At 63.1% G+C, this 57,464-nt stretch carries 51 protein-coding genes and 1 tRNA gene (2 of these 52 only partly in view); 34 read left to right on the top strand and 18 right to left on the bottom strand.

The features are described 5' to 3' along the window. The 3 genes in view from R3E77_04220 to R3E77_04230 are tightly spaced (at most 55 nt apart) and all read right to left on the bottom strand, a layout consistent with a single transcriptional unit that may run on beyond the window. Nucleotides 1-588, bottom strand: the 5' portion of a protein-coding gene (locus tag R3E77_04220) for a phosphotransferase family protein (protein ID MEZ5498621.1). The gene continues 405 nt to the left of window position 1, outside the view; only the first 588 of its 993 coding nucleotides appear in the window; it begins with the start codon at nt 586-588; its stop codon lies off the left edge, out of view. Nucleotides 589-643: 55 nt separating this feature from the next. Next, nucleotides 644-1,357, bottom strand: coding sequence for an SDR family oxidoreductase (locus R3E77_04225; protein ID MEZ5498622.1), 714 nt, complete (start codon nt 1,355-1,357; stop codon nt 644-646). A gap of 34 nt (nt 1,358-1,391) precedes the next feature. Next, entirely contained in the window at nt 1,392-3,644 is a 2,253-nt protein-coding gene (locus R3E77_04230) for a TonB-dependent receptor (GenBank protein MEZ5498623.1), read from the bottom strand. Between the two features lie 251 nt (nt 3,645-3,895). Between R3E77_04230 and R3E77_04235 the strand changes: the two genes are divergently transcribed. The 8 genes from R3E77_04235 (at nt 3,896) to R3E77_04270 (ending at nt 11,228) form a co-directional block, all read left to right on the top strand. Then, entirely contained in the window at nt 3,896-5,209 is a 1,314-nt protein-coding gene (locus R3E77_04235; protein ID MEZ5498624.1) for an acyl-CoA dehydrogenase family protein, read from the top strand. Between the two features lie 33 nt (nt 5,210-5,242). Then, nucleotides 5,243-5,722: a nuclear transport factor 2 family protein gene (locus R3E77_04240; GenBank protein ID MEZ5498625.1), complete on the top strand. Its 480-nt coding sequence runs from the start codon at nt 5,243-5,245 to the stop codon at nt 5,720-5,722. A 17-nt stretch (nt 5,723-5,739) separates the two neighbouring features. Next, nucleotides 5,740-6,546: an alpha/beta hydrolase gene (locus R3E77_04245; GenBank protein ID MEZ5498626.1), complete on the top strand. Its 807-nt coding sequence runs from the start codon at nt 5,740-5,742 to the stop codon at nt 6,544-6,546. 15 nt (nt 6,547-6,561) lie between these two features. Then, complete coding sequence (locus tag R3E77_04250) at nt 6,562-7,572, top strand: LLM class flavin-dependent oxidoreductase (protein ID MEZ5498627.1); 1,011 nt, start codon at nt 6,562-6,564, stop codon at nt 7,570-7,572. Nucleotides 7,573-7,602: 30 nt separating this feature from the next. Next, nucleotides 7,603-9,231 (top strand): NAD(P)/FAD-dependent oxidoreductase, encoded by a 1,629-nt coding sequence (locus R3E77_04255; protein MEZ5498628.1) that lies wholly within the window; start codon nt 7,603-7,605, stop codon nt 9,229-9,231. Nucleotides 9,232-9,260: 29 nt separating this feature from the next. Beyond that, nucleotides 9,261-9,938, top strand: coding sequence for a helix-turn-helix domain-containing protein (locus R3E77_04260; GenBank protein MEZ5498629.1), 678 nt, complete (start codon nt 9,261-9,263; stop codon nt 9,936-9,938). Between the two features lie 37 nt (nt 9,939-9,975). Beyond that, nucleotides 9,976-11,037, top strand: a complete 1,062-nt coding sequence (locus R3E77_04265) for a phosphotransferase family protein (GenBank protein MEZ5498630.1) — start codon at nt 9,976-9,978, stop codon at nt 11,035-11,037. Nucleotides 11,038-11,151: 114 nt separating this feature from the next. Next, nucleotides 11,152-11,228 (top strand) — tRNA-Arg (locus R3E77_04270). A 64-nt stretch (nt 11,229-11,292) separates the two neighbouring features. Here R3E77_04270 and R3E77_04275 read toward each other — a convergent pair. Next, nucleotides 11,293-11,838: a type VI secretion system tube protein Hcp gene (locus R3E77_04275; protein MEZ5498631.1), complete on the bottom strand. Its 546-nt coding sequence runs from the start codon at nt 11,836-11,838 to the stop codon at nt 11,293-11,295. A 257-nt stretch (nt 11,839-12,095) separates the two neighbouring features. Here R3E77_04275 and R3E77_04280 point away from each other — a divergent pair, with 257 nt between their 5' ends. Next, the gene (locus R3E77_04280; GenBank protein MEZ5498632.1) at nt 12,096-12,692 is read left to right on the top strand and encodes a sulfotransferase; all 597 of its coding nucleotides are present in this window, start codon (nt 12,096-12,098) and stop codon (nt 12,690-12,692) included. Nucleotides 12,693-12,699: 7 nt separating this feature from the next. Here R3E77_04280 and R3E77_04285 read toward each other — a convergent pair whose 3' ends face one another. Beyond that, nucleotides 12,700-13,395 carry a helix-turn-helix domain-containing protein gene (locus R3E77_04285; protein ID MEZ5498633.1) on the bottom strand — a complete coding sequence of 232 codons (696 nt, stop codon included), beginning with the start codon at nt 13,393-13,395 and terminating at the stop codon, nt 12,700-12,702. 207 nt (nt 13,396-13,602) lie between these two features. On the opposite strand from R3E77_04285, the gene R3E77_04290 reads away from it, so the two are divergent. Continuing rightward, nucleotides 13,603-14,172, top strand: coding sequence for a hypothetical protein (locus R3E77_04290; GenBank protein MEZ5498634.1), 570 nt, complete (start codon nt 13,603-13,605; stop codon nt 14,170-14,172). Nucleotides 14,173-14,328: 156 nt separating this feature from the next. After that, nucleotides 14,329-16,848: a response regulator gene (locus tag R3E77_04295; GenBank protein ID MEZ5498635.1), complete on the top strand. Its 2,520-nt coding sequence runs from the start codon at nt 14,329-14,331 to the stop codon at nt 16,846-16,848. On the opposite strand, the gene R3E77_04300 is transcribed toward R3E77_04295, so the two are convergent. Then, on the bottom strand, nt 16,832-17,491 hold the full coding sequence (locus R3E77_04300) for a hypothetical protein (protein MEZ5498636.1): 660 nt from the start codon (nt 17,489-17,491) through the stop codon (nt 16,832-16,834). The genes R3E77_04295 and R3E77_04300 overlap by 17 nt on opposite strands. A gap of 68 nt (nt 17,492-17,559) precedes the next feature. Here R3E77_04300 and R3E77_04305 point away from each other — a divergent pair, with 68 nt between their 5' ends. After that, entirely contained in the window at nt 17,560-18,072 is a 513-nt protein-coding gene (locus tag R3E77_04305) for a flavin reductase family protein (protein ID MEZ5498637.1), read from the top strand. Between the two features lie 5 nt (nt 18,073-18,077). Here R3E77_04305 and R3E77_04310 read toward each other — a convergent pair whose 3' ends face one another. The 6 genes from R3E77_04310 to R3E77_04335 all read right to left on the bottom strand — a co-directional run bounded on the left by R3E77_04310 (nt 18,078) and on the right by R3E77_04335 (nt 24,787). Then, on the bottom strand, nt 18,078-19,268 hold the full coding sequence (locus R3E77_04310; protein MEZ5498638.1) for an amino acid aminotransferase: 1,191 nt from the start codon (nt 19,266-19,268) through the stop codon (nt 18,078-18,080). A gap of 4 nt (nt 19,269-19,272) precedes the next feature. Beyond that, nucleotides 19,273-20,160, bottom strand: coding sequence for a CAP domain-containing protein (locus R3E77_04315; GenBank protein ID MEZ5498639.1), 888 nt, complete (start codon nt 20,158-20,160; stop codon nt 19,273-19,275). 9 nt (nt 20,161-20,169) lie between these two features. Next, nucleotides 20,170-21,627 carry a Si-specific NAD(P)(+) transhydrogenase gene (sthA, locus tag R3E77_04320; protein MEZ5498640.1) on the bottom strand — a complete coding sequence of 486 codons (1,458 nt, stop codon included), beginning with the start codon at nt 21,625-21,627 and terminating at the stop codon, nt 20,170-20,172. Continuing rightward, nucleotides 21,624-22,484: an HDOD domain-containing protein gene (locus R3E77_04325; protein ID MEZ5498641.1), complete on the bottom strand. Its 861-nt coding sequence runs from the start codon at nt 22,482-22,484 to the stop codon at nt 21,624-21,626. The genes sthA and R3E77_04325 overlap by 4 nt, the downstream gene beginning before the upstream one ends. Nucleotides 22,485-22,580: 96 nt before the next feature. Continuing rightward, nucleotides 22,581-23,618, bottom strand: coding sequence for an LLM class flavin-dependent oxidoreductase (locus tag R3E77_04330; GenBank protein MEZ5498642.1), 1,038 nt, complete (start codon nt 23,616-23,618; stop codon nt 22,581-22,583). Next, nucleotides 23,615-24,787 carry an acyl-CoA dehydrogenase family protein gene (locus tag R3E77_04335; GenBank protein MEZ5498643.1) on the bottom strand — a complete coding sequence of 391 codons (1,173 nt, stop codon included), beginning with the start codon at nt 24,785-24,787 and terminating at the stop codon, nt 23,615-23,617. The genes R3E77_04330 and R3E77_04335 overlap by 4 nt, the downstream gene beginning before the upstream one ends. A gap of 56 nt (nt 24,788-24,843) precedes the next feature. Between R3E77_04335 and R3E77_04340 the strand changes: the two genes are divergently transcribed. From R3E77_04340 to R3E77_04365, 6 genes are all read left to right on the top strand, one after another. Next, nucleotides 24,844-26,103 carry a valine--pyruvate transaminase gene (locus R3E77_04340; GenBank protein MEZ5498644.1) on the top strand — a complete coding sequence of 420 codons (1,260 nt, stop codon included), beginning with the start codon at nt 24,844-24,846 and terminating at the stop codon, nt 26,101-26,103. 45 nt (nt 26,104-26,148) lie between these two features. Further along, nucleotides 26,149-26,628, top strand: a complete 480-nt coding sequence (locus R3E77_04345) for a thioesterase family protein (GenBank protein MEZ5498645.1) — start codon at nt 26,149-26,151, stop codon at nt 26,626-26,628. A 95-nt stretch (nt 26,629-26,723) separates the two neighbouring features. After that, on the top strand, nt 26,724-27,506 hold the full coding sequence (locus R3E77_04350) for a DUF4440 domain-containing protein (GenBank protein MEZ5498646.1): 783 nt from the start codon (nt 26,724-26,726) through the stop codon (nt 27,504-27,506). Further along, a complete protein-coding gene (locus tag R3E77_04355) occupies nt 27,481-28,962 on the top strand; it encodes an FAD-binding oxidoreductase (protein MEZ5498647.1) in 1,482 nt (493 codons plus the stop codon). Before R3E77_04350 ends, R3E77_04355 begins: the two co-directional genes overlap by 26 nt. Next, entirely contained in the window at nt 28,959-30,557 is a 1,599-nt protein-coding gene (locus R3E77_04360) for a GMC family oxidoreductase N-terminal domain-containing protein (GenBank protein MEZ5498648.1), read from the top strand. Before R3E77_04355 ends, R3E77_04360 begins: the two co-directional genes overlap by 4 nt. Next, nucleotides 30,554-32,065: an aldehyde dehydrogenase family protein gene (locus R3E77_04365; GenBank protein MEZ5498649.1), complete on the top strand. Its 1,512-nt coding sequence runs from the start codon at nt 30,554-30,556 to the stop codon at nt 32,063-32,065. Before R3E77_04360 ends, R3E77_04365 begins: the two co-directional genes overlap by 4 nt. Here the strand turns inward: R3E77_04365 and R3E77_04370 are convergent. The 5 genes from R3E77_04370 to R3E77_04390 form a co-directional block, all read right to left on the bottom strand. Beyond that, nucleotides 32,055-33,083 carry a threonine/serine dehydratase gene (locus tag R3E77_04370; protein ID MEZ5498650.1) on the bottom strand — a complete coding sequence of 343 codons (1,029 nt, stop codon included), beginning with the start codon at nt 33,081-33,083 and terminating at the stop codon, nt 32,055-32,057. The genes R3E77_04365 and R3E77_04370 overlap by 11 nt on opposite strands. Nucleotides 33,084-33,086: 3 nt before the next feature. Beyond that, nucleotides 33,087-34,442 carry an MFS transporter gene (locus R3E77_04375; protein MEZ5498651.1) on the bottom strand — a complete coding sequence of 452 codons (1,356 nt, stop codon included), beginning with the start codon at nt 34,440-34,442 and terminating at the stop codon, nt 33,087-33,089. Between the two features lie 96 nt (nt 34,443-34,538). Further along, nucleotides 34,539-35,537 (bottom strand): ornithine cyclodeaminase family protein, encoded by a 999-nt coding sequence (locus R3E77_04380; GenBank protein ID MEZ5498652.1) that lies wholly within the window; start codon nt 35,535-35,537, stop codon nt 34,539-34,541. Then, complete coding sequence (locus R3E77_04385) at nt 35,530-36,456, bottom strand: carbon-nitrogen hydrolase family protein (GenBank protein ID MEZ5498653.1); 927 nt, start codon at nt 36,454-36,456, stop codon at nt 35,530-35,532. The genes R3E77_04380 and R3E77_04385 overlap by 8 nt, the downstream gene beginning before the upstream one ends. After that, nucleotides 36,453-36,965: a MarR family transcriptional regulator gene (locus tag R3E77_04390; GenBank protein ID MEZ5498654.1), complete on the bottom strand. Its 513-nt coding sequence runs from the start codon at nt 36,963-36,965 to the stop codon at nt 36,453-36,455. Before R3E77_04390 ends, R3E77_04385 begins: the two co-directional genes overlap by 4 nt. Nucleotides 36,966-37,062: 97 nt before the next feature. Between R3E77_04390 and R3E77_04395 the strand changes: the two genes are divergently transcribed. From R3E77_04395 to R3E77_04470, 16 genes are all read left to right on the top strand, one after another. Beyond that, nucleotides 37,063-39,213, top strand: coding sequence for an indolepyruvate ferredoxin oxidoreductase subunit alpha (locus R3E77_04395; protein MEZ5498655.1), 2,151 nt, complete (start codon nt 37,063-37,065; stop codon nt 39,211-39,213). Next, on the top strand, nt 39,210-40,709 hold the full coding sequence (locus R3E77_04400) for an indolepyruvate oxidoreductase subunit beta family protein (protein MEZ5498656.1): 1,500 nt from the start codon (nt 39,210-39,212) through the stop codon (nt 40,707-40,709). The genes R3E77_04395 and R3E77_04400 overlap by 4 nt, the downstream gene beginning before the upstream one ends. 18 nt (nt 40,710-40,727) lie before the next feature. Continuing rightward, nucleotides 40,728-42,053, top strand: coding sequence for an aromatic ring-hydroxylating dioxygenase subunit alpha (locus R3E77_04405; GenBank protein MEZ5498657.1), 1,326 nt, complete (start codon nt 40,728-40,730; stop codon nt 42,051-42,053). After that, entirely contained in the window at nt 42,050-42,535 is a 486-nt protein-coding gene (locus tag R3E77_04410; GenBank protein MEZ5498658.1) for an aromatic-ring-hydroxylating dioxygenase subunit beta, read from the top strand. Before R3E77_04405 ends, R3E77_04410 begins: the two co-directional genes overlap by 4 nt. Further along, nucleotides 42,532-44,214 carry an AMP-binding protein gene (locus R3E77_04415; protein ID MEZ5498659.1) on the top strand — a complete coding sequence of 561 codons (1,683 nt, stop codon included), beginning with the start codon at nt 42,532-42,534 and terminating at the stop codon, nt 44,212-44,214. Before R3E77_04410 ends, R3E77_04415 begins: the two co-directional genes overlap by 4 nt. Then, the gene (locus R3E77_04420) at nt 44,211-45,383 is read left to right on the top strand and encodes a thiolase family protein (protein ID MEZ5498660.1); all 1,173 of its coding nucleotides are present in this window, start codon (nt 44,211-44,213) and stop codon (nt 45,381-45,383) included. Before R3E77_04415 ends, R3E77_04420 begins: the two co-directional genes overlap by 4 nt. Then, the gene (locus tag R3E77_04425) at nt 45,380-46,633 is read left to right on the top strand and encodes an SDR family NAD(P)-dependent oxidoreductase (GenBank protein MEZ5498661.1); all 1,254 of its coding nucleotides are present in this window, start codon (nt 45,380-45,382) and stop codon (nt 46,631-46,633) included. Before R3E77_04420 ends, R3E77_04425 begins: the two co-directional genes overlap by 4 nt. Beyond that, complete coding sequence (locus R3E77_04430) at nt 46,620-47,369, top strand: SDR family oxidoreductase (protein MEZ5498662.1); 750 nt, start codon at nt 46,620-46,622, stop codon at nt 47,367-47,369. The genes R3E77_04425 and R3E77_04430 overlap by 14 nt, the downstream gene beginning before the upstream one ends. Before the next feature lie 12 nt (nt 47,370-47,381). Beyond that, nucleotides 47,382-48,275: a cyclase family protein gene (locus R3E77_04435; protein MEZ5498663.1), complete on the top strand. Its 894-nt coding sequence runs from the start codon at nt 47,382-47,384 to the stop codon at nt 48,273-48,275. A gap of 61 nt (nt 48,276-48,336) precedes the next feature. Further along, entirely contained in the window at nt 48,337-50,625 is a 2,289-nt protein-coding gene (locus R3E77_04440) for a bifunctional salicylyl-CoA 5-hydroxylase/oxidoreductase (protein ID MEZ5498664.1), read from the top strand. Then, complete coding sequence (locus tag R3E77_04445) at nt 50,626-51,396, top strand: SDR family NAD(P)-dependent oxidoreductase (protein ID MEZ5498665.1); 771 nt, start codon at nt 50,626-50,628, stop codon at nt 51,394-51,396. It abuts the gene before it with no gap. 51 nt (nt 51,397-51,447) lie between these two features. Further along, on the top strand, nt 51,448-52,272 hold the full coding sequence (locus tag R3E77_04450) for an enoyl-CoA hydratase family protein (GenBank protein MEZ5498666.1): 825 nt from the start codon (nt 51,448-51,450) through the stop codon (nt 52,270-52,272). Next, a complete protein-coding gene (locus R3E77_04455; protein MEZ5498667.1) occupies nt 52,272-53,465 on the top strand; it encodes an acyl-CoA dehydrogenase family protein in 1,194 nt (397 codons plus the stop codon). The genes R3E77_04450 and R3E77_04455 overlap by 1 nt, the downstream gene beginning before the upstream one ends. Next, nucleotides 53,462-53,863 (top strand): RidA family protein, encoded by a 402-nt coding sequence (locus R3E77_04460; GenBank protein ID MEZ5498668.1) that lies wholly within the window; start codon nt 53,462-53,464, stop codon nt 53,861-53,863. The genes R3E77_04455 and R3E77_04460 overlap by 4 nt, the downstream gene beginning before the upstream one ends. Nucleotides 53,864-53,907: 44 nt before the next feature. After that, nucleotides 53,908-55,365 (top strand): hypothetical protein, encoded by a 1,458-nt coding sequence (locus R3E77_04465; GenBank protein ID MEZ5498669.1) that lies wholly within the window; start codon nt 53,908-53,910, stop codon nt 55,363-55,365. 65 nt (nt 55,366-55,430) lie between these two features. Further along, nucleotides 55,431-56,795, top strand: coding sequence for an MFS transporter (locus R3E77_04470; GenBank protein ID MEZ5498670.1), 1,365 nt, complete (start codon nt 55,431-55,433; stop codon nt 56,793-56,795). 92 nt (nt 56,796-56,887) lie between these two features. Here the strand turns inward: R3E77_04470 and R3E77_04475 are convergent, their stop codons facing one another. Then, nucleotides 56,888-57,464, bottom strand: the final stretch of a protein-coding gene (locus R3E77_04475) for a TonB-dependent receptor (GenBank protein ID MEZ5498671.1). Its footprint extends 1,760 nt past the window's final position; only the last 577 of its 2,337 coding nucleotides appear in the window; its start codon lies off the right edge, out of view; its stop codon occupies nt 56,888-56,890.

Consider the following 57,464-nt stretch of genomic DNA (forward strand, 5'->3'; position numbering starts at 1 on the left):
CGTGTTGTCGAGGTGGTAATCGCCGTGCATGATGCTCGCCGGTGGCGGCGGCGGCAGATGCGCTTCCAGCCAGCGGCCGAGCTCGTCTATCAGTGGCAATGCGCGGACCGAATCCGCAGCGCGCGCCTTGAGCCAACGCCGGACCTGCTTGGCAACGTAGTCCTCTGGCGCATTGGGCGGCGCGGTGCCAAGTGCCTGCCATTCGATGCCATGCACCCGGGCCAGCGCGTCGATCAGCTCCTCGCCCAGGGTCGTCAGGGTGCGTGCGCTTCTTGCATACGCCGGTGGCAGTTCGGTGCTGATCGCCATGCCATCGATGTGTTCGACGACCGCGAACGCACAGCCGAGCACTTGCAGGTCATCGCAATAGGCAATGGGGCGGGGGACCGGCGCGTGTCCATGGATCGCCCTGAGCATCCTGAATTCGCGCTGTACTCCGGCGGCGGCGCTGGCAGAGATGGCATTCTCTGGCGGTCGTCGCAGCACGGCCAATCCGTCGCGATGGTGGATCAACTGGGTGACATTCGAATTGCCGCCGCCCAGTCGCTCGCCGAGCCGGGCATCTGCAAGATCGGCGTGGTCGGCCATCCAACGGGATAACAGAGCCGAAGTGTCCATTTGCGAACAGCCGTCGACTATCCTCTCAGAGGGTCGACATCATGCCACCGTCGGTCGCGATGATAGAGCCCGTCATGTAGGTCGATCCAGCGACCCACCAGATGACCTCGGCAATCTCCTGCTCAGTGCCAACCCGGCCCAGCGGAATCCGCGACACCAGTTGGTCCAGGGCCTTGTCGTCGACCTTGGCGGTCATTTCGGTCATGACCAGCCCGGGAACAACCAGATTGACGCGGATCTGTCGCGGCGCAAGTTCCACGGCCAGGACCCGCGTCAGCCCGGACAGCCCGGCCTTGGAGGCGCCATAGGCGCTGTCGCCGGCAAAGCCGCGTAACCCGACCACTGCGCCGATGTTGACGATGGACGCACCTTCGCCCATGTGCGCAAGGCTCGCCTTGATGCAATGCATGGGGCCCGAAAGATTGGTTTCGAGTACGGCGTGCCAATCGCCCAAGTCGAGTCGTTGCAGCTTTCGCCCGCGATGCAGGCCCGCATTGTTGACGAGGACATCGACGCCGCCCCAGGCCGCGGTCACACGCTGCAGCGCGTTCTCGACCTGCTCGGCATCCGTGACATCCGTGGCGATCGCAAGCGAGTCCGGCCCAAGCTGTTCGCGTAGTCTCGCCTCATCGATCTGGCGCGCGAGTACGGCGATGCGATCGCCGCGCTCGCGCGCCAGGCGCGCAGTGGCCAACCCAACCCCGCGGGACCCACCCGTTATGATCCAGCGCCGGCTCATGTGGTCCCTGCGCGGGCATGCCGAACGGGGTCGATCAGCGTGATCCGAAGTTGTGCGTCAACCGGATGCCATAGGTCCTCGGTGGCCGGACAGCAGCGTAGGTCCAGAGGCCAGGAAAGGTCACGCTCGTGCCAACGTCGTAGGCCTGCGACCAGGAGTCATCATCAGTGAGGTTCATGGCCCAGAGGCTTACCGTGGTGTCCTTGAACCGATAGCCGATCGAAGCATCGATGACTTCGTGCGAAGGCACCCGGCTTTGCGGCGAATTGAGGAACGTGAGTTCCTGGTCATCGATGTAGCGCAGGTCGGCCTGTACCCACATCGAGCCACTGCCGACGTTCCAGGTGTAGTTGGGCGAGATCGTCGCCGTCAGATCCGGCGCGCGCCGCAACTTGAGATAGGACAGATCGCGCTGATCGACGGGTGTCGCCGGATCGGTGTCGATCAGTTTCTTGAACTTCGAATCGAGGACGCCGAGATTCGCGGCAATCGTGAAGTTGTTGGTGACCCGGGCCAGCAGATCCAGTTCCAGACCTTTGATTTCCGCTCGTGCTGCGTTAGTTACGACTGTTTGCTGTCCCGTGCCCTGTGTGGTCGGCACGCTCTGCTCTTCCTGCTTGTCGTTATAGCGCATGAGGAACACCGAGCCGTTGAGGCGGACGCGTCCATTCACCCACTCGCTCTTCCACCCAAGCTCGTAATTGTCGACAGTTTCTGGATCGTAGGGAATCGACGCCGCTTCGTAGGTACCGGGCCGGCCGGTGAATCCACCTGCGCGATACCCCTTTGAATACAGGCCATAAACCATGACATCCGGATTGACGCGATAGCGCAGGTTCACCTTCGGCGTGAATTCGTTCCAGGACTTCTTGAACGGATTGGCGAGATTGCCAAGCGTCGCAAGCTCGGGCATGCCCGCATCGATGACGCCGCTATCCTTGTCATCCTTCGTGTAGCGACCGCCGACCGTCAAGGTCATTGCGTCGGTCAGCCGGTAGTCAGCCTCGAAGAATGCGGCTTTCGATTCGGTGTTCTGAACGACCGTCTGGTCAATTGCGAGTACGGTTCCGGACGGCAGACCGAACAGCAGGTCACCGAAGCCGATGTAGCTGCGCAGGTCGATGCGGTAGTCGGATTTCCACGAGTACAGGCCAACCGTGTAGTCGAGCCGCTCGCCGGAATGCACCCAGCGCAGTTCATGACTCGTCTGATTCCATTTCGCCGGACGGTCGGTGTGATACAGCGTGAGCGCTGTGCCATCCCAATCCTGGAAGACCTTCTCGTCGGTGGAGAACTTGCCGAAGACGTATTCGAGCTGGTCACCTTCGCGAACGCTCCAGCGGATATTGCCGATGTGCAGATCGCTGTCGAAATAAGTCTGATAGGTCCCGGCATCATTTTGCAGAACCACGTAGCGATCGCCTGACTGCGGCACGTCCAGGCTCTGAGCGCACTGGTTATAGAAGAAGCACCATGCCTGGTTGGGCTGAGCAATATTGACTACGGTATTGGCGTCCTGATCCTGCTGAGTGCGATCGTAGCGATACGCGAACTCGAGGGTGTCGGTCGGTTTGAAGATGAAGCTCGGGCTGTACTGGGTGAACCTGACCTTGCCCGTGTCGGTGTTGCGCGTGCTGTTGTAGAACCAGCCATCGTTATCGCGTTTGGCTGCGCCCAGCTTGAACGCAAACTTCTCCGACACCGGAACATTGATGTAGCCGTCCAGCTGCAGGTCGCCGTAATTGCCCGCACCGGCGCGTACTGCACCCGAGAAGCCATCCGTGTTGGGCCGGCTGCGCGTCACATTGATGACGCCGCCAATGGAATTGCGCCCGAACAACGTGCCCTGCGGTCCGCGCAGGATTTCCATGCCCTGCAGGTCGATGGCTTTGATCATTGCGCCGGAGTTCACGCCGATGAAAACGCCGTCGACCACCACGCCGACCGTCGGATCGAAGTTTTTCTCGACGTCCGTTGTGCCGACGCCACGCACGGAAATGGCCGCCGGACTGCCCGGACCCTGCTGCAGATCGTCGATGATCACATTGGGCGCGACATTGGCGAAGGTCTGCAGATCGACGTCCGTACGTCGCGCGAGTTCGTCCGTGCCGATCGCGCTGATTGATGTGCCCAGGTCCTGAAGGTTTTCCTGGCGCTTGCGCGCAGTCACGGTGATTTCCTGGAGTGCGCCGGTTGCGCCAGGGTCATCTGCTGCGAGCGTTGGCTCGCCGATACCGCAGCATAGCGCGACGGCCGCCGTCGACAAGAGCACGCTGGACTTCGCCATTGTCATTACTCCCTTGAGATCGTAATTAAGATTGCAAACCACTGACTGGCCCGGCGCCCGCTGGTCGCGGGTCGCGAGCCCCACCAAGCCCCCAGCGGAACGATAATCCGCTTGTTGTCGTCTAGCAAGTGAATCTATACTCGATCGCGATTTCGCCGCCCGCGAAATCCCCCAAACTATCTTTGGGACCATGTTTTGCGTCGGCGCAACAGTGCGGATCGGCACGGTTGGCCAGACAACAGGTGGCAGTGATGGCCTGGAATTTCGAGACCGACCCTGATTTCCAGCGCGAGCTCGACTGGATGAGCGACTTCGTCCGCGCCGAGGTCGAACCTCTGGATCTGGTCTTCCGCCATCCCGCCGATCCTTTCGATCCGGCTCGCAAGGGGCCCGCTGCGGCCATGGCGCCGCTCAAGAAGCTTGTCCAGCAGCGGGGTTTGTGGGCCTGCCACCTTGGCCCCGAGCTCGGAGGGCAGGGTTACGGGCAGGTCAAGCTTGGCCTGATGAACGAGATTCTCGGGCGCAGCCGGTTTGCGCCCACCGTCTTTGGCTGCCAGGCGCCCGATACCGGCAACTCCGAAATCCTCGCCCGCTTCGGAACGCCCGCGCAGAAGCTCGCCTACCTCGAGCCATTGCTGGCGGGCGAGATAGCCTCCTGCTACTCCATGACGGAGCCGCAGGCCGGCGCAGATCCCGCACAATTCAGGTGTCGCGCGGAATTGGTCGGCGACCAATGGGTCATCAACGGCGAGAAGTGGTTCGCCTCGCATGCGGATTTCGCGAAATTCCTGCTGTTGGTCGTGATTACCGACCCGACGGTTCCGGTCCACCAGGGTGCATCGATACTGATCGTGGATCGCGATGCACCGGGATTGCAGATTGTGCGTAACGTCGCCGTGGGCATGCGCGATGAAATGGGCGGCGGCGTTCACGGCTACCTGCGCTTCGAGAACTGCCGCGTGCCGCGCGAGAACATTCTTGGCCAGCCAGGGCAGGGCTTTGAGGTGGCGCAATCGAGGCTCGGTGGCGGGCGCATTCATCATGCCATGCGAACCGTCGGGCTGCTGAACCTCGCCCTCGACATGATGTGCGAGCGGGCTCTCAGCCGGCATACCAAGGGCGAAGTACTTGCGGCCAAGCAGCTGACCCAGGAGAAGATTGCCGACTCCTACACGCAGATCACGCAATTTCGCCTGCATGTGCTCTATGCGGCCTGGCTCATCGACAAGCACAAGTCGTACAACCGCGTTGTGCGCCGGGAGATTGCGGCCGTCAAGGCGGCGATGCCCGGGGTGCTGCGCGATGTCGTCTACCGGGCGCTGCATCTGCACGGCTCGCTCGGCATGTCGAATGAGACGCCACTGATGCAAATGTGGGCCACCGTGCCGGAGATGGGCATCGTGGATGGCCCGACGGAAGTGCACAAGGTGAGCGTGGCGAAGGAAATTCTCCGCGACCGCCGGGGCACGGATCAACCATTCCCGAGCTATTATCGACCGGCGGCGACGGAGCTTGCGAGGCAGAAGCTCGCATGGGCGATCGAGCTCGACGTAGGCAACCAGTAATGCGGGCTTGGCGGCCCGTGGGGGGACGTTTGCATGGCATCTGAGGCGCAGCTGCAGAACCTGATGGCGCGAATCGATCAACTCGAGAGCCGCAATGCCATGCGCGACCTGGTAACGACCTACTGCCAGGGTTTCGATGGCGGCAACTTCGAGCAGTTCCTCGGAATCTGGTGGGAGGACTGCGTTTGGGACATCGGTCCACCGTTTGGCGTCTTCCACGGCCATGCCGGCATCGAAAAGGCCGTCAAGGAGGTGCTCTGGCCGGTCTGGCGCGAGACGCACCACCTTACCAGCAACCTGCGCCTGTCTTTCGCGGGCAAGGATGACGCCCATGGCGAATGCAATGTCGATTGCATGGGCGCGACGCGCGATGACATCGTGCAGATGATCAGCGCCACCTACAAGGATCATTTCCAGCGGCGCGGCGGCACATGGCGCATCAAGCGCCGCGACGTGACCATTCATTACTTCAACCCGATTCCTGGCGCGCAGATGACGGCGCCGCAGGCCTGAGCGAGGTAGAGGCAGGTATGGCGTATCTCACGACCGAGTCCGGACAGCGGATATATTTCGAACACCATCGCGGTAGCAAGTTGCCGGTGTTGTTGATCCATGGCTGGGGCATGAGCTGTCGAATATGGGACACAACACTCAGCAGTCTGCTTGCCGCCGGTCACGAAGTCGTGACATTCGATCAGCGCGGTTGCGGCAATTCCGACAAGGACTTCCCGGCCAACACGATCGGACTCGGTGCGGGCGATGCGCTTGCGGTTTTGCGCGAGGCCGCGATCGAGCGCGCAGTCGTCAACGGCTGGTCGCTGGGCGGGGCCATTGCGACTGAAACCGCGCATCGACTGGGCTCCAAATGCGCCGGCCTCGTACTGACCGCAGCGGCTACGCCGCGCTACGTCCAGGCGCCGGACTATCCATTTGGCAATCCGCCAGGAGGTCCGGTTGCGACGGTCGAGGCCTTGCGAGCGGATCGGGCCAATTTCTTCGATGGCCTCACCAAGGCTGTGTGCGCGGTTGAGCAATCGGCGGCGATGAACAACTGGCTGTGGTCGATCTTCATGCAGACCGCACCCTGTGCCGACGATGCTCTCGCCGAGCTCGACACACTCGATCAACGCAAGATCCTGGCTGCGCTCGATGTGCCGATACTTTCCTTCATCGGCACCAAGGATGTCTTCGTGCCGCCGGACGTCGGTCGTTCAGTGGCAGCAATTGCCCGGCGCCTGCGCACGATCGAATATGAAGGTTGCGGTCATGCGCCCTTCATAGAGGCCGCGCAACGCTATCGCGCGGACTTGCTCGGTTTTCTGGCATCACTCAACTGACCGGAGTTTCGACCAATGGCGCGACACGTCAATTTCGGTCTCTGGTACGACTTCCGCAATCCGCGACAGTGGCGAATTCCCTTCGAGCGCCTCTATGCGGAGAGCCTCGATCAGATCGCCGAGGCCGAACGGCTCGGCTTCGACTCGATCTGGATGACCGAGCATCATTTTTGCGATGACGGTTATACGCCCTCGCCGATGGTCCTCGGTGGCGCAATCGCTGCACGCACCAAACGCCTGCGAATCGGCACGAACCTGATCGTGCTGCCGCTGCACAATCCAATACGGGTTGCCGAGGATGCTGCGACGCTATCGCTCATTACCGGCGGGCGTTTCGACCTGGGCGTCGGTGTTGGCTATCGCGAACTGGAATTTCGCGAATTTGGCCGCCAGGTCAAGCATCGACCCAGCCTCATCGAGGAGGCGATCGAGATCATTCGTCGGGCGTGGGCGGGCGAGAAGATCGGCTTCTCTGGCAAGCGCTTCGAGTTTGGCGATGTCCGTGTAACGCCGGTACCCGAGCACATTCCGAAGCTCTATCTCGGCGGCATGACTGAGCCGGCGATCGCGCGCGCCGCCAGGATTGCCGACGGCTTTCTGTCGACCGGCTCGATCGGACACGATATCTATCTCGAGAGTCTGCGCAGGCAGGGACGATCGCCCGAGGACGGGGTGGTGATCGCAGGCAGTTGGGCCATCGTCTCTGACGACCCGGAGCGCGAAGCACGCGCTGTCGGTCCACATGCGCTCTATCAGTGCAACCAGTACATCGAGTGGGGAGCGTTCGGGCCACCCGATACGACACCGCGATTTCCGGATGCACAGACCGCGCTCGCACAAGGGCTTTATGAGCTGTGGGATGCCGATCAGGCAGTTACCGAAATAACCCGTCTGCTGCAGGCCTGTCCGCAGATTCGGGATCTGCATTTCTGGGCGCGGTTGCCCGGTGAATCTGTCGCGGCGGGGCACCGGCGCGTCGAATACATGGCCAAGCATGTGCTGCCCAAGGTACGTGCTTCGCTCTGACGCTGAACAACAGAATTTTGGAGAATCACAATGGGCGCTGGCAAAAAAGCTGATTACGACGTCATTGGCGTGGGCGCAGGCTTCGCAGGGCTTGCGTTGATTCATTTCGTGCGCGATGCGGGGCTTTCGATCCGTGTGTTCGACAAGGCATCCGATATCGGCGGCACCTGGACATGGAATCGCTATCCGGGCGCTGCCAGCGACAGCGAGTGTTTCTATTACTGCCTGACCTTCTCGAAGGAGTTGCTGCAGGAGTGGTCCTGGTCGTGCCGTTATCCGGGCTGGGAGGAGAACCTGCGCTACATGCATTTCGTGGCGGATCGATGCGACATGTGGCCGCACATTCAGCTCAATACCAACATCGTGAGCGCCGATTTTCAGGAAGACTCGGGCCTGTGGCTCGTGCGCACCGGGAAAGGCGAGTCGTTCACCTGCCGTTACTTCATCAGCGCGATGGGCATGATTTCCGAACCGGTCATTCCGGAATTCAAGGGTCTCGGCACATTCAAGGGCCCTTGTTTTCACTCGGCGCGCTGGCCCAGTGAGGGGCTTGATTATGCCGGCAAGCGTGTCGCCATCATCGGCAGCGGCGCGACGACCGTGCAGATGTTGCCGGTCATGGCGAAAACGGCTGCCAATGTGACCGTATTCCAGCGCACGGCCAATTTCATCATGCCGGCGGTGCAGAAGCCGATGACGCCGGAGTGGGAGAAGCAGATAAAGGCGAACTACGACGCTATCGTCGACAAGTGTCGCAATCACTCCTTCGCCATGGCATTCGACAGCCCCGTGGGACGCACGATTGCAGATACTCCGCCCGAGGAAGTCGAACGGATTCTCGACGAACATTGGCCGCGGGGCAGCTTCAGCTTCGTTTTCGAGACCTTCGATGACCTCATCGTCAATCCCGAATCCAATCGGATCATTGGCGAGTACATCGTGCGCAGAATGCTGGAGAACGTGAAGGATCCGGAGGTCAGGGAGATGCTGACTCCGAAGGGTTATCCATTCTTCGCCAAGCGACCGCCGCTCGACCACGGCTATTTCGAAGCCTACAACCGTGACAACGTCAAGCTGGTCGATATCGGTGAGCGAGAACCACTGGTCGAGATCACTGCGACAGGCATACGTACGACCAAGCAACACTATGAATTCGACATCATCGTTCTGGCGACCGGATTTCAGGCCTATACCGGCGCGCAGGAAGCGCTGCCGATCCGCGGCCGCAACGGACTGCTGCTCAGGGACAAGTGGAAGGATGTGTCGAGTTCGATCATGGGAGTATTTGTCGCGGAATTCCCCAATCTGTTCCTGATCACAGGGCCGCAGGCACCGTTCGCGAATCTGCCCACCTCGATAGAGCAGAATGTCATTTACATCGTCGACTGCATCAAGAAAATGGAGCGCGACGGACTTGCGCTTTGCGAGCCGCGGCACGACGCCGAGGAAGCCTGGGTGGCGCAGACGGCGGAGATACACCGCATGACGATGATGAACTTCGGCGACAAGGCTCATTCGTGGATGATGGGCGCCAATCTCAACGACAGGAAACCGCGCATACTGATTTATTTCGGGGGCGCAAATGTCTATTACGACAAGTTGCGTGACTCAGCCAACGCGGGCTTTCCCGAGGTCGAGTTCGAACGCAAAGCGGGCTGAGCAGGGAAGTGATGTCTTATCATCGCCCCATGAGCAGGGCGGCTGCACGCAAGAGACCCTCCGCGCGACGCAAGCAGGCGGATCGTACTGCGCTGTCCGACCGTCTGCTGACGGAGGCTGCAATCGAGCTACTGGTCAAATTCGGCATTCAAGGCACGACGCTGCAGGCGGTCGGCGAACGCGCCGGCTACAGCCGAGGGCTCGCAACGCACCGGTTTGGATCCAAAGCGGGCCTTTTCGGCAACGTGTTGCAGGTCGCGAGCATGGACTGGCTGGAGCGCGTACAGGCTGCGGTGGGCGATCGGGTCGGTGCCGATGCTTTGTGCGCCGCGACGGATGCAGCCGAAGCATTTGTGCGGGAGCGTCCCGAAGAGGTGCGTGCGATGTATCTGCTCTGGTTCCTGAGCATCGATCCGAGCGCCGATTACAAATCCAACATCGCCAATGTCCATCATGCCCAGCGGCGCGATGTTGCGCGATGGATACGCGCAGGACAATCCGCAGGCACCATCGATGCAGGTGTCGACCCGGAGCGCGTAGCCGAACAATATGCCGCATCCATGGCGGGCATCATTTACCAATGGTTGGCGAACGCCGACATGCCGCTGGCCGCCATGTTTCGGCAACTGAAGTCCGATCTGCGTGCCCGTCTCGACAAGACAGCGAAACTGTCCGGCACGTCGCGTCGCACCGCATTGCAAGTCTGAGTCCGCGCGCGGGTCTGCAGTGTAAGCCATGACCGGCGTGACTGACTCTGGGGCGGCGCAACCGGTGCGCCGTGATCTCGACATCGATGCCATTCGGCTCGCTGCCTGGCTCGAGTCCGCTGTGGCGAATTTCCGCGGACCGCTGCAGATCAGGCAGTTCACTGGCGGGCAGTCAAATCCCACTTATCTGTTGGATGCCAAAAGCGGGCGATACGTTCTGCGCCGCAAGCCGCCCGGGCAGCTCCTGGCCTCGGCGCATGCGGTGGATCGCGAGTACCGGGTCCTGCGCGCATTGCACGGGCACTCGGTCCCGGTCGCACGGGCGCTTGCGCATTGCACTGACACAGGCGTCGCCGGCACCGAGTTCTATGTCATGGAGTTCGTCGGCGGGCGCGTGTTCTGGGATCCGGCATTCGTCGATGTACCAGCGGAAGAGCGGCGCAGTTATTTCTCCGCGATGAATCAGGTGCTGGCGGATCTTCATCGCCTCGACTATCGCGAGTTGGGCCTGGCCGATTTCGGGCGTCCTGAGAACTATGTCGCGCGACAGGCGGCGCGTTGGACGCGCCAGTACCAGGAGGACGAAGCGGGCGGGCGTGTCGCGGCGATGGATCGGCTGATCGAGTGGCTCGCGCATTTCAAACCGGATGACTCCGTGACCAGCCTCGTGCATGGCGATTATCGATCCGACAACCTGATCTTTCATCCAACCGAGCCCCAGGTATTGGCGGTGCTCGATTGGGAACTTGCGACGCTTGGAGATCCGCTTGCCGATTTTGCCTACCACCTGCTGATGTATCGCATTCCGTCATTGGCCTTTCCCGCCTTACTCGGGCGTGATCTTGCGGCCCTGCGGCTGCCGAGCGAGCGCGAGTATGTCGAGGCCTACTGCGCGCGCGCAGGCCGCAGTGCGATTCCGGATCTCGAGGGTTATTTGGCCTTTTGCCTTTTCCGTCTTGCGGCGATTTTCCACGGCATTCGTGGCCGCGTCCTGCGTGGCACCGCGGTCAGCGAGCGCGGCAGGGAATATGCCAAGCACGTCGAGGCAATCGCTGACCTCGGCTGGCAGCACGCCGAGCGCTCCGGCGCTCACCCATGAGTGCGGATCGGCGGGGTTTTTTGCAGGGGCAAGGCACCTGGCCAGCGGCTGTTCGCACCCGGCACCCTGTGGTAGGATGCGCGCCCCGCATCGCGGCCGATTTCTTGTATCGGCGCGCCCGTAGCTCAGTTGGATAGAGTACCTGGCTACGAACCAGGTGGTCGGGAGTTCGAATCTCTCCGGGCGCGCCAGTCAAGCAGTTGGGTGACTTCCCCAGGTACTAGTTTTCGTGGTGCGGTGTGGCCGGCCGGCGCGTCAGTTCGCCGGCGCGACCTGCATCGTCATGACGTCCCACTCCAGAGGCGTCGAGAGCGTGCGACCATCCGCGCTTGTCGTGAAGACTTCGTAGCGGATGCGCTTGTAGACCAGCTCGATTTCGGACATCGTCGGCGTCATCGACGCGGACGACGTCCGCTGACTCGTGAGAAGGACATTGTCGAGCCGGAATCGATACGCCGGTCGCCCGTCGGCGCCGATGTGATCGATAACCACTTGCGATACCGACCGCCCCATTTCGATGGCCCTCATGAATGCGACGGACCACGGTCCGGCGGGGAACGCGACCTTGATGGGCATGGGTTTCGGTTTGCCGATAGTGGCTCCCGAACTCGGGGACCAGCTGCTGCCGGCGGTGATGGCTGCATCCACGCTCTCGACGCGCAACCAACCTTTGTAGGGACCTTCGGCGACGTCTCCGCCAATGCCGGCAGCCAACATGAAGGTATCGGCGCTGGCTCTATCCGCGCAGACCAGCAGGGCCGTCAGCGAAAGCAAACAGGTCATCCGATGGTATCTCGTCATGTTCACCTCCGACTCCGGCGTTGACCGTCGGGTACACAACGATCCAGCGAGGAAATCTGGCTGACCGACCTTCTCTTGCAGCCCGGGCCGCGCAGCCGCTGGGGTGGGCGCTCCTGCGGAGCGGTCCATGTCGTGGTGTTCAGCTGGCAGGCTCTCGCGAAGGCCAACTCTGCTCTCCGGGACGGTCGACATTTGGGTAGCATGCGGGTGGCCAAGTGCGTTCGATGCGTACCCTGGCTTAAGGGGCACACTCTCATATGCCTATCCAACTGATTGGCGCCGGCGTCGGGCGCACCGGCACGACCTCGTTGCACCTGGCATTGCAGGAGCTCCTGGGTGGCAAGTGCTATCACATGCTCGAGCTGCGCGATCGCGCGGAGCACATCGCCATCTGGGCTCGCGCCGCCCGCGGCGACGCCGTCGATTGGCAATCGCTACTCGAGGGCTACCAGGCCTGCGTCGACTGGCCGGCCGCAGCGTTCTGGCGCGAAATCAGCGATGCTTTCCCGGATGCACCGGTCCTGCTCTCGCATCGACCTGCGACGGAATGGTATCGCAGCGCGAGTGCGACCATTTTCCCCACGGTATTGCGCAAGTCCGGTCGCTGGCGCGAGATGATCGACAGCCTGTTCGAGCATCGCTTCACCTCTGCACTGACTGATGAAGCTGCGTGTATCACGGCGTATCAGCGCCACAACGCTCAAGTACGCGCAGTCGTACCGACGCATCGACTCGTAGAGTGGCAGCCTGGAGACGGCTGGGCGCCGATCTGCGGCGCGCTCGGGTTGCCCGTCCCCGCAAAGCCGTTCCCCCATGAGAACACGACGGCACATTTTCGAAGCCGACTGAGTTGAATGCGCTTCACGGTGACGCGCTTCGTTCGACCTTGGCGAATGCACTGAGCAGGAGCCAGTCCGGAAACGCCTTGCACAAGGCGGGGTTGCCATTGAGCCGCATCCGCCCGCTCGCGATTTCAGCGCGCAGTGGACGCAGACCCCGCCAAACTTCGGCCAATAGCCGCACAGGCGTGACGACTGCCAGGTCGATTTCGTGGCCCGGATTCTTGAGACAGACTTCGACTTCACGCTGCTCGCACAGGAACCAGAAGCGGCGGCGCTTCGGACGCGAATCGGTGAATTCGATTTCGATGACGATGCGCTTCGCAGGCAGTCGCGGAGTATCGAAACGCCGGTGCATGGCCCAGACCAACCAGTCGGGATCGAGATCGTCATCGCGAATCGCACGCGCCCAGCGCTGACCCCAGGTGCCAACCGCAGTCAGCACGTCCTTCAATTCGCGGCCTGCATCCGTGAGCAGGTAGTCGCGGTCACGCGCGTTTCGCGAGCGGCTTGCCACGATGCCGCACTGCTCGAGCAGATCGAGTCGCTGCTTGAGCAACGTTGCGGAAATGCGCGGCAGGCCGCGACGAATGACATTGAAACGAGTGGCCCCGGCATTCAGTTCGCGCACGATGAGCAGCACCCATTTCTGGGTCAGTGTCTCGCTTGCGAGCGCGATCGGGCAGAACTGGCCGTAGGTTTCCATCAGGATGCCCATGCTACGGCCGATCTGCGATTACGAGGTCCAGATATTGGACTAGGCGGCCGGCCGCGGCGGCCTATGATGACATGCATGTCCAGCGGATTCATGCTGCGGGGAATATCGAGGCGGGCCTTTCTGGCCGCAACTGTAGCCCCGGTTGCCGCCGCGATCGGTCCGTCAACACGGGCGATTGCCTCGCCCCGGCGAGCAAGGAGATATCCCATGGATTTCGACCGCGAACGATTTGTTGCCGATTGCATCTCGGCGAACAGCGAACGAGCAGGCCAGGCCGCAGTGCAGGAGGTTCTGCAACGCGCGCTCGCGAAGCCGAACGCGGTGCTAGCCGCACTCGGCGAACCGCGACAGGCGGGACTAGACGTACTTCATCGCTCGACCGACCTTACGATCTTCGCCGCGAAATGGGCGCCGCAGATGAACCTGCCGGCTCACGATCATCGCATGTGGGCTCTGATTGGCATCTACACGGGCCGGGAGGACAACATACTCTGGCAACGCGGGGCCCAGGGGATCGAAGCAAGAACGGCGCGGGTGCTGTTCGCAGGCGATGTGGCCGCGCTGGCGGCCGACGCCATTCACTCGGTCACCAACCCCTTGCCCCGCTTCACCGGTGGTATCCACATCTACGGCGGTGACTTCTTTGCCACGCCACGCAGCCAGTGGGACAGCGAGAGCCTTGCGGAGCAACACTCGGACGGCGCGGTCATACAGGCGCTTTTCGAGCGCGAGAATGCCAGGCTACGTGCAACCGGCTGCCCGCCGCCCCAAGGCTGATGTACCCGACGGTCTGAGCCCGGGGCCGACAGGCGTCGCTCCTTTCGCGACGCAGTTCCGGTCCGTTGTCCGCCGCGCATTGCTATCTTGACGGGCGTCTAAGGAATTCGGCCACTTGGCCGATAAAGTGTTGCCGAACCCGGGCACTGTCTGGCAATGAAAATCCAGTCCAAACTCAATGTCTGCTACGGCATATTCGGCCTCGTGCTCGTGGTGCTGGCGCTCTGGTCACTGACCATTTTTCGCGGGCTCGAAATCCGTATCTCCGAAACGATCAGTGCAACCTTGCCGCGCCTCAGTGTCCTGCAGGACCTGCACGCCGCTGGCCTGCGCATCGTTGCGTCCTCGACAGAAACAGCGCTGATTGCCGATCAGATGCGGGCCTTGGCCTCCGACCACCCGTCCAGCGGGCCGCCCGCGCAATCAGATGACGTCGATCAAGCGGCCGGCGAAGCACGCCTGATCGTTGCCGGTGAGCGCAGTCTCAATATCGGCCTTGCACGTCTGCGGGAGTTTGCAATGCATTTGCCCGACCAGCGCGTCGAGTATGGCCGCATTCTCGCCGCGGCCGACGAACTGCTCAGCGAACGCGATGCATTCACCTCGCTCGTTCTGGATGGTGTCAGAGGCAGATCGATACTCGAGCAGAAGGAATCCTTCGAACGTGCCGAACAGTCGTTCCTGGCTGTGCTGGAGGAGGCGGCACGCGCCGAGCGCATGCGCCTCGAAGCCGCTCAGGAACAGGCGCTCGGGGTCCTGGCCCAGGCGCGTGCCGCATTGCTCATAGCCGCCATCGCGATCCTTGCCGTCGTCATAGCGACCGGCATGTTGATTACCCGACTCTTCGTCGCCAATGTCGTCGCTCTGCGCGCCAGCATCGAGGCCGTGGACTATCAAAAGCTCGACCCGGGAGTCGAGCAGAAAATAATGAGGCTCGCGCGAAGGCGCTCCCGATGGCTGCGCGATGAAACCAGCGATCTCGCCGAATCCTTCGCGCGACTTCTTGGCAATTTGCGCGAGTCATTCGATCTGCTGTCCGGATATCGGCAGAATCTCGAGCAATTGGTGCAGGAGCGAACGGCAGAGCTGCGCGGGGAGCGAGATCGTGCGGAAATGCTCGCGCAGCAGGCCATTGCCGCCGACGAAGCCAAGAGCCGGTTCATTGCGAACATGAGCCACGAAATCCGCACACCGATGAACGGCGTCCTGGGGATGACGGAATTGCTGCTGACGACGGAGCTGGATGCACAGCAACGGCACATGGCCGGCACGATCGCTTCGTCGGGCGAAGTGCTGCTCGGCGTGATCAACGACGTGCTCGATTTCTCCAAGGCGCGCGCCGGCACCATCAAGCTCGATCATGCGCCGTTTGATCTGCGGCGCCTGATAGAAGGCATGCTGGAGCTGGTTGCCGCGCGTGCGGCCGAGCGCGGGCTCGACTTGCTCCTTGATATGCCGCCACAGTTGCATGTCGCCTATCGCGGCGACGCCCAGAGGCTGCGACAGATTCTCATGAACCTGATCGGCAACGCGCTCAAGTTCACCGATCGCGGGCAGGTCGTCGTGGCGGTTCGCGATCTCGACGACGAAAGTCTGCGGGCGCGCCTTCGCATCGAGGTCGTCGACACCGGTGTGGGTATTGCAGCCGAGGACCAGGAGCGGCTCTTCGAAGCATTCTTCCAGGTCGACTCGGCCAGTACGCGCCGCGTCGGCGGCACGGGACTTGGGCTCGCAATTTGTGCCCAGCTCGTGCAGGCGATGGGTGGTCGCATCGGTGTAGAGAGCCAGCCGCAACGAGGCTCGAAGTTCTGGATCGAATTGCCACTCGAGCGCGCGGAACCGACGGCCAGCACACCCGCCATGAAATCGCTGCGCGGATTCGCGGTGCTGATCGTCGACGACAATGATCTCAACCGCGAGATTCTCCGCGCCCAGCTTGAGTCATGGGATGTCTCGGTGCACGAGGCGGGGGGTGCCGACGAGGCGTTGCGGCAGCTCGATGCCATAGCCGTGCAGTTGGCGCTCCTCGATATACACATGCCCGGGCGCGACGGCTTGTCGCTCGCGCAGGAATTGCGCGGCCGGCCGGATCACAATGCAATCAAGCTGGTGCGGCTAAGCTCAGTGGCGCCATCCGTCGAGTTGAACCAATCCGAAGAACTTTTTGATGCCAGCCTGACCAAACCTGTGCGCCAGGAGCAACTCTACCAGTGCATCGCGGCATTGCTCGCGCCTTCACAGAAACAGCTGACCGCTGCGACGCCTGCGGCGAACTCCAGTGAGCGGCAGGCGGTATTGCGCGTACTTCTCGCGGAAGACAACGCGGTCAACGTGGCGGTCGCGCAAGGCATGCTCCAGCATCTCGGCCATGAACTGGTGGTTGCGAGAGACGGGCGCGAGGCCGTTGCGGCTTCTGGCCGCGAGCGCTTCGATGTGATCCTCATGGACTGCCAGATGCCATTGATGGATGGCTACGCGGCAACCAGGGAGATACGGCGCGCCGAAGCCGAGCTCGGCATTGCGCCCTGCCTGATCATTGCGCTCACCGCAAATGCCTCATCCGCCGACCGCCAGAAATGCCTCGAGGCAGGCATGGATGCGTTTCTCGGCAAACCTTTCACGCTCGAACAGCTGCAGCAACTGCTGCAAACGCATGCGATCAAAAACGTGGCTTGATGACGCTCAAGGTCACGGCGCCGGCGATCAGCAGCCACAGTAGCAGCAGGATTGCCGTGGATCGCCAATAGATACGGTGAATGGCCTGCTCCTCGGAGGGATCGGGCGTTCGGCCATCAAGACCCTTCCATAGGGTGAACAGCGGCAGCAGCGACAATCGGATGCCGACGCCACAGGCGATGATCGAAGCGAACAAAGCCAGCTTCAGCCGCAGCCAGCCAGGCGTTGCAGCCAGTACGCCATGCGCCATCGTTGCGCCTATCAACAGCAGAACGACTGCCAGGTAGCGCAGGCCGCGATCGAACCGCGCCAGGCGTTCTCCGGCTTTCGTCAGGCGGCGGTGATGCACGAGCTCAACGAGCGCGAGCCAGGCCACGACCAGGATCGATGTCAGCCATATCGCCGGTGCTTGGCCCGGTAGATAGCCATAGCCAATGGCAAGCACGACTCCGGTCCCGAGTTGCAGCAACAAGGCATAACGTACGTGCTGATCGACATCCATGACATGCGCAAGCTGGCGCGTACGCTCGACCATTGGGGATTGTCCGCTAAAGGAAAAATGCCTGTAGGTGCTGTTGATTACCAGCTCGGCACCGAGCCAGTAGCCAAGAATCACGATATGTGCGACCCATAGTGCATGCATGGTAACGGCGCCGGGGCTCTGTGAAGTGGTTCAGCCCAAGTGTGCCACAACTGGCTAAACTAGCGCGCATGGACGAGCGCAGCAAAGCGCAGCTTGGACGGCCTTTCGGGGCGCGCGACTTCCGTCACGCGCTCTCGCAATTCTGCTCCGGCATCGTGATCGTCACCGGTGGTAGCAGGCAACAGCCCTACGGCTTCACGGCGCAGTCTTTCATGTCGGTCTCTCTGGAGCCGCCCTTGATCGCGGTTTGTCCGTCGCGGGAGAGCGCCAGCTGGCCGTTGATCCGTGCGGGTCGCGTATTCACCATCAATGTGCTTGCCGAAGACCAGCGCGAACTCAGTCGCCGTTTTGCGAGCGCCAGCGAGGATCGATTTGCCGAGGTGGATTGGTCAGCGGGCGAATCCGGCACACCGGTTCTCGCCGGAGTGCTCGGCCACATCGACTGCGAACTCTGGGCGGAACACGATGCCGGCGATCACTTCCTGGCGCTCGGTCATGTCCTCGGGCTCAGCGTGCGCAACCAGGGGCGCGGTCCGCTGCTTTATTTTCGTAGCGACTACGGTGGTTTCGCTCAAAGCTGACCTGGTCAAGAGCGCGACACGGCAACGATCGCCTGCGCGACTTTCTCGGTCGTGTTCTCCGTGAGGCCGGCGATGTTGATCCGGCTGTCACCGACGACATACACATGGTGCTGGTCGCGCATCCTGGCAACCTGTTCGGGCGAAAGGCCGAGTAGAGAAAACATGCCGCGTTGCTTTCGAAGCCAACCGTAGTCACGATCGCTGTCGATTGCCGAGAGCGCATCGGCAAGACCGGCGCGCAGCGAACGCAGGCGTTTCGCCATGGCATCGAGCTCCGCCTGCCAGCTCTGGCGCAGGGCCGCATTGGTCATGACACGCTCCGCAAGCAGCCCGCCGTGCGCCGGCGGCATCGAATAGATGCGGCGCGCGATCTGCGCGAGGTTGCTCTCGAGAACCGGCCGGCGCTCCCGCTCATTGGTAACGATCAGCAGTGCGCCCGTGCGCTCGCGATAAAGGCCGAAGTTCTTCGACGCCGACACGGCAATCAGCACCTCGGGCAGGCGTTGCGCTGCGAGTCGCACCGGCGCGGCGTCCGCCGTGAGACTCTCACCGAGGCCCTGGTAGGCAAGATCGAAAAACGGCAGCAGTCGACGGCGCTCGATGCACTCGATGATATCGCGCCACTCGCCTTCACCTGGATCGGCGCCACTTGGGTTGTGGCAGGATGCCTGCAGCAGCACGACGGTGCCTGCACTCGCCTGCTCGAGACGATCGATCATGGCCGCCGTCTGCAACGACTGCTGGGCGGTATTGAAATACGGGTAGGAATCGACCTTCATGCCGGCAACGGACAGGAGCGGTCGGTGGTTGGGCCAGCTCGGGTCGCTGATGAGCAGCGACTGCTGCGGCTGCGCACGCAGCAACAGGTCTGCGGCGAGGCGCAGTGCGCCGCTGCCGCCAGGTGTCTGGATGCTGGCTGTGCGTTCGAGTGCGCTGTGTTCGGCGCCGAGGACGAGTCGCGTCGTCTCATCCAGGTAACCGTCGATTCCGCGCGGCGGCAAATAGACTTTGGTCTTCTGCTGGGCGATGACTTCGCGCTCTGCGGCAGCGATCGCCTGCATGACGGGCGTGATGCCGGAACCGTCGCGGTAGACGCCTACGGTCAGATCCACTTTGCCGGGATTGGTATCGGCGCGAAAGAGTGCGCCCAGACCCAGGATGGCATCGGCCGGCACGGCCTGCAAAGTCTCGAACATCGGCTCATTGACCTTTCATGTGATTGAGTGGACGCGCCACCAGCACCTGGGTCCAGTACAGCCCGGCGTCAGTCTCGCCCGAGTCGAAGTACCCGATTCCCATTTCGGTAAAGCGCGGATCCATGATATTGGCACAATGGCCAGGACTCGCAAGCCAGCCGGCGACGACCGCGGCCGCCGTCACGGGACCGACGGCAATATTCTCGCCGGTCAGGCGCGAGGGATAGTGGCTGCGTCGCACGCGCTCGGCGGCAAGGCTGCCGTCACCGCCATGATGATCGAGGACGCCACGGCGGGCCATATCGCTTGCATGGGCGAGCGCCAGGCGATCCAATGCGGGCGCTGGATCCAGGGCCGGCGCCGGAGCGAAGTCGCGTTGGCCGCAGCGACGCCCACCGCGACGCGCGCGGTTGACTGCCGCCAGGGCCTCGGCGGCCACCGCTGGCGCCTCGGCAGCCCTCGGCGGCCGGTAGGGCACGGCCAGGAGGATTACGATTTGGCCGGGTCCGGCGAGTGAACCGACATCAGAATACGGTTCGTCGGTCATGCGCGGGCAGAAACGCTTGAGGAAATCAGCACTCAGCAGCCGGCGCGGCTCGCCCTTCAACCTCAGTACCGTGGTGGCCGATGCCCGGTAGCCGCGCTTCTGCAACGCAGTGGCGAGGTCGGTGCCACTCGATATATCGCGGGCCGCGCCATCGAGAGCCTCGTTGGCCGCGAGACGTGGCAATGTTGCCCCCGCACGGCACTCGCTTCGGCGGGTTGCCTCCACGACACCTTGCACATCAGCCGGCGTTGCGGCTTGCAGGCGAGTGCATGCGGTCGCGAGCCCTGCGATCGCGAGACCAAACACGAGTCGTCGGCCGGACAGGAGGGCTGCGAATTGCGCCATTCGCGCCGACTATAGCACCGACGCTGCTGCCTCCAGGGCATCAGATGGCTGGCTCGCTGCGGCACGCTGTTTTGCGATATCGAGCGCCGCTACGCGGTAGGCCTCCGCCATGGTCGGAAAGTTGAAGATATTCTCGACATAGGCATTGACGTCGAGGTCGGCCGCCAAACCAAGCTGGGCGAGATGAACGAGATCTGCGGCGCCATTGCCGACGATCTGGGCGCCCAATACCTTGCGTCCGCCCGCATCGGCAACCAGTTTCAGGAGTCCTTGCTGCGCGCCGGCAATCTGACCTCGCGCGACTTCATCGAAGCGCGCGCGCCCGACCAGTGCGGCGCCGAAGTGTGCCCGCGCCTCGCCTTCGCTCAGACCAACGCTCGCAATCTCGGGAATCGTATAGACGCCGGTGGGGATGACTTCGGTGGATTCGCCCGGTGCGAGCCCGAGCGCATGACAGGCGGCGCGTCGACCCTGTTCCATTGCCGCGGAGGCGAGCGACGGCGGCCCGATGACATCGCCCGCTGCATAGATGCCAGCGACGCTCGTTGCGAGTTCGCCGTTGACCGTGATGAAACCGTGGGCGTTCAGCTTGATGCCGAGCGCGTCGAGCCCAAGGGCCTCGACATTGGCGCGTCGTCCCTGGGCCACGAGCGCCTTGTCGGCACGCAATTCGCGTCCGTCATCGAGGCGGGCCAGCACCGATGCCGGGCCGTCGCGGCGCAATTCCACGGCCTGGGCAGCCGGCAGGAAGCAGCTGGCGTGTTGCGCGAGACTACCCAGGTAATAGTCGGTGAGTTCTGCATCGATGAATCCCAATGGCCGCTCATGGCGATCGAGTTGTGTCACCTTGCATCCGAGGCTCGCGAACATCGAGGCATACTCGCAGGCAATGACGCCACCGCCGATGACCAGGAGACTGCGCGGCAGGTAGGTGAGCGAGAGGATCGAGTCGCTGTCCAGTATGTGCTCGTGATCGGGCGCAAGTCCCTGTGGCGCGCGGGGTCGCGAACCGGTTGCGATCACGATGCGTCGTGCCTGCAAGCGAGTGTGCTGTCCGTTGAGGCCCGTGACGTCGACCTGGTCGCATGCAACGAGCTGTGCCCGGCCGCGCACGACGGTGACCGCGTTGCGCCGCAGCTGGTCGGCCATGAAGCGGTCGTGAGCGGCAATGACATCCTGCACTCCGCGCAACAGCGTGCCGAGCGGTACCTGGAAATTGTCGTCGGCCTGCGGTTCTGCAGCGCTCATATCGAGTTCGCGGCTGCGCGCTGCCGCGAGGCGCAACAGGGCGTATTCGCGCAGGGCCTTGCTCGGGATCGTGCCGGTATGCACGCAGGCGCCACCGACATCGCGCAGCTGTTCGACAACCGCAACGGACGCGCCTGCCTTGGCGCCCTGGACGGCGGCTTTCTGTCCTGCCGGTCCTGCGCCAATGACGACGAGGTCAAAGCGCGCGCTGTTGCTCATTCGAAATTGGCAACCGTCTCGGCGATTGCCTCGCGCTTTTCCAGCAGATTGCTGAGTTCATCGGGATAGATGCCGAGATCGGCGACGATGTCGTTGTTCAATTGGGGTTCGCGGATCTCGAAATCGGGCGCACCGAAATGCGCTGCCAGGTTGCGTGCAATGTTGACCTGCAGTACATCGACGCGGGCGACCTGCGCGTGGGTGGGATCGCGCCAGTGTTCGATCGTGCTTATGACGGCCGCAGGCAACTTCCAGGCCGTGCCGATGCTCGCGCCCGCGCGCGTTTCGTATTCATTGATCAGCGTCTCGAACTGTTCGTTATCGAGCTTGAACTGACCACGGCGTTCGATCTGCGCGGCCTCGCGCAGCAGTACGGCTCGTCCGAGACGATGCAGCAGGCCGCAGAGGTAGGCCGACTCGACGTTGTTGCGCTTCAGGCGGGCAATTTCCTGCGCCCAACAGGCGGTAGCCACCGATTCGCTCCATAACAGGGCGACTTCGCGTTCGCGGCCGCGGGCCACGAACATTTCGCCTTTCACCGAGAACGCAAAGGCGATACTGCGAATCTCGGCCATGCCGAGCCAAGCGATGGCCTGTTTCAGTGACACGACAGGTGTGCGGCGCGCATAGAGTGCGGAGTTCGCAACGCGCATCACGCGTGTCGCAAGCGCCATGTCGCGTTCGACGATCGCGGCCAGCGCGGAAATCGAGTTGGTGTCGTCGGCCGACAGCTTGACCACCTGCGCCGCAACCTCGGGAAGAGGCGGCAGGTTCAGCGTATTGCCGGCAATCGCTTCGCTGATTGCCTTGCGCAGGTCGTGACCGGTGTTTCCTTGTTGGATGGCAGCGTTGTTCATGATTGCGTGCTTTGGCTTACACAGCCTGTGTCGGCTGTGATCACGCAAACTTGAAACGATCACCTTTTCGGGGTGGCCCCGACGGGTGGCTGCGACCTAGGTCACATTTCGCAGTGCAGGCAGAACCTCCCGGGCTGCCAGTTCGGCCAGGTCGACGCTCGCCGTTACGCGAGCCGCATGCGGCGCCGCTACGGGCGAACCGGTAATGAAGTACAGGTGATCGAGTCCGAGTTCGATGAGCGCCTTGAGCCGCGTGCGGCAATAGTGCGGATCGCCGGCGATGGCAAACCACCGCACGAATTCATCGTCGATATCCGCGAGATGCCGGCCGTGTTCCTGCGCGTGGCGCTGCATGTCATAGCCGGATTTCAACTGTTCGGCAACGGTTCGCAGGCGCGGCGGCAGGTGTTCGGTTGGCGCGTGTTTCATGCCGGTGAAATGCGCCACCAGCCCGACGCCCATGCGCGCGAGTTGCACGGCGCGCTCGCGCTCGGCATGACAGACGATGTTCACATAGGCGCCGATTTTGACGCTGTCGCGACGTCGTCCGCTCTCGCGCAGACGTTTCAAGGCCTGATCCATTGCCCAGGACAGGCGTTCAGGCGCACTGCCTACCGCAAAACTGATCCGGTCGGCGCAATCGACCGCCATGGCAATGGTCTTGGGGCCGGTGCAGGCGATGTCGATTGGGACCTTGGGCAGCTGCAATTCCGCCAACCAGCGTATCGTCGACGCGGTTTCGCCCCGGGGCACTGTCTTGCGTGCCAGGTAAGCGGCGACTGTCGTCGCGTAGTTCGCGAGCTCCGCGGTCGATGCCTGGCGCTTGCCGATATGTGCCGCGGAGGAATCACCACGCCCGATGCCGCATACCGCCCGCCCGCCGGATTCCAGTTGCAGCGTCGCCATCGCCGATGCCGTGACCGCCGCATCGCGGGTGACCGGATTGGTCACGCCCGTGCCGAGTCGCAATCGGGTCGTAGCCGCCGCGGCGAGGGACAACTGGCCATAGGGGTCAGCGGACAGATTCTGCGTATCCGGGCAGAGCAGCAGGTCGAACCCCATGGCTTCAAGCCGCCGCGCCAGGGTGGCCGTCGTGCGCGGCGAGGGTTCCATGACGAATCCGATTTCAGTCATGCATCCTCCCGGAACAGCGATCGCGCGATGACTTCCTTCATGATTTCGTTGGTTCCGCCATAAATGCGTTGCACACGGGCGTCGCCGTACATGCGGCCGATCAAATACTCGTCCATGTAACCATAGCCGCCGAAGAACTGCAGGCACTGGTCGATGACCTGCTGCTGCAAATCGGTGAGCCACCACTTGGCCATGGCCGCGCCGGCCGCGTCCAGGCGTCCGGCAACCACATCCGCGATGCAACGGTCTGCAAAGACGCGGGCGACGCGCACTTGCGTCGCCAGTTCGGCGAGCTTGAAGCGCGAGTGCTGAAATTCAGCGATACGTTGTCCGAAAGCGCGTCGCTCGGTTACGTAGTCGAGCGTTGCCGCCAGGGCGCCTTCCATCGCGCCGACGGCGCAAACGGCAATGATGGCCCGCTCGTAGGGCAGGTCGCTCATCAGCTGCTGCATGCCGCGGCCCGCGGCAGCGCCCAGCAGGCAGGAGGCCGGGACGCGGCAGTCGTTGAAAAACAATTCGGCCGTATCCTGTGCGTGCATGCCGATCTTGTTGAGGACCCGGCCCACTCGGTAGCCATCGAGACCACGTGTGTCGACCATAAGTATCGACAGACCAGCGGATCCGTTGCCATCGCCCGCGCGCACGACCAGTGCGATCAGGTCGGCAAGCTTGCCGTTGGTGATGAAAATCTTCGAGCCATTGACGACATAGTGATCACCATCCCGATGCGCACGCGTGCGTATGCCTTTCAAGTCCGACCCCGCACCGGGTTCGGTCATGCCGATGGCGCCGACCATTTCGCCGCTCGCAAGCAACGGCAAATAATTTGCTTTCTGTTCGCTCGTGCCATGGTTCAATACATAGTGGGCGCAAATGCTGTGCACACCCTGCCCGAATCCGGAAATTCCATGCCGCGCAAGCTCTTCATACAGGACGACCTCGTGGCGAAAATCGCCACCGGCACCGCCATACTCTGCCGGAATGTCCATGCACAGCAGACCGAGTTCCCCGGCGCGTCGCCAGATATTGCGGTCGACATGCTGCTGATGCCGCCACTTCTCATCCAGAGGCAGCATTTCTTCTCTGATCAGGCGGCGTACGTTGTCGCGCAGCAGATCGAGCTCATCGGTCATCCATTCGGGGCGCCAGCCCAGGCTTGCGTCGTTCATGCGCCTAGGTTATCAACCGTCCGGGCGGATTGGCCACGGGTCGAGCGCAATACATCATGAAACTATCGCGCTTTGGCGAGCGGTTCTGCCGCGAGACCGGCATCGTGCAGTTGATGGATGACATCGGCACCGCTATCCACGAAATGCCCGATGCCATCATGATGGGAGGCGGCAATCCAAGCCGCATTGCCGGCGTCGAGGCGACCATTGCCCGTCATCTGCAGGCGATTGCAGCCGATGGCGATGCCCTGTATTCGGCCCTCGGCACCTACCAGCCACCGCAGGGTGACCCGCAATTCCTGGGCGAACTCGCTGCCTATCTTCGCAAGCGATGCGGCTGGCGCGTCAATGCACGCAATCTCGCGCTGTTGAATGGCAGCCAGAGCGTGTTTTTCATCCTGTTCAACATGTTCGCCGGTTCCACGGCGGGCGAGGGCAAACGGCGCGTCTGCCTGCCGCTCGTGCCCGAGTACATCGGCTACACGGACGCTGGGCTCGAAGACTCGCAGTTCGTGGCGATCAAGCCGCGTATCGAATTGCAGGATGAAATGCAATTCAAATATCGTGTCGAATTCGCCGAACTCAGGCAGCTCACCGACGTGGGCACGCTATGCCTGTCGCGACCGACCAATCCGACGGGCAATGTGCATAGCGAGCAGGAAATCGAGCAGCTCGACGCCATCGCACGGGATCAGGGTGTGCCATTGATCATCGACGGCGCCTATGGCTTGCCATTTCCGGGGATCGTGTTCACCGACGCGCGCGCCTACTGGAACGACAACATCATCCTGGTGTTGAGCTTGTCGAAGCTCGGCCTGCCGGGTGCCCGCACCGGCATCGTCGTCGCGAACGAGGACATTGCGACGGCAGTGCAGAGGGCGAATGCAATTATCTCACTCGCTACCGGCAATATCGGCCCGGCGCTCGGCCAGCGTCTGCTCGCGAGCGGCGAACTGGACAGCTTGTGCCGCGATGCGGTGCGGCCTTTTTACGCATCGCGCCTGCAGTTTGCACTCGAGCAGTTGCGGAAGAACTGCGAGGGTTTGCCGCTGCGAATCCACAAGCCGGAGGGCGGAATTTTCCTCTGGCTCTGGTTCGAAGGGCTGCCGGGCGGCAGCGCCGAACTGTACCGTCGCCTGCGCAAGCGCGGTGTGCTGGTGATCCCCGGCGGCAATTTTTTCCCCGGGCTTGATGCCGCCGTCGATTGGCCGCACCGTCACGAATGTATCCGGATGACCTACGGGCAGGACCGCGAGGTTCTTGCCCGCGGCGTCGAGATAATCGCCAGTGAAGTGCGCCACATCTACGCTGCCTGAAATGGTTTATGCTGCCGCGGCCTGACCAATCAGGGAAATTCACACATGCCGGCATTCCAGCGAGAGATTTCCGTCCGCTTTGGCCACTGCGATCCGGCCGGCTGGGTGTTCTATCCGCGCTATTTCGAGATGCTCGCCAATTTCGTCGAGGACTGGCTCGAATACGGGCTCGAGGCCAGTGCTCCCGGCCTGATGCATCACCAGGGGATTTTCACGCCCACGGTCCATCTGTCCGTCGATTTCTTCGCACCGAACAACTATGGCGACCGGCTCACTTTCACGCTGTGGGTTGCGCGAATCGGGCGCAGCTCCGTCGAGCTCGATGTCGAGGGTACGCTGCAAACCAGTCCGCGAATGCGCATGCGCCACGTCCTGGTGTTCATCGACCGTGAAACTCGCAAGAGCAAGCCGATTCCGAGGCAAATCGTGAAGCGCATGCGTGACTTCCTCCGCCCGCCGCGCAGCGGCCCGGCCGCGAAGCGCCGCCGCCCGCCACGCGTTCGCCCTGCGCGAACCGGCACCTAATAAGACCACAACCGCTACGAAAAAGCCGCGCGCGCTGCGGCATGCCGATAATGGGCGCCACAGGGCGGGGTGTCCCGCCGCTATCGTGGGTGCGGATGATGATGCCAACCATCGGCAACCGGCCGCTTTGCGCGTTGCTAGCGGTCGTACTTGCGGCCTGTGCACCGCGCGGCGGACAAGGCGTGGATGACGCCTTTCGAAGCGAATTCGCTGCCAAGGTCCAGCGCGACTACATCGATCCTTTCAAAGCCCAGGATGTCGATCGCTGGCTCGCGGTCTTCGCGGACGATGCGGTCGGATTGCACGATACGCTGCCGCCACTTGAAGGCAAGGATGCGCTGCGCATGTTTGCCAATGCCGTACGCGAGCACTTCCGCATCGACAGCATGGATGTAACGGTCGACGAAGTGCGCCGCAGTGGGCAGTGGGCCTATACCCGGGGCCGCTACCAGACGCGCATGTCTTCGCGAGATGGCACGCCGCCGCCGAGCGGTGGACGGGGTTCGGGCAAGTACTTCCTGCTCTGGGCGGAGCAGCCGGATGGTCAGTGGCGTGTGATCCTCGACATGGGAAGCCGTGGCCCCGCAGTGCAGGTCGAGGATGCTGTCGCACTTGGACGCAGTACCTATGACGAGGTTTGCGCGGTCTGCCATGAGACGGGAGCAGGTGGTGCGCCGGCGCGCGGCGACACGCAGGCGTGGGGAATTCGTTTTCGCAAAGGCGAGGACATTGTCTACGCCAATGCGATCAATGGTTATCAGGGCGCCTTGACCGTGATGCCGCCCAAAGGCGGGCGCTTCGATCTTGCCGACGACGCGGTACGCGCGGCCGTCGACTACATGGCTGGTCGCAATGCGCCGGCAGGCACTGCGCACTGAGTTCGGTATGTTGGGCGCGCTGACAAGACGGCAACTGTTGCGCCTTATCGCCGCGGGCGGTGCGGCGCTTGCCCGCCCCGCCTGGCCGCAGGGTTCGGACCGGCCACGGCTCGGTGGCCGCATCGTCCTGCGCAATGATGCGGACTATGAAACCTGGCGTGCCAGCATGGTCTGGCACTGGTCGAAACCGCAGCGCTTTCCAGAGGCGATTGTCCAGGCCCGCTCGGTCGACGATGTACAGGCCGCCGTGCGATACGCGGCGCGCAATGCGCGGCAGGTGAGTTTGCGCAGCAGCGGTCACAATGGCAGTTGCGTATCATTGCGTGATCGTGCCGTTCTGATCGACACCTCGGCGTTGCGCCGGGTGCAGATGGCCGCCGACGGCGACAGCGCATGGGTGGGTCCTGGTACCACTAGCCGCGAATTGCTCGATGCGCTTGCCAAAGCCGGGCGCATTTTCCCGGCCGCGCACTGCGCCACCGTTGCGATGGGCGGCTATGTGCTGGGCGGCGGCATGGGTTGGAATGGTGATCAATTCGGCGGCATGGCATGCCACAATCTGCTTGGCGCACGCATCGTCACCGCCGAAGGCGAGAAGCTCGAAGTCGACGAGCAGCGGCATCCGGACTGGATGTACGCGTTACGCGGCGCGGGCAGCGGCATGTTCGCCGCAGTAAGCGAATTGCGGCTGCGCACGTTCGCTGCACCGGCGGTCATCGGCAACGCCATGCTGGTGTATCCGTCTGCCGAGGCGCCCGGCGTCGTGCGCCGCCTCCGCGAGCGCGCCTTGTCAGGTCCTGCCAACACCGAGGCGGTGATGCTGCTGCTGCATGCGCCGACCAAGGGTGAGGCGATGGCAGCCGATCGATTCGTCTGCGTCGTCCAGCTATTCGCCTATGCGGCCGACGAATCGCAAGCGCGCAGCGCGTTGCAGCACTACACGGGTTCCTCACTTCGTCGTGGTGCGTCGATGGTCGTCGATTATCAATCCACCAGCATAGCGAGGATGTATTCGCCGCAGAATACCGAGCTCGATTATGGTCGCTACGCCGTGGACAACTTCTGGAGCGACGATCCCGAGGCTGCAGTTCAGGTTTTTCTGGCGCGCCTCGCAACCGTACCGGCACCGCGCGGCCATGTGCTTTATACCGTCAAGCGCAATACCGACCTCCAGGGAAATGCCTGTCTGTCGCGCATGGCCAATGATTATTTCGCCTGCTATCTGGTCTGGGACCATCTGCGTGACGATGCCGACAACCGCCGTTGGTTGCGCGAGACCATGAAAAAACTGCAGCCGCACACGACCGGGCGCTACATCAACGAAATCGACGAACTGGCGCAATCTGAGCGCGTCACCGATTGTTACTCACCCGAAGCCTGGCGACGCTTGCGCGAACTACGCAAGCGCTACGATCCGCAAGAGCGCTTCTGCGATTACCTGGGGCTTTCGGCTTGAGCGACGATGAGGCCGACTTGATCGTCGTCGGCGGCGGCTCGGCAGGTTGCGCGTTGGCCGCGAGGCTGGCCGAGGCGACCCGTTTGTCCATCTTGCTGCTCGAAGCCGGTCGCTCCGATCGCCATCCCTTCACGCGCATCCCGGCTGCGACCGGTGCTGCGATATTCAACCCGCATTTCAACTGGATGCACCAGATCGAACCGGATGCATCGCGCAACGGCGCGATCGACATGTGGCCGGCCGGCCGCTGCCTGGGTGGCGGCAGCGCCATCAACGGCATGATGTTCATACGCGGCCACGCCCACGATTTCGACGGCTGGGCACAGGGCGGCTGTCTGGGCTGGGCATGGACGGATGTCCTGCCTTATTTCCGCCGCCTGGAGCGCAACTCGCGTGGGGGCGATCGGTGGCGCGGCGGCGATGGACCCGTGTCGGTCGCCGACGCGCGCGATGATCACCCGTTGATCGAACGCTGGATCGAGGCAGCCGTGCAGGCCGGTATCGCGCGCAGCGCGGATCTCAATGGCGCGCAGCAGGAGGGTGTGGATCGGGTGCAGGCGTCGCAGTGTCGTGGCTGGCGCCATCCGACCAGCAAGGCCTACATCTGGTCGCGACCGCGCAGCAACCTGCGGCTGCGCCTGCACACCGAGATCGTGCGGGTCGTATTCGAAGGCAGCCGGGCAGTTGCTGTCGAGTGGATCCGCGGCGGCGTGCGCGGCACGACGCGGGCCCGTGCCGGAGTTGTCTTGAGCGCGGGCGCGCTGGCCACTCCGAAAATCCTCATGCACTCCGGCATTGGACCGCAGGCGGAGCTTGCACGACACGGACTTGCATGCCACATCGATGCGTCGGAGGTCGGGCGCAATCTGCAGGAGCACCCCGGCATCAGGTGGCAAGCGCCGGTCAACGTTCCAACTCTCAACATGGGATTGGGGCCGCTCGGAGGCTTGCGCGCATTCTGGCGATTGCTGAGCAAGGGCGAGGGACCTTTGACCCTCCCCATCGGCCAGGCGCAGGCGCTGGTGCGAAGCTCTGTCCAGAGCCGGTCGCCGGATGTACAGATCATCATGTCAGCCTTGGCCATCGATGTGACCGACAGGGGTGGCTGGCCGGCATCCGCGGCGCGCGTCGACGGCGCGATAGGTGCCATGCATCCCTGCGCTCGTGGCTACCTGCGTCTGCGCAGCGCCGACCCTGCCGACAAGCCGCAGATTCATCACCAGCTGCTGGGCGATGAGCGCGATGTCGCTACACTGATTCGCGGCGGCCGCCTGCAACGGCGAATTCTGTCGCAGCCGGCATTCAAACGGTTTCTCGCAGGACCAGGATCACTGCCGGACATTGCGGCAAGCGACGACGAATGGCGCGATCATGTCCGTCAAAGCGCCTTTCCGATGTACCACCCCGTGGGGACCTGCCGCATGGGGAGCGATGAGCGCGCCGTGCTCGACCCGCGCCTGCATGTGCGTGGCGTCGAGCGCCTGTGGGTCGCGGATGCCTCCATTATGCCGAGCCTGCCTGGCGCCAACACCAACGCCGCGGCCATCATGATCGGCGAGCGAGCGGCCGACCTGATTCGAGAGGATTGTCAATGAACGAAACGAGCACGACGACAGACGGGATCGAGCGCAGTCGCAGCGCGAAATTTGCGCTCGATGTGCGGCCGGTGATCGACGGCCAACGTCGTAACCCACGATCGACCGGCGAAATTGCGCGCATCAATCCGACCAACGGTCGCGCCGCCCAGAAGGTACCCGATTGCGCGGCGGCCGATGTCGAGGCGGCGGTGCTCTCTGCCAGGCGCGCTTTCGCGCAATGGCAGGATGTGCCACCGGCCGAGCGGCGGCGGATCCTGCTCGAGTTCGCGCTGCGAATCGAGGCGGACCAGGAGCGGCTCGCGATGTGCGACAGCCAGGAGATGGGTAAGCCTGTCGCCGTTGCCCGCTTCGAAGTTGGCATCGCTGCCGCGTTTGTGCGCTATTACGCGGAGCTCATCGACAAAGTCTATGGCCGCGTGCCGCTGACTGCGCCGGGCACGATGGAAATACACGAGCGACTGCCACGCGGTGTGGTCGCCGCAATAACGCCCTGGAATTTTCCCGTCATCAACGCCTGCCTGAAGGTTGCTCCGGCACTCGCCGCCGGCAACTGCGTGGTCTTGAAGCCCTCGGAGTATTCGGTCGGGTCGGCCCTCGCTCTTGCCGAACTCGCAGTCGGGGCAGGTCTTCCGCCCGGTGTATTCAATGCCGTGCCGGGCGCCGCTGCCGCTGGCGCAGCGCTTGCAAGTCACACGGGCACGGACATGATCACTTTCACGGGCTCGACCGCAACCGGCCGTGCGGTCATGAGTGCGGCTTGCAGTGTCTCGCCGCGTCCGGTGCATCTCGAGTGCGGCGGCAAGTGCCCGCAAATCGTTTTCGCCGATGCACTGGATGGTCAACTGGATGCGCTGGCCGGCGCGATCGTGCAGAGCGCATTCTGGAATCAGGGCCAGGTGTGCATGGCGCGATCACGATTGATCGTCGAGCAATCGGCCTACGAGCCATTGCTCGGCGCAGTCATTTCGGCCGCGCGCCGATTGCAACCGTCAGACCCTCGCGATCCGGCCTGCCAGTTCGGTCCACTCGCTAACTTGCCGCAATACCGCAAATCCTGCGATGCCATCGAGACGGCGACAGCAACCGGCGCCCGCCTTTTGCTCGACGGCCGCGAGGCCCGGCTTTTCGGACAGGGGTATTTTCTCGGCCCTACGATATTCGCCGACGCTACACCGGATTCGCGCCTCGCGAGCGAGGAGATATTCGGCCCTGTGCTCGCGGTGTTCAGCGCGCGCGATGAGCGCGAAGCGCTTGCACTCGCAAACGATACTGCCTACGGACTGGCGGCCACGGTCTGGACCCGCGACATGTCGCGGGGGCATCGCCTCGGCCGCGGGTTGCGCGCCGGGTGGGTGGCGGTCAATTCACGTGCACCTGCACCCGGGGAAGGCGCGGGTCTGGCGCACGAGCATGAACCGCTTGGTCATTCGGGTTTTGGTGCCGAAGGCGGCGTGGCAGGTTTCGAGTCCTACACCAGCCTGCGTTGCACGACATTCACTTACTGACCGCCGATGCCAGGGCAGCGGTGCCGCGTTCAAGAAGCGCCAGATAGGTGGGCGGATCGATAATCGTGCCGCAGACGATCGCTGCGACCTTGCGGCCACGCAGGCGCTTGCGTAGCGGTCCGAGCACTCCAGCGAGCGCGGTCGCAGCCGCCGGTTCGACGGCAAGTTGCATGCTCGCAAACAGAAGTGCCAGAGCGCGGCAGATCTCGTCGTCGTCGACAGTCACAAGGTCGCTGAGATTGTCCCGGCACAGCCGATACGGCAGCTCGAGTGTCATGGGCGGCGCGAGGCTGTCGGCGATGGTCGAGAATCTCTCGAAACGCTGCGCGCTGCCGGCCTGAAAACTGCGCTGCATGACGTTGGCGCCTGCGGGCTCCACACCGTAAATCTCGCAGGCAGGTTTCGCGAGGCGTACGGCATGGCTCAGACCACCGGCGAGCCCACCGCCGCCCACAGGAACGACGATTGCCTCGATATCCGGGCATTGCGCCAGCCATTCCAGCCCCAGGCTGCCGCTGCCGAGGGCAACGCCCTTACCGTCGAACGGGTGGATGAAGCGGCGACCCTCGCGTGCAGCGATATCCTCGGCTAGCGCGAAACCGCTTGGGCCATCGGCGGCGATGAGTATTTCGGCACCGAATGACAGTGCCGCTGCACGTCGCGCGGGGTTCGCGGTCTGCTGCATGACGAGTTTGGCAGGTACCCCCAGCCGATTGGCCGCGTAGGCAACGGCAACCGCGTGATTGCCGGCGCTCATGGCGGTCACGCCGCGCAGGCGCTCTTCGGCTGTCAGGCCAAGCATGTTCGACAGTGCACCACGGGTCTTGAAAGTCCCACCGTGCTGCCACAGTTCTAACTTCAGTTGCACCTCGAAATCGGGCACGAGCGCCGATGGCACTCGTTCCACCGACCACGGCTGGACAGGGGTGCGAACGATATACGGAGCAAGGCGCGCGGCATTGTCTTGAATTTGCTCGAGCGTAGGTACGTCTGCGGCGGGCGGCTGCACGGCGCTCATCGCTCAACCAGTTGCGGCAGCATCGCGGGGCCGGCCGCCGTGCCGCGCACGCTGCGCCAGTCGACGCCGTATTGCATCGTGGCGAGCTGCGGTGATTGGATAATTGAACAGCAACGCTGCACCTGCGAGACCGATCAGGCCCGGCAGGATGAGTCCCGTGAATTTCAGGCCCTCGAGACCGGCGCCGGGCGCCGAAGGCTCGAATCCGAGCGCGCCCAGCAAGGGCAGTGCAACGACGGCGCCTACCGCCAGCGCGGCTTTGAACGCGAAGTTGTATAACGCCATGTACAAGGCGGCGTCGTCGCCACCGCCCTTGAGCATGCCATATTCGACCGTATCCTGGATCAGTGCTGGCGGAAGCACCCAGATCACGCCCGTGAAGACTCCGGCGATGACGTAGATGGTCATCGCACCCGCGAAACTGCCGGGCGGTACGAGCAGCATGAAAGGGTGCATGGCGAACCACCCCATTGCACCGATCGTCAATACGCGATGGCGACCGAAACGATTGGCGAGCTTCACCATCAGCGGCAACATCAGCATGCTGACGGCATATTGAGCCAATACGAACCAGAGAAAATCCGTTAGTGCAAGACGCAGGACATGGTTGACCACGAATATCACGCAGGCGTTGTACACGCTGCCGCCGAGCCAGAAGAAGAAGATCCCAACGAGCAGGCGCTGTAGCGGTTTGTTCCGTTGCAGTGCGCGCAGTGCTGCGGCCAGACCGTGGTCGCTGGTCTCGGTGTAGCTGCCCTGTGGCGTGACCAACAACGCGATTGCCGTGCTCAGCAACAGCAGGGGGACGATCAATGCAATCAGCACGGCAAGCAATTGATCGATCGCTGGCCGCTCGCCGCCAAAATAGAGCAGGGGTATGGCCGTGGCCAGAACCACGCCGAGAATCGTACCGCCCTCGCGATAGCTCGCAATACGCGTGCGTACCGCGTAGTCGCGTGACAGTTCGGCGCCCCAGGACTGGTAGGGGATCAGCACTGCGCCCAAGAGCGAATAAAAAGCGAACGCCCAGAAGCCAAGATATCCGAGGCCGACGCCTGCCGGTGGCTGGCAGAATGCATAGAGCGCACAGGCAAGCAACGGCGCCGCAAGCATCCAGGGTTTGCGCCGGCCCCAGCGGCTGCGGGTCCGGTCCGACAGGTAGCCAAGCATGGGATCGACCAGGGCATCCCAGGCGCGTGCCAGAAAAAAGACCAGACCCACGGAGGCAATGTCGAGGTGCAAGTGCTCCGCATAGAGCGGTGGCACGTAGATGATGATCTGCATCGCCAGGATGGCCAGCGGAATAGCCGGGCCGGAATACGCGAGCAGTGAGCGCAGACTGGTGGGGTTCGCCGCCATCGGGTTGCATCCTGGTCTTTTCGCCGAGCCTAAGCGGCGGGTGCCGCCAGCGGCTTATCCCAGCCGCGCTCTTTATTATGCGCCAGCGGTCGGTGGCTAGATTTGCGCGAGCTGTCCGAGGTTCAAGCGCTCGGCCTCGCGGTATACATGCCACGCCGCGGCCAGATCCTGTGCGGCGATGCCGAGCGACTTGTAGACCGTGATCTCCTGCGCATGCTCGCGCCCCGGGCGGCTGCCATCGAGGACTTCGCCGATTTCGGCGACGATGTGATCATCACCGATCTCGCCTGCCCCGCGTGCGTGCAGGAACTCGCCAGCCTGGGCAAGTGTGCTAGGTCGGTAGTCGACGTAGTAGCGACTGCGCGCGACCAGTTCATCATCGACCTCGCGGGCTTCGGGCACGGATGAGCCGACGAGGCAAAGGTGGGTACCAGGGGACAGCCAGCGACCCTGCAGCAACGGTTCCTTCGCCGAGGTTACGGTGAGGACGATATCTGCATCGCGGATGCTCTCCTCGAGCGTCCCAACCGCTCGCAGCTCGCAACCTGCGTCGGCGGCCTGGTCGCGGACGAGCGCTGCCGCTCGGCGCATGTCGCGTCCCCAGATGTCGATGCGTCGAAGCCCGGGCCAATGGCCGAAGGCCCGCAAGTGCGTTGCGGCCTGCTCGCCTGTGCCGACGATCGTCAGATTGTGCGCGTCGCTGCGTGCTAGTGCGCGAGTTGCGACGACACTTGCGGCAGCCGTGCGGATGGCAGTCAGTATGCCTGCGTTCATCATTGCAACCGGAACGCCGGTATCGGCATCGTATAGAAGATAAACGCCGAGGTGCGATGACAGACCGCGCGCCGTGTTGCCCGGGAACAGGCTGACCAGTTTGATTCCGAAACAGCGCGGGTCGCCAAGGTATCCGGGCATCATGCCGAGCACATTGCTGCTCCCGGGCAGCGGCATGCCCTGGCGCAGTGGCAGCTGCACCTTCCGGCGACTGGTCGCAACCATGGCCTGGGCAACGACTTCAACGCAGCGCTCGATAGGCAGGAGCTGCCGCAACAGCGGCGCCGCAATTACCCGCACTGCGACGGCTGTGTCAGTCACGGTCGCGCACGGCACGCTTGGCACGTCGGTCCCAGTCGAGACGCATGACATCAGGACGGGCATAGTGACCGTAGCCGTCAAACCACCACTTCTGCTGCAGGCAGCGATCGAGATCGATTTCGGCGCAAACGATGGTTTCCTTCTCACCCGAAACCGGTCCGGCAAGATAGGTGCCGCCCGGTGCGATGATGGCACTGCCGCCCGTCATTTGATAACCGCTGCGATCGATCTCGACCTGTGGCATGTTAACGGCGATTTGTTCCGGCGACATCACTTCGCGCGCAACCACGACGAAGCATGCGTTTTCAAATGCGAGCTGGCGCGTGCATGCATCGACGATGGGATTGAGCCATTCGTAACCTGGCCATAGCGATGCGTGCACCTGTACGCCCAGGCTGCCGACGGCATAACGCGCGAGCGCCATGTGATGCTCGAAGCAGTTCAAGCCGCCGATGCGACCGCAATCGGTGTCATAGGCTTCGAGGTCCGAACCGTCACCCATTGCCCAGACCATTCTTTCGGTCAGTGTCGGCATGAGTTTGCGGTGCTTGCCCAGCAGGCGTCCGTCACTGCCAATGTAAACGATGGTGCAATAGATGCTGCCGGCTGCGCGCTCATCGCAACCGAAAACCACCGTGCACTGATGCTTCGCAGCCGCCGCCTGTATGCGCTCGGTCTCGGGACCGGGTACGCGGATTGCCTGACGGTTGAATTCCTGCAGGAAGCCCTGGTATTCGGCAGAGCGAATGGACGTGCCCGCCCAGTATGGATAACCCGGTATCCATGCTTCCGGCAGCACGACGAGCCTTGCGCCCTCGCGCGCCGCGTCCGCAATTGCCTGCACAGCCTTGTCCGCGCAAGCTGCCGAGTCGTGAACGATGGGCGCCCACTGTACGGCGGCGGCGATGAACTTGGTCATTTGTGTCTGGTCTCCTTGGCGTAGTCGGTCATGGCCACTGGGTTGACGGACGCCAGCCCATCGAACAGTTTGCCGAGCAACGTGACCAGCTCGGAAACTTCCGCCGCGGTCAGAGACGCCACCGCCTTGCGGTAGACATCGCTGGCAACATGACGCACCCCGTCGACGGCGCGCTGTCCGTTTGCGGTCAGGTAGACATCGGTCTTGCGCCCGTCGCTCTCTCGTGGCGCGACCCTGACCAGTCGGTCGCGGGCGAGGCGCTGGACGACCCGGGTCATGGTCGACAGCCGCATGGCCGCAAGCTCCGCGATCTCGGACACGCTGCTTGGCTCGTGCTCATGCACGATCATGAGCGTGCGCCAGCGCGGAATGTCCATATCGATGCGCTTCAATTCGCGCTCCATGGCCTGCACATAGCGTCCATTGCAGCGCGCCAGGCGATAGAACGGGGAATCGGCGATCCGGAACCTCGTGAATTTCGGGTCGCCACGGGTGCGGGCGTCGGCCATCGCGGCAGTATAGGACAAATTCGATTTACGTGAATATTCACGTGAGCTACTCTTGGCCCCTGCCGTCTGTTGCGAGTCAAGCCCGAGGAGAGCCGCCATGGCCGAGCGATCATTTGCCCGGGAGATCGAGTCCCTGCGCTTGCGCGCGGGCGAGCAATTCGAGGGCGAAGGCATCCTCGCGGTCACCAAGGCGCTGCTGCAATCGGGCGTCGCCTATGTCGGTGGCTACCAGGGGGCGCCCGTATCGCACTTGATGGACGTGCTGGCCGATGCGCGCGGGATACTCGATGAACTCGGCGTCAAATTCGAATCGAGCGCGAGCGAGGCGACTGCCGCGGCCATGCTTGCCGCCTCGGTCAACTACCCGGTCCGCGGCGCCGTCACCTGGAAATCGACCGTCGGCACGAACGTCGCCTCCGATGCGTTGGCCAATCTCGCATCGGCCGGCGTCATCGGCGGCGCGATGGTGATCCTCGGCGAGGACTATGGCGAGGGCGCCAGCATCATGCAGGAGCGCACGCACGCCTTTGCAATGAAGTCCCAGATGTGGCTGCTCGATCCGCGGCCGAACCTGCCGTCCATCGTGCAGATGGTCGAGCGAGGTTTCGAATTGTCCGAAGCCAGCCAGACTCCGGTGATGCTGATGCTGCGCATTCGCGCCTGTCACGTCGTCGGGCGTTTCCTCGCCAAGGACAACAAGCCACCCCGTCATCGGCTCGAGGAGGCGCTCGATAACCCGCGGCGCAGCTTCGAGAAGATCATCCTGCCGCCGTCGACGTTCGCTCAGGAGCGCAGCAAGATCGAAGAGCGCTGGCCGCGCGCCTGCCGGTTCATTGTCGAGGAGCAGCTGAACGAGTTTTTCAATGCTGATGCTGCGGATGTCGGTATCGTGCTGCAAGGCGGCCTGTACAACACCGTGCTGCGTGCGCTCGAGCGCATGGGTCTGGCTGACATTTTCGGCGCAACGCGCGTGCCGCTCTATGTGCTGAACGTTACCTATCCGCTGATTCCCGAGGAATTCCAGCGCTTCGCGAGCGGCAAACGCGCTTTGCTGATCGTGGAGGAGGGGCAGCCGGAATTCATCGAGCAGACCGTCAATCAATTCATCAACCGGGCCGGCATGGCGACCCGCGTCATCGGCAAGGGGCCGCTGCCGATGGCCGGCGAATACACGGCGCAGGCGGTACGTGCGGGCATCGAGAAGTTCCTGGGCGAGCAAGCGCCGCACCTGCTCGCCGGCAGCGCGCCTGCCGCCGATGCCAAAGTGCCGAAGGAGGTACTGGTGCCGCTCGAGCGCCTGACATCGAAGTTGCCAGCGCGTCCTTCCGGGCTTTGCACAGGCTGCCCGGAGCGGCCGCTGTTTGCATCGATGAAGCTCCTGCAACGCGAACTTGGAACATTCCACGTGAGTGCGGACATCGGTTGTCACTCCTTCGCCACGCTGCCGCCTTTCGATATTGGCGGCAGCATCATGGGTTATGGCCTCGGGGCCGCCGGTGGCGCGGCATTCAACGTGGGTCACCACCGACGGCCGATAAGCCTGATGGGCGATGGCGGCTTCTGGCACAACGGCCTCACGAGCGGCATCGCCAATTCAGTCTTCAATCAGCATGATGGCGTGACCATCATTGTCGACAATGGTTATTCGGCGGCGACCGGTGGGCAGTACATCCCGTCGTCGCATGCCGAACTTGCTTCGCGCAGTGCCTTGCATTCGATCCAGTCGGCGGTGACAGGGATCGGTGTCAAATGGCTGCGCACGGTGCGCACCTACGACATGCGCGGGACCATGCAAGCGCTGCGCGAAGCGCTCAGCACTTCATACCGGGGACCCAAGGTGATCGTTGCGGAAGGCGAGTGCCAGCTCAATCGCCAGCGACGCATCGCACCGCAATTGCGCCAGGCTGCCGCGGCGGGACAACGGATCGTCCGGCAGCGCTTCGGTATCGATGAGCTGTTGTGCACGGGGGATCATTCCTGCATCCGGCTCTCCGGTTGCCCATCTCTCACGATCAAGCAAGGGCCAAATCCGCTTCGCAGCGACCCGATCGCCCACGTCGACAATAGCTGTGTCGGCTGCGGCGTATGCGGCGAGGTCGCGCATGCGGCGACGCTCTGCCCCTCGTTCTACCGCACGGACGTCATTGTCAATCCGGACTGGCGCGACCGTCTATTGCACTGGGCAAGGCGCGTGGTCATTGCGGCGCTGCGACCGCGACGCCGGGTCGTTGCCGGCATCGCGCGATGACGACCCTGCCGTCACGTCCGGTCACGCTGGCCCTGGCCGCTCTCGGCGGCCAGGGTGGAGGTGTGGTAAGCGACTGGCTGGTCGCTGCGGCGCGCCGCAGTGGCTGGATTGCACAGGCGACCTCCGTGCCCGGGGTCGCGCAACGTACTGGCGCGACGATCTATTATCTGGAGTTCTTTCCAGCGAGCGCGCTCGCGGCAGATGGGCGCGAGCCGATCATGGCGCTGATGCCCTGCCCGGGAGACGTCGACATCGTCGTCGCTTCGGAATTGGCGGAGGCGGGCCGCGCCGCGGTGCGCGGCTTGATCACGCCGGATCGCACGACGGTAATTTGCTCCACTCATCGCGACTACACGATTGCCGAGAAAATGGCACCTGGCGATGGCCGCATGCGAAACAGTGAAGTCACCGATACGGTAACGGCTGCCAGCAAGCGGATGATTGCCTTCGACATGGCGGCGGCGGCGAACCGAAGTGGCGGCAGGATCAGCGCCGTGCTGCTCGGTGCGATTGCAGGTTCCGATGTACTGCCGTTCGCTCTCGAGAGCTATCATGATGCGATACGCGAGGCGGGCATCGCGGTCGAACAGAATATCGACGCCTTCACGCAGGGCCTGAATCAGGCTCGACAAAATGGCGCCGCTCAAGTGCAGGACAACGCGCCGGAGGTACCGACCGCGCCCGAACTACCTGCACAGCTTGCGAAGCGAATCGGCGAGCAGTTTCCGCAGCCGCTGCGCCCCGTACTCGCGACAGCGGCCGGCTGGCTGATCGGCTACCAGGATGAGCGTTACGCCGGTGAATTCCTCGATCGATTGCTGCCGATCGCGAGGATCGATGCCACTGCCGGGAACGATCACGCCCTTAGTCTCGCCGTTGCGCGGGGCCTGGCCCTGTGGATGTGTTTCGAAGACACCATCCGCGTGGCCGATGTAAAGCTGAGCGCAGAGCGACTGCAGAACCTCCGCTCACAGAGCAGGGTCGGCGCGGGTGAACTGTTGCAGGTCAGTGAGTTCCTGAAGCCGCGCGTTGAGGAAATACTCGGTACGCTTCCGGCAGGTCTTGCGCTCGCGCTGCAGCGGCGAGCGGCGTTCGTCGATTGGTTCGCCCGCCACGCCGAGGGCCGCCAGATCCGTAGCGACACGGTGAGCGGCTTCCTGCTGCTGCGCGTGATCGCGGCAATGCGCCGCTGGCGCAGACGCACGCTGCGCTATCGACAGGAGACGGCGCGCATGAACGCCTGGCTCGAACAGGTCGTCGAGGAAGCGCAGCGAAATTACCCGCTGGCGGTGGAATTGGCCGCGAACCAGCGCCTCGTCAAGGGCTATGGTGATACCCACGAGCGCGGCTGGCAGCATTTTGAGTTGCTTGCGCTCGAGGCACGGCGCATTCGCGGCCGCCCGGATGCGGCAAGGCGGATCTCATTGCTGCGCGCTGCCGCGTTGAGTGATGACAACGGCGCGAGTTTTCGCAATCTCTTGCACGATTCGCATTAGCAAACGCAGGAGCGTGGGATGAAAAAATACGCGAACAATCCGGCCGCCATACGCGCCCTGGTGCGCGACACCGAAGTTCACCGCGATCTGTATATCAGCGAGGAACTTTTCGAACTCGAGATGCAGCATTTCTGGCGCAACGCCTGGATCTATCTCGGCCATGAGAGCCAGGTCCCCAAGGCGGGTGACTTCTACACTACCGAGATCGTGCGCCAGCCACTGATCATGCTGCGTGGCAGTGATGGCAAACTGCGCGTTCTGTTCAACCGCTGCGCGCACAAGGGCGCCAAGGTCGTCAATGCGGTCGGTGGCAATGCGAGTCCGGCACTGCGCTGTCCCTACCATGGCTGGACGTTCAAGCTGGACGGTAGCCTGCGCACCGTACCGCTGAAAGGCGGCTACGAAGGTACTGGGTTCGACAGCTGTGAGTCCAATCGTGGGATGCGCGAAGTGCCCCATGTACGCAACTACCGAGGCTTCGTGTTCATCAAATTCTCGGATGCCGGCATGGATTTCGACGAATACTTCGGCGAGGCCCTGACGTCGATCGACAACATGGTGGACAGATCTCCGGAGGGCCGGCTGGAGATCGCCGGTGGCGTGCTGCGCTACATGCACGATTGCAACTGGAAGATGTTCGTCGAGAACCTGAACGATGCCATGCACCCGATGGTTGCGCACGAGTCATCGGCCGGCACCGCGAAATCGATCTGGTCACGGCAACCCGAAGGCACGCCGATGCCGATGGTGGTGGAGCAATTCGTGCCGTTCGTCAACGGCTATGACTTCTTCGAGAAGATGGGTGTGCAAATCTATCCCAATGGCCACAGCTACAGCGGCGTCAAGTTTTCAATCCACTCGAATTATTCTGCGGTGGGGGAGTACGAGCGGCGCATGAGCGACGCCTACGGCGAAGAGCGCGCCCGCAAGATCCTCGGCGAGGCACGTCACAATACCGTCTACTATCCGAGCCTCACCATCAAGGGCGCGATCCAGGCAATCCGCGTTGCGCGGCCGATCGCCCACGACAAGACACTACTCGAGAGCTGGACATTCCGCCTGGCCGGCGCGCCCGCCGAAATCCTGGAGCGTACCGTCACGTACTCGCGCCTGATCAACGCGCCGACGTCGGTCGTGGGCCATGACGACCTGCTTTGCTACCGCGCGATACAGCGCGGGCTGGAATCAGAGCCACTCGAATGGATCAGCCTGCATCGCAATTGGTCGCCATCGGAGCGTGATTCAATCGCGGGCGTGCACAATGGCACGAGTGAGGTATCCATGCGTGGTCAGTTTCGCGCCTGGCGGCAACTCATGCTGGCATCCATGGAGCAGGCGTCATGAGCGCGAAAAAATTTCCCGCCAGCGAGGATCTCGTCAATTTCGTATACGACGAGGCGCGACTGATCGACGAAAAGCGCCTCGACGAGTGGTTCGACCTGTTCACTGACGATGCCCGTTACTGGATGCCGCTGACGCGCGGCCAGCCAGATGGCGAGCAGCACACGTCACTTTTCTATGAGGACAAGTTGTTGTTGCAAGTGCGTATCGAGCGGCTCAACGCCAGGCGCGCGCCCGCGCAACAGCAACCGAGTTTTTGCCAGCATGTGCTGCAGCAGCCACGCATCGAGTCAACCTCGGATGACAGCTGGAAACTGCGCACACCCTTTATATACGTGGAGACCCAGCTCGATGAGCAGGTCGTGCTGGCGGGAATCGCCTGGCACTCATTGTGTGTTGTCGACGGCCGCTTGCGCATGCGTCAGAAACGCGTGGACCTGGTCAACTGCGATGCCGCGTTCCCATCGATCCAATTGTTTCCATGAATGCACCTAAGCATTCGCTATGGCACGAGAGCCCCTACCAAGCGCTGCGCGCAATCGCGCAGGAGTTCCCGACACATGATTGCCTGCAGGTGTTACCCGAGACCGCGAGGATCTACGACATACCATCCGGTGCAATCAGTTACCGCGAGCAATTTGAGCGTGTAGAACACCTGCGTCGCTGGTACGAGCGAGCGAATCTTGGCGCAGGCGATCGCGTCGGGTTGATGTTGGAGAACAGGCCCCAGTTTCACAGTCACTGGTTCGCCTTGAATGCTCTCGGAGTATCGGTCGTGCCGCTCAACGTCGATTGGCGCAGCGCCGAACTCGAGTACGTTCTCGCCCACAGTGAAGTCGCAATCGTCATCGCCCTGGATTCGCGACGAGACGTGATTGCATCCGCCGCCGCCGCCGCGGGGCGCGAGCGGCTGCAAGTGGTCGCGCTCTCGGAGGCACCCGATGGCACGCAGGCCGAGGCTAACGCGGCCGCATTGCGTCCATTGCGCGAGACGGCTCCAGCGCCTGCGCGGCCAGTGAGCCAGTGCGAATGTGCGCTCCTTTATACCTCCGGTACGACCGGCCGACCCAAGGGCTGTATCCTCAGCAACGAATATTATGTCTGGGCAGGTCAGTGGTATGTATCGCTCGAGGATCTGGTCACCGTCCGGCGTGGCGCAGAGCGTATGCTCTCGCCCCTGCCATTGACCCACATGAATGCGATGGCCGTCTCCAGCATGTGCATGCTGCTCGCGGGCGGCTGCCTGATCCTTCTGGATCGTTTCCACCCATCGAGCTGGTGGTCGAGCGTGCATGAATCCGGCGCAACGATCGTGCACTATCTCGGCGTCATGCCGGCCATGTTGCTCGGTGCGACTGCCACGGACGAGGACAGGAATCACGCCGTGCGCTTCGGATTTGGCGCGGGTGTCAATCCGGCTCAGCATGCGCCGTTCGAGCAGCGTTTCGGTTTTCCGCTGATCGAGGCCTGGGCAATGACCGAGACCGGCAGCGGCGCCGTGGTCATTGCCAATCACGAGCCGCGTCACGTGGGCCAGGCTTGTTTCGGTAGACCGGGGAGCGAAGTGCAAACGCGCATCATCGACGAGGGTGGTGCTGATGCAGATCCGGGTGCTCCCGGCGAATTGCTGGTGCGTCATGCCGGCGAGGATCCGCGTTTCGGTTTCTTCACCGGTTACCTCAAAGACAAGACCGCGACAGACCATGCCTGGCAGGACGGCTGGTTCCACACCGGCGATGTCGTGCGCCAGGACGCCGATGGGCTCATGTATTTCATCGACCGGCGCAAGAACGTGATCCGCCGCAGCGGTGAGAACATCTCGGCTGTCGAGGTCGAAACCGTGCTGGTGCAGCACCCGAAGATCGCGGCGGTGGGTGTGACGGCCGTACCGGATGCGGTTCGCGGTGATGAGGTGTTCGCCTGCATAGTCGTTCGCGATGCAGCGCCGACCCGCGAACTGGCGGATGAGATCGTGCGCTTTGCGCTCGCAAGGCTTGCCTATTACAAGCCGCCGGGCTACGTGCAGTTCTGCGCCGATCTGCCGCGTACCGCAACGCAGAAAGTCCAACGCGCCGCATTGCGTGCAGCGGCGCTCGAAGCGCTGCATGCGGGTCTTGCGCATGACCTCACTGCGCTGAAGAAGCGCGACGCCAGCACCGCATGAGCAAGCGCCGCAATTACGAGGGCGTTGCCGTCGCGGTGCCTGTCACGATGCCCTATGTGCGGTTTTCGATTCGCAGCGCGCACTGGTGGCTGGCGCGGGCATTGGGCGAGATCACGAAGTCCTCGGGTATTGCCAAGGAGCAGATAGACGGCCTGTGCGTCTCGAGTTTCCTGCTCACTCCCGACACCGCCGTCGGCCTTACCCAGCATCTCGGCATGTCGGTACGCTGGCTCGATCACATTCCAATGGGTGGTGCATGCGGCATCGTGGCATTGCGGCGGGCTGCAAGGGCCGTGCAAAGCGGGGATGCCGAAATCGTCGCTTGCATCGCGGGCGATACCAACCACGTGGATTCCTTTCGTCACACCCTGGCGAGCTTCAGTCAGTTCGCGCGCGATGCCGTGTATCCCTATGGCTCAGGTGGGCCGAACGGCAGCTTTGCATTTCTCACCGCCTACTACATGCGCGAATATGGCGTCAGCCGTGAAGACTTCGGCAAGCTATGTATTGCGCAGCGCGCCAACGCCCTCGACAATCCCATCGCGCTGTTTCGAAAGCCGCTCACCCTGGACGATTATCTGCAGGCACGACCCATCGCAGCTCCACTGCGCCTTTTCGATTGCGTCATGCCCTGCGCCGGCGCCGAGGGGTTTCTCGTGATGAGTGCGGATCGCGCGCGGCATCTCGGGCTGCCCGCGGCGCGAGTTTGCGCCACCATCGAGAGGCACAATGCCTACCCGGACGATGCCGTGCAGTGGCGTGGCGGTTGGGCGCTCGATCGCGAGGAATTATACGGCTCGGCCGACCTCGCCCCCGAGGACATCGATCTTCTGCAGGTCTATGACGACTATCCCGTGATCGTGTTGATGCAGATCGAGGATCTGGGTTTCTGTGCCAAAGGGGAGGGCGCAAGTTTCGTGCGCGCAAACAGCTTTACCCGTGATGGGAGTTTTCCGCTCAACACCAACGGTGGACAGCTTTCGGTTGGCCAGGCTGGCGCCGCGGGCGGGTACCTTGGCCTGACCGAGACCATTCGCCAATTGACCGGCATGGCGGGTCCGTTGCAAATGGCAAAAGCGCACCATGCGCTGGTCAGCGGTTTCGGCATGATCAATTTCGATCGGGGACTTTGCAGCGGCGCGGCCATTCTTGCGCGGGAGGGTTCATGACCGAGGCCCTGCGCCCTGCGCGGCGCAAGAATCCGATGCTGCGCACGCGGCCGTCGGTGTTGCCGCCGGCGATTCGCAGCCGCGTGGCGCTTGGCATGTCGGCAGCGGCCGCAGAGGGTCGCTTCGAGCTGCAGGTTTGCGGGCAATGCACCGCCGTGCAATACCCGCCGCGCGAGGCCTGCGGCCGATGCCTCGCCGATGACCTTCACTGGCGCGAGCAGGACGGCCGGGGCGTACTGCTGGCCGAGACCGAGCTTGCGCACAGCAACGATCTGTATTTTCGCGAACGATTGCCCTGGCGCCTGGGTCTGGTCCGCCTCGATGCCGGTGTGAGCGTCGTGGCCCATTTGCATGGTGCCGTTGCAGGCGCGGGCGAGGCGGTCAAGATAACCGCCATGCTCGATCGCGCCGGCCAGGCGGTGCTGTTCGCCCTACCCGAAAAGGATGTAGCCCATATGCAAGACGACAGGCAGTTCCGGGAAATGACCTGCGACCCCAAATTTCGCAAGGTCCTGATCACCGATGGTCGCAGTGCGATTGGTCAGGCGATGGCCCGGGCGTTCGTGGAGGCGGGCGCGAAGCTCGTCTGGGTCGGGCAGAGTGAACCGTGGAAGAAATTTCCCGGGGCCGACGAGCTGGCGCAGTTGCCGGGCGTGAGCCTGCAACCGCTCGACGTGACCAATGAGAAATCGGTACGGGAAATGGCTGCCGAGATCGGCGGCCGCGTCGACATCCTGGTGAATACGGCGCGGCTGCAACGCAATCACGGCATCCAGGCACGACCGGGTACCGAATCCATGCGCGCACAGCTCGATGTGAATTTCCTTGGCTTGCTGCGTCTTGCACAGGAATTCGGGCCGGCACTGCGCGCGCGGGCCGCCGACGGCCAGTCGAATGCGGTCGCCTGGGTGAATATCCTGTCGATTTTTGCGCTGAGCAATTTTCCACCGCAGGGCAGCTGGTCTGCCACGCAGGCAGCAGCGCACTCACTTGCGCAGTGCCTGCGCGCCGAGATGCGTCCGGCGGGAATTCGCGTCGTCAATGTGTTTCCAGGACCCATAGACGATGAATGGAACAAGGAACTGCCGCCACCCAAGTTGACGCCGGCTGCCCTCGCCAAGGCCGTTATTACCGGACTGCAGCGCGGCGTCGAAGACATCTACCCTGGTGATCTCGCCGGCGAGTTGCGTGAACGTTGGCGCGAGAATCCGAAAATACTTGAACGGGAGCTGGCCGATGAGCGCAGCTAGCAAGGCAGTCGGCGAACGCCGTGCGATAGTCACCGGCGCGAGCAGCGGCATCGGCGCGGCCATCTGTGCCGCCATGCTCGATGCCGGCTATGAGGTCATCTCGCTCGCCAGGCATCCGGCAGCGGTCGAATCGCCGCGCTTGCGATCGGTAATCGTCGATCTCACCGATCCGGAGGCCACAGCGGCCGCATGTCAGCGACTTGCGCGGGATGCACCGACCGCGACCATCGTGCATAACGCAGGGACGATTCGCGAAAAGCCGCTGGCGGACGTACCGCGCCAGGACCTGATCGACCTCGCCAACCTGCACGTGACGACTGCCATGTCACTGGTGCAGGCGAATCTCGCACATATGCGGGCGCGCAAATTCGGCCGCATCGTGCTGGTTTCATCACGCGCAATCCTTGGGCTCGCCAACCGTACCGCCTACTCCGCGACCAAGGCTGCGATGGTGGGCCTCACGCGCACCTGGGCGCTCGAGCTCGCGCGCGACGGCATCGTCGTCAATGCCGTTGCGCCAGGCCCCATCGCCGATACCATCATGTTCGACGAGCTGGTGCCGGCCGGAAGCGAGAAAATCGCCGCCCTCAGCCGCAATATCCCCGTGCAACGTCTCGGCCGGCCAGCCGACGTTGCGCGCGCGGTCATGTTCCTCGCCGCCGAGGAGAACAGTTTCGTGACCGGGCAGACGCTCTACGTCTGTGGCGGAACGTCGGTTGGCAGTCTGCATTTCTAGGAGCGGCGTACCATGCCCATGAAACCGCAACGAATCCTCGCGGCCCTGGCCGAGGGTCTCGCGAACGAGCAAATACGTGTCGTCGACCTGACGCAGACACTTTCCCCCGAAACACCACCTATCTCCCTGTCCCCGGAGTTTGGCCAGGCGGCACCGTTTCGAATCGAGGAAATTTCCCGCTACGACGGGCGCGGCCCAGCGTGGTACTGGAATAATTTTTCGTGCAGTGAGCATACGGGGACTCACTTCGACGCGCCCATACACTGGATTTCCGGACGCGACCTGCCGGGCAACTCGGTCGACATCCTACCCGCTCAATCCCTGATTGCGCCGGCCTGTGTCATCGACTGCTCCCGGGAGGCGGCAGCGGACGCCGATTTCCTGCTGTCGGTTCCCTTCGTAAGGAAATGGGAACGCAAACATGGTCGGATAGCGCCCCGCAGCTGGGTGCTGATGCGAACCGACTGGTCGAAGCGCAGCGACCCGCTCGCCTATCAGAACTATGACGACACCGGCGCGCACACCCCGGGGCCGGATGCCGAAGTGGTCCGGTTTCTGGTCGAGGAGCGCGACGTGCTCGGGTTTGGCACGGAGGTGATTGGCACCGATGCGGGGCAGGCCCACTACCTCAATCCACCACATCCCTGTCATTACTACATGCATGGCGCAGGTCGCTACGGACTGCAGTGCCTGTGCAATCTCGATCTGCTGCCCGCAGTCGGCGCCGTGGTGGTCACGCCGCCACTGAAGATTGAACGGGGTTCGGGAAGTCCGTTGCGCGTGCTGGCGCTCATAGCGGGAGACCAGCCGGGCGAGCCTCCGTTGGCACGCCGGCGCCCGTCGGCGCGGCCGCGGCGCCAGGCTGCGCACAAAGGCAGCGCTGCCAGGCGGGCGAGGCGTCGCTGACTTGCAGCGCGGCGACGCTCGAGGGCGAATTGCGGGAGATATATTTTAGGCCTAAAATATCATGATGAAGCGCATCGTCTGTATGGGTGGCGGGCCGGCCGGGCTCTATAGCGCAATACTCGCGCGCAAGGCCATGCCGAAGGCAAGGGTCGAGGTCTACGAACGAAACCGGCCCGACGACACGTTTGGTTGGGGCGTGGTCTTCTCCGACAAGACCATGGCAAATTTTGCGGCGGCCGATGAGCCGTCCCATGCCGGCATCGTCGGCGACTTCTACCACTGGGACGATATCGACGTGCATTTCAAGGGCCGCTGCATTCGCAGCGGCGGCCATGGGTTTTGCGGCATCGAGCGCAAGGCCTTGCTCAATATCATGCAGCAACGCGCCAGGGACCTTGGCGTGCAGCAGTCGTTCGAGCATGAGCTCGATAGCGATGAAGACTTTTCGGACGCGGACCTGGTGGTCGTCGCCGAGGGTGTCAACAGCAAGACCCGTGCGCGGCATGCCGGGCAGTTCCTGCCCACCATCGATGTGCGCAAGTGCCGCTTCATCTGGCTTGGCACCACGCAGAAGTTTCCGGCCTTCACTTTCGCGTTCGAACAAACCGAACATGGCTGGTTCCAGATCCATGCCTATCAGTTCAGCCGCGACCTGTCGACTCTCATCGTCGAGACCCGCGAGGAGACCTGGCTCGCGCATGGTCTCGACAAGGCGGACCCGGAGCAATCCATTGCCTTCTGTGAGCATTTGTTTGCGCGTTATCTCGACGGTGCGCCGCTCATGTCGAATGCGCGTCACCTGCGTGGATCGGCCTGGCTCAACTTCAATCGCATCAACTGCGAGCGCTGGTATCACCGCAACCTGGTGCTGATCGGCGACGCCGCACATACAGCGCATTTCTCGATAGGTTCCGGCACCAAGCTCGCTATGGAGGATGCCATCTCGTTGGTGCACCATGTCGCCGGCGCAAGCGACGTTCCCGCTGCGCTTGCCCGTTACCAGGAAGAACGCAGCATCGAAGCGCTCAAGATACAAAGCGCAGCGCGCAATCGCATGGAGTGGTTCGAAAACGTCGCGCGCTATACGCAGATGAGCCCCGAGCAGTTCACTTACAGTCTGCTGACCGGCAGCCAGCGGGTAGGGCACGCGAATCTGCGGTTGCGCGATCCGGCCTATGTTCGAAGCGTGGAAACTCATCTTGCCGGCCGCTGTGGCCTGGCGGGCGAGGCTCGACCACCGATGTTCCTGCCCTTTACCGTGCGCAACATGACCACGGCCAATCGCATCGTCGTATCGCCGATGGCGCAGTACAGCGCGACCGATGGCGTGCCCGGCGACTGGCACATGGTGCACTATGGCGCGCGCGCGGTTGGCGGCGCAGGGTTGCTTTACACCGAAATGACCTGCGTATCGCCGGAAGGCAGGATCACACCGGGCTGCGCCGGCATCTGGAACGGTGCTCAAGGCGATGCCTGGCGCCGCATCGTGCAATTCGTGCACGATAATTCCCCCGCGAAATTCTGCCTCCAGATCGGGCATTCGGGTCGCAAGGGTTCGACGCAACTCGGCTGGCAGCAGATGGACCACCCTCTGCCGGACGGCAACTGGCAGATCGTTGCGCCCTCGGCTCTGCCTTATCTGGCCGGCATCAGCCAGATGCCCCGCGCCTGCACGCGCGAGGACATGAACAAGATTGTCGCCGATCATGTGCGCGCCGCGCGGCTTGGCGCAGCTGCGGGTTTTGACATGCTCGAAATCCACATGGCGCATGGTTATCTGTTGGCGAGCTTCATTTCGCCGCTGACCAATCGTCGCAAAGACCGGTACGGTGGCGATATCGTTTCGCGCATGCGTTTCCCGCTTGAAGTACTCACTGCCGTGCGCGCCGAGTGGCCCGTCGACAGACCGCTCGCCGTGCGCATTTCGGCGACCGACTGGGCGCCGGGTGGACTCGAGGAGCCGGAGTTGCTGCTTCTTGCCCGTGCCCTGAAGGACCACGGTGCCGACATACTCGATATTTCCACCGGCCAGACCGTGCCCGATCAGCAACCCGTCTACGGACGCATGTATCAGACGCCTTACTCGGACCTGGTGCGCAACGAAGTGAATGTGCCGACGATTGCCGTCGGCAATATATTCGAGCTCGACCATGCCAATTCGATCGTTGCGGCCGGTCGTGCCGATCTTTGCGCACTGGCACGCCCGCACCTGGCGAATCCACACTGGACGCTGGCGGCGGCTGCGGCCGAGGGTTACGACGCCCAGTGGTGGCCGAGCCAATACCTGTCCGGCAAGTCACAACTGGAACGCAACATGCAACGCGCAAATGCGTCCTCGGAGCAAGGCTGAGTGGGCGATGATCTCGCGCAACAACATGCGCTGGTGACGGGCGCGGCCCGCGGCATCGGTGCGGCCATCGTCCACGCCCTGGCAGGCGCCGGCGCGCGAATCACCCTGCTCGGTCGTGATCGCCCGAGCCTGGCGAAGATCGCTGACGGTCTTGGTGTTGCCACGCACTGTGTCACTGCCGATGTCACCGACGCACAGGAAGTCGGCGCGGCACTTGCCGAGGCGCAAGGCCAACTCGGCCCGCTCGACATACTCGTCTGCAACGCAGGCCAGGCCGGATCGGCGCCGCTACATAAGACCGACGATGAGCTTTTCGCGCGCATGCTGGCGGTCAACCTGCGAGGCGTGTTCAATTGCATTCGCGCGACGCTTCCGGTCATGCTTGAACGAAAGCGCGGACGCATCATCAACATCGCCAGCACGGCCGGACTGCGCGGCTACGCCTACGTGTCCGCCTATGCGGCCGCCAAGCATGGCGTGATCGGCTTGACGCGCAGCCTTGCACTCGAAGTCGCGCGTTGCGGCATCACCGTCAACGCAGTTTGCCCGGGCTATACCGATACCGATATCGTGCGCGAGGCGATAGCGACCATCGTCGCCAAGACAGGACGCGATGAGCAGTCTGCGCGGCAATCGCTGACGGCGGTCAATCCCCAGGGCAGGCTGGTTCAGCCCGAGGAGGTTGCCGCTGCAGTGCTCTGGCTATGTTCGCCGCGGGCGGCCAGTATCACGGGCCAGAGCATTGCGGTCGCCGGCGGCGAAGTCATGTAACCCGCACGGTGCACGCGGTGCGGTTCGGTTGATCGAAGATAAGGACCAATCATGCAGCTTGGCTCAAATGATGCCTACGACTACAAGGCGCAGCATTTCCTCTGGCGCACGGCGGGACCTGTGGGTCATGTCACGCTGAATCGTCCCGAGCGCAAGAATCCGCTCACGTTCGAATCCTACGCGGAGCTGCGCGACCTGTTCCGTGCTCTCAGCTATACGCCGCGCATCAAGGCGGTGGTGGTGAGTGGCGCTGCGGAGAATTTCTGCTCAGGCGGCGATGTGCACGAGATCATAGGTCCGCTTACGAAGATGACCACCCCGCAATTGCTCGCGTTCACGCGCATGACGGGCGATCTCGTCAAGGCAATGCGCGGGTGTCCGCAGCCGATCGTTGCGGCCGTCGATGGCGTCTGTGCCGGTGCCGGCGCCATCATCGCAATGGCCTCTGACCTCAGGCTGGGAACCGAGCGCGCCAAGACCGCATTCCTGTTCACGCGCGTAGGACTCGCCGGCTGTGACATGGGCGCCTGTGCCATTCTGCCGCGCATCATCGGCCAGGGGCGTGCCTCGGAACTGCTCTATACCGGCCGCTCGATGTCGGGCGAGGAGGCGTTGTCCTGGGGATTCTTCAACCGCCTGGTCGCGCCCGAAGCATTGCTCGCCGAAGCCGAAGCGTTGGCGGGGCAGCTCGCTGCCGGCCCCAGCTTTGCGCATGGCATCACCAAGACCATGCTGCAGCAGGAGTGGAGCATGGGCGTCAACGAGGCCATCGAGTCCGAAGCCCAGGCGCAGGCCTTGTGCATGCAGACTGCCGATTTCAGGCGCGCCTACGAGGCTTTCGTTGCCAAACAGCGGCCCCGGTTTCAGGGCGACTGATGCAGACCGGCGACCATTTGCAGTGGCCATTCTTCGAGGGCCGGCACCGTGAGGTGCACCAGCAATGCCAGGCGTTCATCACCGGTGAACTCGATCCGGCTGCCCGGCACGAGCCGGGCGAGATCGATGCGATGTGCCGTGATCTGGTGCGAAAACTCGGCACGGCCGGGCTGCTGCGCCATTGCGCGCCGGCGGTACCGGCTCAAGGCAGCCCCGCCTACGATGCGCGTTCTCTGTGCATTATTCGCGAAGCCCTGGCGGAGGCCGATCCACTGGCCGATTTCGCGTTTGCGATGCAGGGACTCGGCTCGGGCGCACTGGCACTCGGCGCGCCGCGCGATCTCGCTGGTCGTTACCTCGAACGCGTCGCGCGTGGCGAATCCATTGCCGCCTTTGCGCTGTCCGAGCCCGATGCCGGGTCCGATGTCGCGGCAATGGAGCTCGATGCCAGGCGCGACGGCTCGCACTGGCTATTGAACGGCGAGAAGACGTGGATATCAAATGGCGGTATCGCCGATTTCTACTGCGTGTTTGCGCGCACCGCGCAGGCGCAGACCCGGCCCGACGGATCGGCGGTCGCGCGCGGCATCAGTGCATTCGTCATCGAAAAAGACGATCCTGGCCTCGAGATTGCCGAACGCATCGATGTCATTGCGCCGCATCCGCTGGCGCGACTCGCATTTCGCGACTGTCGAATTCCGGCACAGCGATTGATCGGTGGCGAGGGCGAGGGATTCAAGCTTGCGATGCGCACCCTCGATGTCTTTCGCACTTCGGTTGCCGCGGCCGCGCTCGGCATGGCGCGCCGTGCCCTGCGCGAAGCGCTCGCCTTTGCCAGCAGCCGGCGTATGTTCGGCCAGCACCTCGCTGACATGCAGTTGACCCAGGCCGCACTTGCGCAAATGGCGACCACCATCGACTCAGCGGCGTTGCTCACCTATCGGGCGGCGTGGCTGCGCGATCGAGGCGGCAACGTCACTCGCGAGGCGGCGATGGCCAAGATGGCTGCGACCGAAGGCGCGCAGCAGGTAATCGACCGCGCGGTGCAGATGTTCGGAGGACGCGGTGTCGTGCAAGGCGCTGCGGTTGAACGGCTGTATCGGGAAATTCGCTCGCTCAGAATCTACGAGGGCGCGACGGAAGTGCAGCAGCTCATTATCGGCAGGGATTTACTGAAGAGCGCGAAGCCATGAAGAACAAGGTGCTGCAGCCGGCGGGCTGGCCGCGACCAAAAGGCTATGCCAACGGCCTCGTCGCGCGTGGCCGCGTCATCGTTCTGGCCGGGCAGATCGGCTGGGATGCCAACGAACGGTTCAACAGCGGGCGCCTGGCAGACCAGGTCGGGCAGGCGCTTCGTAACATCGTCACATTGCTGCACGAAGCAGGGGCCGAAGCCCAGCATCTCGTCCGCCTGACCTGGTTCGTTACCGATCTCGAAGAATATCGACGGGAGATCGCCGCGGTCGGTGCCGCCTACCGCGAAGTGCTTGGCAAGACCTTTCCGGCGATGTCCGTTGTGCAGGTCGCGGGTCTGGTCGAAGCGCAGGCAAAGGTCGAGATCGAGGCAACTGCGATCCTTCCCGATGACTGACGGCAAGGACCGCGTGCCGTTGCCGCGGCAGCGAGGTTAGAGCGATGGCGATGTGGCGCCCCCCGGAGCGAATCCGCCATACCCCGGTTCCTGGCCGTTGGCCGACGGCGGACGAAGCGGCAGATTCGCTGCTGTTCACGCCTTTGCGTGCCGGGGCGCTCCAGCTGTCGGAGCGCAGCTGGGTCCCGGCGATGGTTCCATGGCGCGCGTCCGAGGATGGCGATGTCACGCCGAACGTCATCGAGTGGTATCGTCGATTCGCGCAAGGTGAGCCGGGCGTGATCGTCGTCGAGGCGACCGGGATACGCGACATACCAAGCGGGCCATTGCTGCGCATCGGCGCGGACCGGTACATCGACGGTTTGCGCCGATTGACCGAGGTCGTGCGCGATGCAAGCGGCGGCCGTACCCGCCTGCTCATACAGCTGATCGATTTTCTGACCATTCGCCGCCGGCCGGATCCACAGAAATTTCTGCGCCAGTACCTGCGCGTCACGTCGCGACATGCTGCAGCACTTGGGATCGAAGGCGCGACGGACGCCGAGATTCGCGAGCGTCTGCTCGGCGCATCCGACGATGAGCTGCGCGGGGTTCTGGCGCCGCGGGAGTACGAAGCGCTTGCCATGGGTTATCGCGAGCGCATCACCGATTGCGAAATCGCAGCCATCGCCAATCTGCCGCGTCAATTGCCGGGGCTCTTTGCCGCTGCGGCAGAACGCGCGCAACTCGCCGGTTTCGATGGCGTGGAATTGCACTACGCGCATGCCTATACCATGGCCTCGTTCCTGTCGGCCACCAATACCCGGAGCGATGGCTATGGCAATGACATGCACGGTCGCCTGCGCATGCCGCTCGAGGTGTACGCGGCCGTGCGTGAGCGTGTTGGCAGTGACTTCGCCGTAGGTTGCCGAATGCTCGCCGACGAGTGCATTGCCGGCGGCACGGAGGTCGACGAGGCTCGTCAGATCGCCGTTGCACTTGCCCGTGCAGGGATGGACTTCATCTCGCTGTCGCGCGGCGGCAAATTCGATGACGCCAAGCAACCCAAGGTAGGCGAAGCCGCCTATCCGTATACGGGACGCAGCGGCTACGAATGCATGCCATCGTACTACTCCGATGCGCGAGGTCCTTTCGGCCGCAACTTTGCTGCGGCCCAGCAGATCAGGCAATCCTTGCGCGACGCCGGACTCGCAACACCGCTCGTCGTCGCCGGCGGGGTCTTCGGTTTCGAACAGGCCGAAGCCGTTTTGCGCCAGGGCATTGGCGACATTGTTGGGCTCGCACGCCAGGCGCTGGCCGACCCGGACTGGTTCCGTAAAGTGCGCAGTGGTCGCGGCGGGGATGTCCGCGTGTGCCTGTACACGAATTATTGCGAGGCGCTGGATCAGCGTCATCGTGAGGTAACCTGTGAACTCTGGGACAGGGACAAGCTGGACGAACCTGGCGTGGCGATTTCGGCGGATGGCAAGCGCCGGCTGATTGCGCCAGACTGGTCGCCCTGACGTCAGGCCGCCGGGCGCCATAGCGCGCGAGCAAGCCTGTCACAACGATGAGAAGGGGGTATTCCGTGGCAGCAAATCAACACTCCGACGGTCGAATCGACGTGATCGATATTCTCGACCGCGCACCATTCGCGGGATTGTCGCTGGCCGTTTCCATCTACACCGTCATAGCGATGATTTTCGATGGTTTCGACATACAGGCGATCGCATTCGCGGCGCCCAAGGTCATGGCCGAATGGCAGATCGACCGTAACACCCTTGCGCCCGTATTCATGGCGGGACTGGTCGGCATGGCCGTGGGCGCGATTGGCGTGAGCTGGATCAGCGATCGTTTCGGGCGCCGTGTTGCGCTGTTGCTTGGCAGCGCCGTCATTGCCTTGATGTCGCTCGGCGCGGCCTTTTCGGGTGACGTGACCGAGCTCACCGTCTGGCGCTTCCTGACCGGTATCGGACTCGGCGGTGTCGTGCCAACTTCGACGGCCCTGATGGTCGAGTATGCGCCGCTCAAGGTACGCAACCTGGTCGTCGCGTTGACGGTGGTCGGCGTGCCGATCGGCGGCATGCTGGGCGCGGAGGTTGCCGCGCAGATCATCGAGCCTTTCGGCTGGCGAGCGGTCTTCATGGTCGGCGCCATACTGCCGGCATTGCTGTGTATCGCGATGTTCTTCGGTCTGCCCGAGTCGCCGCGCTACCTCGCGCGTCACAAGGCCCGCTTCGGGGAGCTTGCGCGAATATTGAATCGGATTTCGGGTTCGACGACCTTCGCCGCCAATAACAGTTTCTACGTTCGAGAAGAGCTCGCTTCCGAGTCGAACGCGACTCTTGCGGCGATTTTCAGTCGCGCGCTTCGCTACGACACTGCAATCATCTGGCTGATTTTCATCACCAACATTTTCGCGGTCTATGCATTCTTCAACTGGTTGCCAGTAGTGCTCTCGTCGGTCGGCTTGCCGATCACGACGGCTCTGCGTGGCTCACTCTTCTTCAACCTGGGTGGAGTCGTCGCCGCAATCGTTCTCGCCTCGCTGGTCAGCCGCTTTGGGTCACGATTCGTGCTGACCATCGTCGGCATCGGCGCCGTCCTGAGCACGTTTGCGATTGGACTGGTGCCGGTGGATTCGGCAGCGGCCGGCCAGTCGACGATGTTGTTGATGTCCGCCATGACGCTGTCCGGTGCCTGCATACTCGGCATGCAGGTGGCCATGTATGCCGTCGCTGCGCACGCCTACCCGACCAACTGCCGGTCGACCGGTGTCGGATCGGCATCCGGCGTGGCGCGCCTGGGTGGCATCGTGAGCTCGTTCGCGGGCAGCATTCTGCTTGCGATGGGCGAGGGGATGTCGCCGTTCTTCACCGGCATCGCAGGCGTGCTGGTGTTGACCCTGATCGGCGTCGTGCTCTTGCGTCGGCACATGCCGGCGACGGACTGAGGTGAGCGAATAGCAAACTAGAGGGCCGCGGGTCGCAGCCGGCCGGTCGCACGCGTCCGTGGACCAACCGGCTGTATCATCGATTGCCGCGATCAGAACTTGTAGCCGATCGTCACGCCCAGCATGCGCGGTTCGCCGATATGCGACCAACGGGTCGAATGACCGAGCAACACACCGTCGAACGGGATCGCGAAGTTGCTCCAGATCACGCGCTTGTCGGTGCAATTGCGGCACCAGGCGGTGACGTCCCAGTGCTCATTGCTCAGGCCTGCATGCAGGCTCAGCTGCGAATAGCCGCCTTCGGTCAGGTCGAACTGCGAGGCGAGGTTGGCCGCCGGTTCGCCGACGTTGGTGTACTCGGTGCGAAAATACAGATTGCCGCCCGCGGCCAGCGTCCAGTCGGTATCACCAACTGCGTGCTTGTAATCGAGCCCCAGGTTGCCCGACCACTCCGAGGCGCCCGGGAGCGTTTCGCCACCGAGTGGGTCGTTGCCCGGCGTCAATGCAGGGACATTGTTGGCGAATTTAGCGTCGAGGTATTGCAAGGAGGCGCTTACCGAAAGCGAGTCAGTTGCTTTCCAGATCGTTTCGAGCTCGACGCCCTGCGATTCCGCACCTTCGATATTGATGACCGCGAATGCGCCGTCGGCGGGCCGCAGGATCTGGTAC

It is taken from the genome of Steroidobacteraceae bacterium, assembly GCA_041395505.1.
In the GTDB taxonomy this organism is placed as follows: domain Bacteria; phylum Pseudomonadota; class Gammaproteobacteria; order Steroidobacterales; family Steroidobacteraceae; genus JAWLAG01.

Excerpts from the sequence above, each read along its gene's own strand:
- R3E77_04225 (MEZ5498622.1), bottom strand. The coding sequence starts at position 1,357 with ATGAGCCGGCGCTGGATCATAACGGGTGGGTCCCGCGGGGTTGGGTTG.
- R3E77_04395 (MEZ5498655.1), top strand. The coding sequence starts at position 37,063 with ATGGCCGAGCGATCATTTGCCCGGGAGATCGAGTCCCTGCGCTTGCGC.
- R3E77_04465 (MEZ5498669.1), top strand. The coding sequence starts at position 53,908 with ATGGCGATGTGGCGCCCCCCGGAGCGAATCCGCCATACCCCGGTTCCT.
- R3E77_04330 (MEZ5498642.1), bottom strand. The coding sequence starts at position 23,618 with ATGACTGAAATCGGATTCGTCATGGAACCCTCGCCGCGCACGACGGCC.
- R3E77_04390 (MEZ5498654.1), bottom strand. The coding sequence starts at position 36,965 with ATGGCCGACGCCCGCACCCGTGGCGACCCGAAATTCACGAGGTTCCGG.
- R3E77_04350 (MEZ5498646.1), top strand. The coding sequence starts at position 26,724 with ATGATGATGCCAACCATCGGCAACCGGCCGCTTTGCGCGTTGCTAGCG.
- R3E77_04335 (MEZ5498643.1), bottom strand. The coding sequence starts at position 24,787 with ATGAACGACGCAAGCCTGGGCTGGCGCCCCGAATGGATGACCGATGAG.
- R3E77_04240 (MEZ5498625.1), top strand. The coding sequence starts at position 5,243 with ATGGCATCTGAGGCGCAGCTGCAGAACCTGATGGCGCGAATCGATCAA.
- R3E77_04415 (MEZ5498659.1), top strand. The coding sequence starts at position 42,532 with ATGAATGCACCTAAGCATTCGCTATGGCACGAGAGCCCCTACCAAGCG.
- R3E77_04455 (MEZ5498667.1), top strand. The coding sequence starts at position 52,272 with ATGCAGACCGGCGACCATTTGCAGTGGCCATTCTTCGAGGGCCGGCAC.
- R3E77_04420 (MEZ5498660.1), top strand. The coding sequence starts at position 44,211 with ATGAGCAAGCGCCGCAATTACGAGGGCGTTGCCGTCGCGGTGCCTGTC.
- R3E77_04245 (MEZ5498626.1), top strand. The coding sequence starts at position 5,740 with ATGGCGTATCTCACGACCGAGTCCGGACAGCGGATATATTTCGAACAC.
- R3E77_04295 (MEZ5498635.1), top strand. The coding sequence starts at position 14,329 with ATGAAAATCCAGTCCAAACTCAATGTCTGCTACGGCATATTCGGCCTC.
- R3E77_04260 (MEZ5498629.1), top strand. The coding sequence starts at position 9,261 with ATGAGCAGGGCGGCTGCACGCAAGAGACCCTCCGCGCGACGCAAGCAG.
- R3E77_04250 (MEZ5498627.1), top strand. The coding sequence starts at position 6,562 with ATGGCGCGACACGTCAATTTCGGTCTCTGGTACGACTTCCGCAATCCG.
- R3E77_04345 (MEZ5498645.1), top strand. The coding sequence starts at position 26,149 with ATGCCGGCATTCCAGCGAGAGATTTCCGTCCGCTTTGGCCACTGCGAT.
- R3E77_04230 (MEZ5498623.1), bottom strand. The coding sequence starts at position 3,644 with ATGGCGAAGTCCAGCGTGCTCTTGTCGACGGCGGCCGTCGCGCTATGC.
- R3E77_04325 (MEZ5498641.1), bottom strand. The coding sequence starts at position 22,484 with ATGAACAACGCTGCCATCCAACAAGGAAACACCGGTCACGACCTGCGC.
- sthA (MEZ5498640.1), bottom strand. The coding sequence starts at position 21,627 with ATGAGCAACAGCGCGCGCTTTGACCTCGTCGTCATTGGCGCAGGACCG.
- R3E77_04280 (MEZ5498632.1), top strand. The coding sequence starts at position 12,096 with ATGCCTATCCAACTGATTGGCGCCGGCGTCGGGCGCACCGGCACGACC.
- R3E77_04315 (MEZ5498639.1), bottom strand. The coding sequence starts at position 20,160 with ATGGCGCAATTCGCAGCCCTCCTGTCCGGCCGACGACTCGTGTTTGGT.
- R3E77_04340 (MEZ5498644.1), top strand. The coding sequence starts at position 24,844 with ATGAAACTATCGCGCTTTGGCGAGCGGTTCTGCCGCGAGACCGGCATC.
- R3E77_04430 (MEZ5498662.1), top strand. The coding sequence starts at position 46,620 with ATGAGCGCAGCTAGCAAGGCAGTCGGCGAACGCCGTGCGATAGTCACC.
- R3E77_04405 (MEZ5498657.1), top strand. The coding sequence starts at position 40,728 with ATGAAAAAATACGCGAACAATCCGGCCGCCATACGCGCCCTGGTGCGC.
- R3E77_04435 (MEZ5498663.1), top strand. The coding sequence starts at position 47,382 with ATGCCCATGAAACCGCAACGAATCCTCGCGGCCCTGGCCGAGGGTCTC.
- R3E77_04290 (MEZ5498634.1), top strand. The coding sequence starts at position 13,603 with ATGGATTTCGACCGCGAACGATTTGTTGCCGATTGCATCTCGGCGAAC.
- R3E77_04305 (MEZ5498637.1), top strand. The coding sequence starts at position 17,560 with ATGGACGAGCGCAGCAAAGCGCAGCTTGGACGGCCTTTCGGGGCGCGC.
- R3E77_04235 (MEZ5498624.1), top strand. The coding sequence starts at position 3,896 with ATGGCCTGGAATTTCGAGACCGACCCTGATTTCCAGCGCGAGCTCGAC.
- R3E77_04450 (MEZ5498666.1), top strand. The coding sequence starts at position 51,448 with ATGCAGCTTGGCTCAAATGATGCCTACGACTACAAGGCGCAGCATTTC.
- R3E77_04425 (MEZ5498661.1), top strand. The coding sequence starts at position 45,380 with ATGACCGAGGCCCTGCGCCCTGCGCGGCGCAAGAATCCGATGCTGCGC.
- R3E77_04255 (MEZ5498628.1), top strand. The coding sequence starts at position 7,603 with ATGGGCGCTGGCAAAAAAGCTGATTACGACGTCATTGGCGTGGGCGCA.
- R3E77_04275 (MEZ5498631.1), bottom strand. The coding sequence starts at position 11,838 with ATGACGAGATACCATCGGATGACCTGTTTGCTTTCGCTGACGGCCCTG.
- R3E77_04300 (MEZ5498636.1), bottom strand. The coding sequence starts at position 17,491 with ATGCATGCACTATGGGTCGCACATATCGTGATTCTTGGCTACTGGCTC.
- R3E77_04370 (MEZ5498650.1), bottom strand. The coding sequence starts at position 33,083 with ATGAGCGCCGTGCAGCCGCCCGCCGCAGACGTACCTACGCTCGAGCAA.
- R3E77_04285 (MEZ5498633.1), bottom strand. The coding sequence starts at position 13,395 with ATGGGCATCCTGATGGAAACCTACGGCCAGTTCTGCCCGATCGCGCTC.
- R3E77_04365 (MEZ5498649.1), top strand. The coding sequence starts at position 30,554 with ATGAACGAAACGAGCACGACGACAGACGGGATCGAGCGCAGTCGCAGC.
- R3E77_04410 (MEZ5498658.1), top strand. The coding sequence starts at position 42,050 with ATGAGCGCGAAAAAATTTCCCGCCAGCGAGGATCTCGTCAATTTCGTA.
- R3E77_04400 (MEZ5498656.1), top strand. The coding sequence starts at position 39,210 with ATGACGACCCTGCCGTCACGTCCGGTCACGCTGGCCCTGGCCGCTCTC.
- R3E77_04310 (MEZ5498638.1), bottom strand. The coding sequence starts at position 19,268 with ATGTTCGAGACTTTGCAGGCCGTGCCGGCCGATGCCATCCTGGGTCTG.
- R3E77_04355 (MEZ5498647.1), top strand. The coding sequence starts at position 27,481 with ATGCGCCGGCAGGCACTGCGCACTGAGTTCGGTATGTTGGGCGCGCTG.
- R3E77_04440 (MEZ5498664.1), top strand. The coding sequence starts at position 48,337 with ATGATGAAGCGCATCGTCTGTATGGGTGGCGGGCCGGCCGGGCTCTAT.
- R3E77_04385 (MEZ5498653.1), bottom strand. The coding sequence starts at position 36,456 with ATGACCAAGTTCATCGCCGCCGCCGTACAGTGGGCGCCCATCGTTCAC.
- R3E77_04460 (MEZ5498668.1), top strand. The coding sequence starts at position 53,462 with ATGAAGAACAAGGTGCTGCAGCCGGCGGGCTGGCCGCGACCAAAAGGC.
- R3E77_04375 (MEZ5498651.1), bottom strand. The coding sequence starts at position 34,442 with ATGGCGGCGAACCCCACCAGTCTGCGCTCACTGCTCGCGTATTCCGGC.